The sequence below is a fragment of the Rhizobium sp. AB2/73 genome (assembly GCF_020871915.1).
GTDB lineage: Bacteria > Pseudomonadota > Alphaproteobacteria > Rhizobiales > Rhizobiaceae > Rhizobium > Rhizobium dioscoreae.
In genome coordinates this window covers 518,456-576,126 of the sequence record NZ_CP067074.1, presented here as the reverse complement: position 1 = coordinate 576,126, position 57,671 = coordinate 518,456, and the positions used below count along the sequence as shown (strand labels likewise).

45 protein-coding genes and 7 pseudogenes (2 of these 52 running past the window's edge) are annotated in these 57,671 nt (G+C 56.5%); 20 read left to right on the top strand and 32 right to left on the bottom strand.

Translation table 11 applies throughout. From position 1 onward, the window contains the following. From I8E17_RS33750 to I8E17_RS33740, 3 genes are all read right to left on the bottom strand, one after another. Positions 1-270 carry the beginning of an APC family permease gene (locus I8E17_RS33750; protein ID WP_209160063.1) on the bottom strand. It extends 1,206 nt beyond the left edge of the window, so 270 of the gene's 1,476 nt are visible here — the first part of the coding sequence; its start codon is at positions 268-270; its stop codon lies off the left edge, out of view. Positions 271-437: 167 nt separating this feature from the next. Beyond that, positions 438-1,880, bottom strand: a complete 1,443-nt coding sequence (locus I8E17_RS33745) for a CoA-acylating methylmalonate-semialdehyde dehydrogenase (RefSeq protein ID WP_229002330.1) — start codon at positions 1,878-1,880, stop codon at positions 438-440. 197 nt (positions 1,881-2,077) lie between these two features. Continuing rightward, complete coding sequence (locus I8E17_RS33740; protein WP_209160061.1) at positions 2,078-3,556, bottom strand: PLP-dependent aminotransferase family protein; 1,479 nt, start codon at positions 3,554-3,556, stop codon at positions 2,078-2,080. A 41-nt stretch (positions 3,557-3,597) separates the two neighbouring features. Here I8E17_RS33740 and I8E17_RS33735 point away from each other — a divergent pair, with 41 nt between their 5' ends. Further along, on the top strand, positions 3,598-5,070 hold the full coding sequence (locus I8E17_RS33735) for a tetratricopeptide repeat protein (protein ID WP_219511818.1): 1,473 nt from the start codon (positions 3,598-3,600) through the stop codon (positions 5,068-5,070). A gap of 229 nt (positions 5,071-5,299) precedes the next feature. Here I8E17_RS33735 and I8E17_RS33730 read toward each other — a convergent pair. Both I8E17_RS33730 and I8E17_RS33725 read right to left on the bottom strand, forming a co-directional pair. Continuing rightward, positions 5,300-5,833: pseudogene (locus I8E17_RS33730) on the bottom strand (IS3 family transposase); the annotation flags it as partial. Positions 5,834-5,985: 152 nt separating this feature from the next. Further along, entirely contained in the window at positions 5,986-6,261 is a 276-nt protein-coding gene (locus I8E17_RS33725) for a hypothetical protein (RefSeq protein ID WP_209160059.1), read from the bottom strand. A 363-nt stretch (positions 6,262-6,624) separates the two neighbouring features. Between I8E17_RS33725 and I8E17_RS33720 the strand changes: the two are divergent. From I8E17_RS33720 to I8E17_RS33705, 4 genes and pseudogenes are all read left to right on the top strand, one after another. Further along, positions 6,625-7,458 (top strand): annotated as a pseudogene (locus I8E17_RS33720) (IS5 family transposase). A 428-nt stretch (positions 7,459-7,886) separates the two neighbouring features. Continuing rightward, the gene (locus I8E17_RS33715) at positions 7,887-8,564 is read left to right on the top strand and encodes an OmpW family outer membrane protein (protein ID WP_209160058.1); all 678 of its coding nucleotides are present in this window, start codon (positions 7,887-7,889) and stop codon (positions 8,562-8,564) included. Positions 8,565-8,885: 321 nt separating this feature from the next. Then, positions 8,886-10,133 carry a GGDEF domain-containing protein gene (locus I8E17_RS33710; RefSeq protein ID WP_209160057.1) on the top strand — a complete coding sequence of 416 codons (1,248 nt, stop codon included), beginning with the start codon at positions 8,886-8,888 and terminating at the stop codon, positions 10,131-10,133. A gap of 159 nt (positions 10,134-10,292) precedes the next feature. Continuing rightward, positions 10,293-11,510, top strand: coding sequence for an IS701 family transposase (locus tag I8E17_RS33705; protein ID WP_229002300.1), 1,218 nt, complete (start codon positions 10,293-10,295; stop codon positions 11,508-11,510). A 123-nt stretch (positions 11,511-11,633) separates the two neighbouring features. On the opposite strand, the gene I8E17_RS33700 is transcribed toward I8E17_RS33705, so the two are convergent. The 5 genes from I8E17_RS33700 to I8E17_RS33680 form a co-directional block, all read right to left on the bottom strand. Beyond that, positions 11,634-12,626: a helix-turn-helix transcriptional regulator gene (locus I8E17_RS33700; protein WP_209160049.1), complete on the bottom strand. Its 993-nt coding sequence runs from the start codon at positions 12,624-12,626 to the stop codon at positions 11,634-11,636. A gap of 168 nt (positions 12,627-12,794) precedes the next feature. Further along, positions 12,795-14,222, bottom strand: coding sequence for an arabinose isomerase (locus I8E17_RS33695; protein WP_209160048.1), 1,428 nt, complete (start codon positions 14,220-14,222; stop codon positions 12,795-12,797). 30 nt (positions 14,223-14,252) lie between these two features. Next, complete coding sequence (locus tag I8E17_RS33690) at positions 14,253-15,257, bottom strand: ABC transporter permease (protein WP_209160047.1); 1,005 nt, start codon at positions 15,255-15,257, stop codon at positions 14,253-14,255. Further along, the gene (locus I8E17_RS33685; RefSeq protein WP_209160046.1) at positions 15,254-16,819 is read right to left on the bottom strand and encodes a sugar ABC transporter ATP-binding protein; all 1,566 of its coding nucleotides are present in this window, start codon (positions 16,817-16,819) and stop codon (positions 15,254-15,256) included. Before I8E17_RS33685 ends, I8E17_RS33690 begins: the two co-directional genes overlap by 4 nt. Positions 16,820-16,845: 26 nt before the next feature. Continuing rightward, positions 16,846-18,015 (bottom strand): sugar ABC transporter substrate-binding protein, encoded by a 1,170-nt coding sequence (locus I8E17_RS33680; RefSeq protein WP_209160045.1) that lies wholly within the window; start codon positions 18,013-18,015, stop codon positions 16,846-16,848. Positions 18,016-18,205: 190 nt separating this feature from the next. On the opposite strand from I8E17_RS33680, the gene I8E17_RS33675 reads away from it, so the two are divergent. From I8E17_RS33675 to I8E17_RS33650, 6 genes and pseudogenes are all read left to right on the top strand, one after another. Then, positions 18,206-19,072, top strand: a complete 867-nt coding sequence (locus I8E17_RS33675) for an AraC family transcriptional regulator (RefSeq protein WP_209160044.1) — start codon at positions 18,206-18,208, stop codon at positions 19,070-19,072. A 646-nt stretch (positions 19,073-19,718) separates the two neighbouring features. Beyond that, positions 19,719-20,746: pseudogene (locus I8E17_RS33670) on the top strand (IS110 family transposase). Between the two features lie 674 nt (positions 20,747-21,420). Continuing rightward, on the top strand, positions 21,421-23,349 hold the full coding sequence (locus I8E17_RS33665; protein WP_209160043.1) for a methyl-accepting chemotaxis protein: 1,929 nt from the start codon (positions 21,421-21,423) through the stop codon (positions 23,347-23,349). Between the two features lie 38 nt (positions 23,350-23,387). Further along, positions 23,388-23,831 carry a chemotaxis protein CheW gene (locus I8E17_RS33660; RefSeq protein ID WP_209160042.1) on the top strand — a complete coding sequence of 148 codons (444 nt, stop codon included), beginning with the start codon at positions 23,388-23,390 and terminating at the stop codon, positions 23,829-23,831. A gap of 88 nt (positions 23,832-23,919) precedes the next feature. Next, positions 23,920-24,909, top strand: a complete 990-nt coding sequence (locus I8E17_RS33655) for an HD-GYP domain-containing protein (RefSeq protein WP_209160041.1) — start codon at positions 23,920-23,922, stop codon at positions 24,907-24,909. Between the two features lie 26 nt (positions 24,910-24,935). After that, positions 24,936-25,171 (top strand): annotated as a pseudogene (locus I8E17_RS33650) (Tn3 family transposase); the annotation flags it as partial. Between the two features lie 42 nt (positions 25,172-25,213). Here I8E17_RS33650 and I8E17_RS33645 read toward each other — a convergent pair. The 6 genes and pseudogenes from I8E17_RS33645 to I8E17_RS33620 form a co-directional block, all read right to left on the bottom strand. Then, positions 25,214-25,425, bottom strand: a pseudogene (locus I8E17_RS33645) (transposase); the annotation flags it as partial. 276 nt (positions 25,426-25,701) lie between these two features. Next, the gene (locus I8E17_RS33640) at positions 25,702-26,604 is read right to left on the bottom strand and encodes a DMT family transporter (protein ID WP_209160040.1); all 903 of its coding nucleotides are present in this window, start codon (positions 26,602-26,604) and stop codon (positions 25,702-25,704) included. A gap of 395 nt (positions 26,605-26,999) precedes the next feature. Further along, positions 27,000-27,812, bottom strand: coding sequence for an ABC transporter permease subunit (locus I8E17_RS33635; RefSeq protein ID WP_209160056.1), 813 nt, complete (start codon positions 27,810-27,812; stop codon positions 27,000-27,002). A 23-nt stretch (positions 27,813-27,835) separates the two neighbouring features. Further along, complete coding sequence (locus tag I8E17_RS33630) at positions 27,836-28,558, bottom strand: ABC transporter permease (protein ID WP_209160039.1); 723 nt, start codon at positions 28,556-28,558, stop codon at positions 27,836-27,838. Between the two features lie 42 nt (positions 28,559-28,600). Next, positions 28,601-29,383 carry a transporter substrate-binding domain-containing protein gene (locus I8E17_RS33625; protein ID WP_209160038.1) on the bottom strand — a complete coding sequence of 261 codons (783 nt, stop codon included), beginning with the start codon at positions 29,381-29,383 and terminating at the stop codon, positions 28,601-28,603. 161 nt (positions 29,384-29,544) lie between these two features. Beyond that, positions 29,545-30,318: an ABC transporter ATP-binding protein gene (locus I8E17_RS33620; RefSeq protein ID WP_209160037.1), complete on the bottom strand. Its 774-nt coding sequence runs from the start codon at positions 30,316-30,318 to the stop codon at positions 29,545-29,547. Positions 30,319-30,529: 211 nt separating this feature from the next. Between I8E17_RS33620 and I8E17_RS33615 the strand changes: the two genes are divergently transcribed. The 4 genes from I8E17_RS33615 (at position 30,530) to I8E17_RS33600 (ending at position 34,040) form a co-directional block, all read left to right on the top strand. Further along, positions 30,530-31,408, top strand: a complete 879-nt coding sequence (locus tag I8E17_RS33615) for an arginine deiminase family protein (RefSeq protein WP_209160036.1) — start codon at positions 30,530-30,532, stop codon at positions 31,406-31,408. Further along, entirely contained in the window at positions 31,405-32,067 is a 663-nt protein-coding gene (locus tag I8E17_RS33610) for a TetR family transcriptional regulator C-terminal domain-containing protein (protein ID WP_209160035.1), read from the top strand. Before I8E17_RS33615 ends, I8E17_RS33610 begins: the two co-directional genes overlap by 4 nt. Before the next feature lie 11 nt (positions 32,068-32,078). Then, positions 32,079-33,302: a pyridoxal phosphate-dependent aminotransferase gene (locus I8E17_RS33605; protein ID WP_209160034.1), complete on the top strand. Its 1,224-nt coding sequence runs from the start codon at positions 32,079-32,081 to the stop codon at positions 33,300-33,302. Positions 33,303-33,461: 159 nt separating this feature from the next. Beyond that, positions 33,462-34,040 (top strand): hypothetical protein, encoded by a 579-nt coding sequence (locus I8E17_RS33600; protein WP_229002298.1) that lies wholly within the window; start codon positions 33,462-33,464, stop codon positions 34,038-34,040. Positions 34,041-34,304: 264 nt separating this feature from the next. On the opposite strand, the gene I8E17_RS33595 is transcribed toward I8E17_RS33600, so the two are convergent. Beyond that, positions 34,305-35,270 carry a LysR substrate-binding domain-containing protein gene (locus I8E17_RS33595; RefSeq protein ID WP_209160033.1) on the bottom strand — a complete coding sequence of 322 codons (966 nt, stop codon included), beginning with the start codon at positions 35,268-35,270 and terminating at the stop codon, positions 34,305-34,307. Positions 35,271-35,317: 47 nt separating this feature from the next. On the opposite strand from I8E17_RS33595, the gene I8E17_RS33590 reads away from it, so the two are divergent. After that, positions 35,318-36,145 (top strand): TauD/TfdA family dioxygenase, encoded by an 828-nt coding sequence (locus I8E17_RS33590; RefSeq protein ID WP_209160032.1) that lies wholly within the window; start codon positions 35,318-35,320, stop codon positions 36,143-36,145. Here the strand turns inward: I8E17_RS33590 and I8E17_RS33585 are convergent. The 3 genes from I8E17_RS33585 to I8E17_RS33575 form a co-directional block, all read right to left on the bottom strand. Further along, positions 36,142-37,798 (bottom strand): IS66 family transposase gene (locus tag I8E17_RS33585; RefSeq protein ID WP_229002297.1). Its coding sequence is split into 2 segments (ribosomal slippage): positions 36,142-36,948 and positions 36,950-37,798, totalling 1,656 coding nucleotides; the frame shifts between segments, so codons are not numbered across the junction. The two genes, I8E17_RS33590 and I8E17_RS33585, sit on opposite strands and share 4 nt — an antisense overlap. 45 nt (positions 37,799-37,843) lie before the next feature. Then, positions 37,844-38,191 (bottom strand): IS66 family insertion sequence element accessory protein TnpB, encoded by a 348-nt coding sequence (tnpB, locus tag I8E17_RS33580; protein WP_209160031.1) that lies wholly within the window; start codon positions 38,189-38,191, stop codon positions 37,844-37,846. Next, entirely contained in the window at positions 38,188-38,598 is a 411-nt protein-coding gene (locus I8E17_RS33575) for a transposase (RefSeq protein ID WP_209160030.1), read from the bottom strand. Before I8E17_RS33575 ends, tnpB begins: the two co-directional genes overlap by 4 nt. Positions 38,599-38,671: 73 nt before the next feature. On the opposite strand from I8E17_RS33575, the pseudogene I8E17_RS33570 reads away from it, so the two are divergent. From I8E17_RS33570 to I8E17_RS33560, 3 genes and pseudogenes are all read left to right on the top strand, one after another. Then, a pseudogene (locus I8E17_RS33570) lies at positions 38,672-38,926 on the top strand (TauD/TfdA family dioxygenase); the annotation flags it as partial. Then, positions 38,923-39,687 (top strand): class II aldolase/adducin family protein, encoded by a 765-nt coding sequence (locus I8E17_RS33565; RefSeq protein WP_209160029.1) that lies wholly within the window; start codon positions 38,923-38,925, stop codon positions 39,685-39,687. The pseudogene I8E17_RS33570 and the gene I8E17_RS33565, both read left to right, overlap by 4 nt. A gap of 781 nt (positions 39,688-40,468) precedes the next feature. After that, a pseudogene (locus I8E17_RS33560) lies at positions 40,469-40,624 on the top strand (recombinase family protein); the annotation flags it as partial. Between the two features lie 49 nt (positions 40,625-40,673). Here the strand turns inward: I8E17_RS33560 and I8E17_RS33555 are convergent. The 6 genes from I8E17_RS33555 to I8E17_RS33530 are packed head-to-tail and all read right to left on the bottom strand — an operon-like array spanning position 40,674 to position 48,386. Next, on the bottom strand, positions 40,674-42,992 hold the full coding sequence (locus tag I8E17_RS33555; RefSeq protein ID WP_209160028.1) for a LamG domain-containing protein: 2,319 nt from the start codon (positions 42,990-42,992) through the stop codon (positions 40,674-40,676). Between the two features lie 52 nt (positions 42,993-43,044). Then, positions 43,045-44,703: a branched-chain amino acid ABC transporter permease gene (locus I8E17_RS33550; protein ID WP_209160027.1), complete on the bottom strand. Its 1,659-nt coding sequence runs from the start codon at positions 44,701-44,703 to the stop codon at positions 43,045-43,047. Positions 44,704-44,706: 3 nt separating this feature from the next. Then, a complete protein-coding gene (locus I8E17_RS33545; protein WP_209160026.1) occupies positions 44,707-45,588 on the bottom strand; it encodes a branched-chain amino acid ABC transporter permease in 882 nt (293 codons plus the stop codon). Beyond that, the gene (locus tag I8E17_RS33540; protein ID WP_209160025.1) at positions 45,588-46,337 is read right to left on the bottom strand and encodes an ATP-binding cassette domain-containing protein; all 750 of its coding nucleotides are present in this window, start codon (positions 46,335-46,337) and stop codon (positions 45,588-45,590) included. The genes I8E17_RS33545 and I8E17_RS33540 overlap by 1 nt, the downstream gene beginning before the upstream one ends. Beyond that, positions 46,334-47,083 (bottom strand): ATP-binding cassette domain-containing protein, encoded by a 750-nt coding sequence (locus tag I8E17_RS33535; protein WP_209160024.1) that lies wholly within the window; start codon positions 47,081-47,083, stop codon positions 46,334-46,336. The genes I8E17_RS33540 and I8E17_RS33535 overlap by 4 nt, the downstream gene beginning before the upstream one ends. 16 nt (positions 47,084-47,099) lie before the next feature. After that, positions 47,100-48,386: an ABC transporter substrate-binding protein gene (locus tag I8E17_RS33530; protein WP_209160023.1), complete on the bottom strand. Its 1,287-nt coding sequence runs from the start codon at positions 48,384-48,386 to the stop codon at positions 47,100-47,102. A gap of 236 nt (positions 48,387-48,622) precedes the next feature. Here I8E17_RS33530 and I8E17_RS33525 point away from each other — a divergent pair, with 236 nt between their 5' ends. Beyond that, on the top strand, positions 48,623-49,570 hold the full coding sequence (locus I8E17_RS33525; RefSeq protein WP_209160022.1) for a helix-turn-helix domain-containing protein: 948 nt from the start codon (positions 48,623-48,625) through the stop codon (positions 49,568-49,570). Between the two features lie 487 nt (positions 49,571-50,057). Here the strand turns inward: I8E17_RS33525 and I8E17_RS33520 are convergent, their stop codons facing one another. From I8E17_RS33520 to I8E17_RS33495, 6 genes are all read right to left on the bottom strand, one after another. Then, entirely contained in the window at positions 50,058-51,899 is a 1,842-nt protein-coding gene (locus I8E17_RS33520; protein WP_209160055.1) for an ABC transporter ATP-binding protein, read from the bottom strand. Positions 51,900-51,935: 36 nt separating this feature from the next. Further along, positions 51,936-52,793, bottom strand: coding sequence for a fumarylacetoacetate hydrolase family protein (locus I8E17_RS33515; RefSeq protein ID WP_209160021.1), 858 nt, complete (start codon positions 52,791-52,793; stop codon positions 51,936-51,938). A gap of 11 nt (positions 52,794-52,804) precedes the next feature. Next, the gene (locus I8E17_RS33510; protein WP_209160020.1) at positions 52,805-53,686 is read right to left on the bottom strand and encodes an ABC transporter permease; all 882 of its coding nucleotides are present in this window, start codon (positions 53,684-53,686) and stop codon (positions 52,805-52,807) included. A 3-nt stretch (positions 53,687-53,689) separates the two neighbouring features. After that, entirely contained in the window at positions 53,690-54,622 is a 933-nt protein-coding gene (locus I8E17_RS33505; RefSeq protein WP_209160019.1) for an ABC transporter permease, read from the bottom strand. 9 nt (positions 54,623-54,631) lie between these two features. Next, entirely contained in the window at positions 54,632-56,248 is a 1,617-nt protein-coding gene (locus I8E17_RS33500; protein WP_209160018.1) for an ABC transporter substrate-binding protein, read from the bottom strand. 97 nt (positions 56,249-56,345) lie between these two features. Then, positions 56,346-57,671 carry the 3' portion of an ABC transporter substrate-binding protein gene (locus I8E17_RS33495; RefSeq protein WP_209160017.1) on the bottom strand. It continues 288 nt past the right edge of the window, so the window shows 1,326 of its 1,614 coding nt (coding positions 289-1,614); the start codon falls outside the window, past its right edge; its stop codon occupies positions 56,346-56,348.

The following is a 57,671-nucleotide window of genomic DNA, read 5'->3' as shown; positions in this document are numbered from 1 at the left end:
AGAAATCGACTTCGACATCTCAACGAAGCCCACTGAAAACAAAAGCATCACAAAGCCGACAAGAATTACGTCCACAGGTGCTGAGGCGCCATTGCCGAAGGCTATAATCAATGGGCTAACACCAGCCATCACTGTCAAAGGCGCAGCGGTTGCGACCACCATCATTGCGATACCGATTGGCCCAAGATTGCCCGTCAGTTTGAGCGTTTTCTCATATCTGCCAGAGCCCACCGGCGCATGAGCATCCAAGATAGCATGTTCGTGTTGCATAGTTCCCTCTTTTTTTTGGAGTTGCGGGCATACGGACCCGTGACCGTCGAAATTGGCGTCGCTCTCCTCCCCTTGAAATTCTTGCCCAGTGTGACCGCCGAGCCCGGAAAACGTTTCATCAACCGCTCATGAGTGATCCGTGAACCGTTGCTCGATGAATTGCGAACTTAGGGCCAGCGCGTAGTCAGAACCTGACGGCGGGTGTAGAAATTGATTGAATCCGGCCCATGCATGGCGAGATCTCCATTGAACGATTTCTTGTTGCCGCCAAAAGAAAAATAGGCAACCGGTGATGGAACAGGCACGTTCACGCCCGGCATGCCGCAGAGGATGTTGCGTTCAAATTTCGCGGCATCGGAGCCTGAGGCCGTGAAAAGCACGGCACCATTAGCTAGTTCGTGATCGTTGGCCAGCGTAATCGCTGCATCAAGGCTTTCCACCTTCATGACTGCCAGAACAGGACCGAAGACTTCCTCACGGTAGATCGACATGGACGTATTGACGTCTTCAACGATGGTTGGACCTACAAGATAGCCAGACGTCTCGTCACGGCGCCCGTCGAGACTAAGCCTTCCTCCTTCTTCAACAGCCCGTGCGATATGCTGCAATACGTGGCCGAACTGACGAGCGTTCGAGATTGGTGGCACGAAGCATTTTGGATCGGTGCCAGCCGATACCTGGAGCGCCTTTGCACGATCCAGGAGCAGAGGCACATAGCGATCATACGCGTCGCCAACGCAGACCGCCACGGCGATCGCCATGCAGCGCTGCCCTGCAGAATTGAACGCGCCGTTCAATGTGGCATCAACGACGAGGCTCATATCCGCGTCGGGCATGATGATAGCGTGGTTCTTAGCGCCTCCAAGGGCTTGCGCACGTTTGCCTTCGTGCGTAGCGAGTCGGTAAACGTCTCTTGCGGCAGCGGTCGAGCCAACGAAAGAGACGGCAGCGATGTCACGATGTTTGATCAACGCCTCCGCGGCCGTCTTATTGCCTTGCACGACATTGAACACCCCATCGGGAACGCCAGCTTCGTGCAACATCTCAGCCAAGCGGTTGGCTGCTCCGGGTACCGACTCCGACGGCTTGAGAATGAAGGTGTTGCCGCAAACAAGGGAAATTGGAAACATCCATAAAGGGATCATTACCGGATAATTGTAAGGCGTAATACCAAGGCAAACACCAAGCGGCTTTCGTGCTGAGCGGGTAGAAATGCCCGTTGCAACATGGTCCGCGTTTTCTCCCTTGAGCAGATGAGGCGCTCCTATGGCGAATTCAACGACCTCAATCCCACGCTGGATCGAGCCCAGTGCGTCAGCGATAGGCTTGCCGTGCTCGCGGGTAACGATCTCCGCCAAGTCCTGCTTGTCGCGGTTGAGGATTTCCAGGAACCGCAGAAGATATCGTGCTCGTTGGGCAGGTGCAACTGCGGCCCATGCCGGGAAGGCTTTTCTGGCCGCATCAACCGCCGCAATGACAGTTGGCTCGCCTGCCAAGCTGAGCTTCGAATGTGCTCGCCCCGTAGCCGGGCATACGACATCGATGAGCACACCGGTCCGGTCTTCTGCTCCGTTGACGATGGATCCCGAAACAGACAGCTCTTCAATCACATCAAACAATCTTCGTCCCCTTGGCCTAGATCTGCGGTCTCCAGCTGGGAACCGCTTCAGAGGAGAAATGGTAGGAAGGAGGATCGCTTTGGCACAGTCCCAGATTTTGAAACTCTTTAGGTCCAGTGAAGCGGGATCGATAGCACTGTGGTTCCAGGTGCACGCGTGCATCTTCACAGCGTACGGGACGGATCGCTTCAGCCAGCGACAGTTTTGCTTGTGACGATTTCCGCCAGTCTTTCGATGCCCGGACCGATCCGCTCTTCGGAAATCGATGAAAATCCGAGCCGGAAGAAACGATCGGCTTGCGGTTCTTTCCAAAAGAGGCTCCGTCCGGCTTCTATGACAACGCCGTGGTCCAAAGCTATTTTCGCGAGAAACGTAGCGCTAAATCCTTCAGGACCGCGAAGCCAGAAGGAAGAGCCACCAAAAATCGCTTGCTGATTCCAGCCAGGCAAGAAATTGCCTAGCGCTCGCTCGAGCGTTCGCCAACGCATGGCATACGCCCTCTGAAGTCGTGTCATAAAGGTATCGTGGTGTCCTAGCGAAAGAAAAAACGCCACTGCTCGTTGATTATTGCTTGGAGGGTGGCGCATAACTAGGCCGCGCATAGAGCGCATTTCCTCAATCAGCGACGGATGCGCAACGGCAAAACCGACTCTTAAGCCCGGCATTAGGGACTTTGACAGGCTGCCTATGTAAACCACTCGTCCATGAGTATCGAGCGCCTTTAGAGGCACCGTCTCATGACCGCTGAAATTGATTTCGGATTCGTAGTCGTCTTCGATGATTAGGCCGTCATTCTTGTGCGCCCACTGCATCAGACTGTGACGTCGTTTGAGACTCAACGCGACATTGGTCGGGAATTGGTGGTTCGGCGTTACGAAAACCAGTCTGGCATCCCCTAGATGGTCCGGATTGAGGCCATCCTCATCAATAGCAACAGGATGGATGTCGCCGCCGACCAGCTCAAATATGTTGCGAGCAGCATAATACCCAGGATTTTCCATCGCCACGGATGCGCCGGGTTTCACCAGCAGGCGACTAGCCAAGTACAGTGCGTTCTGCGAACCCAACGTGACAAGGATTTCATTGGGTTTCACATATATGCCGCGGCGTGCCAGTATCTTGCTTCTGATCTGTTCTACCAGAAGCAGATCGTCGCCGGTATAGAGATCGTCTGTCCAGGAGTTTTGCCACTTTTTGCTCATGGATTGCCGCACACAGTCGCGCCAGGCAACAATGGGGAACAATTCCGGATCGAGTTGCCCGTAGACAAAAGGAAAGGGGTACCGATACCAGTCAGCCGGTCTGGTGATGATCTGAAAGGCGCTCGGAAACGATGTTAGCTTTTCTTTCCAGTCTGGTGCTCGTCCGCCAGTCATTTGATGCGAAACCGGAGCTATATTGCGCGCTGTGCCCTCCGCAACATAAAAACCTGACCGCTCACGAGATACGAGAAAGCCGCCGGCAAGCAAGGCATGATAAGCCAGCGTCACTGTGTTTCTCGAGACGTTAAGCCGCGCCGCCATCATGCGGCTGGAGGGTATCGCAGCACCCGGCTCCAGGCGCCCCGAGACAATCGCGTCAAGCAGCATCTCGCGAATGCGAGCCTGCAGCGAACTGCCAGTGAAATCGCCGCTTTTGCGAAATGAGAACTCTCGGACTCCAGCCACGTACCCGCCCCATTGACCAACGTCATCTGGCCCTAAAATCTTTGACTATCTGGTTCTATTCCTACAGCTCTTTCGGCTTCAAGTTAAATCTCGATTGCGCTGAGGGGAAGCGGGCAAGACCGTTCCGGCATCAGAATGAAAAAGGGGAACTTGTGATGGCTGCAGATGTGCAAGGTCTGAGTGTGACGGCAAACAGTCACAGCATAGATGCCCTTGATAGAGCAATCAGCGATTACTATGCGTGGAAGGGAGATCCGGTTGGGCTGCTGATGGGCGCAGCTGATGCAGATCCGAAATTCTCTCTCGGCTACAGCGCGTCTGCTTCTCTCCTGTTGTTGAGTGGCTTTACACGGAGCAATCCTATGGTTGCTGAAGCTCTTCAGGGGGCGGAGCGCACTGTTAGCGAGGCAAATCCACGCGAGCGCAAACATCTGGAAGCCGCAAAGGCCTGGGCAGCCGGTGAAATGATCCGGGCGACAACAATCTGGGAGGACATTCTACTCGACCATCCACGTGATGCGCTCGCGCTGCGCTTCTGTCATGACACCTATTTCTATCTGGGAGCTTCGCAGACTATCCGTGATTCTGTCGCGCGGGTATTGCCGCATTGGAGCCATAGCGATCCGGCGTACGGGTATGTGCTTGGACAATACGCGTTCGGACTTGAAGAATGCAGCGAGTTGCGTCACGCTGAAAAGGTGGCCTATCAGGCGATTGAGATAAACGAGGAAGATGGGTGGGCAGTCCACGCCTTGGCCCATGTAATGGAAACTGAAAGCCGCCAGGAAGACGGCATCCGCTTTCTACGCAATTCGCAGCCGGCTTGGAGAAAAGCACATGCCCTTGCAGCTCATAATGGGTGGCACCTCGCCCTCTATCTGATCGAGCAACAGCGCTTTGACGAAGTTCTTGCCAGCTATGATAAATTTGTTCAACCAAAAATTAACAGCGACGCCATCCTCGATCTTGTAGATGCAGCCTCACTTCTTTGGCGTATCGAGCTTGCAGGTGGTAGTGTGGGGAACCGGTGGCGGGATATCTCGCGGCAATGGATGCACCACGTCGACGAGCATGTTCTCGCGTTCAACGACCTGCATATTGCCTTTTGCGCGGCGCGCAGCGATGACGCTGATGATGCAACTCGTCTTCGCGCCTCGCTTGATCGTTATGACCGAGAAGGTACGGGCGACAATCACCGTATTACCCGCAGCATCGGACGCGAGATCATCGAAGCGATGTTGGCATTCGGAGAAGGCAACTATGGTCGTTGTGTCGATCTAATTTTACCTCTGCGATATGATGCTATACGCGTCGGTGGTAGCCATGCGCAGCGTGATATCATTGGCCAGACCCTCATAGTTGCTGCCGAACGCGCCGGTCGAATGACGCTTGCCAGAGCACTTTTGAATGAACGTTTGGCGCAGCGCCCGACGTCGGCCACGGAACAACACCTTGCTCATGTGGTGAAGGCCGTGACGGCTGGGCACAATTTAAGTGCGCTGAATATGCTCTGAGGCAAAGTCAAAAGGAATAGGTTGCAAAAATTCTGCAGCAGGTCCGCCAACTCCTTGGATAAACGACGGCCTGCTATATTCTGTGCCAGATGCGAGAGCGACTCGAGATTGTCCTGCTTTCAACCTCCGAGTATCGCCCGGCGACATGATAGGCATCTGTCCATCTTTTTTGGAAAATCTGCAGCGTATACTTCTCTGATCGGTGAGGCGGATAAAAAATTAGAATGCTTTACAAGTTCAGGCCAAGGCTCTTACGATAGTCAACCGGGCTGAGCGATCCCAGCGATATTTTTATGCGCTTCTCGTTGTACCAGCGAATATAAGCATCGACCTCCGCGACGACCTGTTCGACTGTGTTGGCCTTCCAGTCGCGTGGATAGAATAGTTCAGTTTTGGGTCGGCCGAAGGAGCCTTCGCAAGCGGCGTTGGCTTAAGAGCAACCCTTTCGGGACATCGAGCGAACCAGTCTTGCTTCGCTGATACGGGTTAGCCAGACGGGCCAGCCATAATGGGCTCCGCGATCAGAATGAATGATGGGCCGTTCCGCCGCTTCAGTCGCGGTCTCAATAGCTGCATCTAGCATCGTGTTGACCAGCCCCGCATCTGGTTGCGTTCCGATCGATCAACTGATGACCATGCCGTCTGAGGAGTCGATGATGGGCGGAAGGTAGACCTTGCCAGAAGGTATCTGGAACTCTGTGATGTCTGTCAGCCCCTAGACGTTCGGCACTTTCGCATGGATATGATTAAGCATGGAATAAGGACCACGCAAATGGGGTGACCGGCGTCGTAACGGGGCTCTGATGCACTCTCAGGGAGCCGCTCCTCGATGGCTGTAACCGTCTTCGTTTGGGCCTTGGTCAAATTATTCCTTTCAAGGGTCATCAGACGAACGATCGTGCGTGCGGCGGGAGCCTAGCCGAGTCCGCTTTCAGTCTTTTCGGCACGTCTTCGTCGGATTGCCCACTCGGTAACGACACGGAGACCGCCGCCAAAGCCTGCCAGCTGAAGATACCGCCACAGTTCGGCACAGTTTTGCAATTCGGCATCCCATTGCGCCTCAAGCCAGGGCAGATGCTGTTCCAGGGATGTTTGCCGGACCCGGAAGATGTCGGTCCACTGACCACGAACGACGCTGCGAACCAGCTTTCGGCTGTGACCGGTTCTGCGCACGATTTCCTTGATGGACACGCCTTCGCTGACGAAGCCGCTGACAACGGCGTTTGCCTCTTCACGCCGCAGATATTCCTCTTATCGGAGCCGCTCAGCGGCGGTCACAGGCTTCGGATCTACTGTGGCTGTACCTATTGCCACGCGAACCCGCCGCATTGATTTGCGCACAGCGTCGAGAAAAGCCTGGCTGGCGTTCTCCGTACAATGCCAGCGGTCGGCGACCTGATCGGCATGTGGCAGGGGCTGCCTCTTCATGCACATCACCATGGGCCAGACTCTAATCAATTCTGGAGGAAATTCTTAGAGCCTGACCGAAAAAGAGTTGAGTGAAATCAGCCAGTTGTGATTCTGTTTGTTTGCTTAGGACGAACGGAGACCACAATGGGCTGGACTGATTTCACCCGTCGGCAATATGCCCGACGCGCCAGGCGGTATGCAAGTGACATGACGGACCGGGAATGGGGATTGATCTCGCCCCACTTGCCAGGGCCAAGGCGTTTGGGCAGGCCACGCAGCACCGATCTTCGGGAGGTCGTGAACGCACTGCTTTACATTGCTTCCACAGGCTGCCAGTGGCGGATGCTGCCAAGGGATTTTCCACCGTTTACGACAGTTCAGGCGTATTTCTACGAATGGCGCGCAACGGGGTTATGGGGACGGATCAACCATCATCTTGTGATGGAGGCGCGCGAGCTTGAAGGTCGGCAAGCCTCGCCGTCTGCTGGCGTGATCGACAGCCAGAGCGCGAAAACCACCGAAAGCGGAGGAATTGCGGGCTATGACGCGGGCAAGAAGATCAAGGGGCGCAAGCGTCACATCGTCGTCGACACACTCGGATTGATGGTCGGCCTCGTGGTTCACAGCGCCGATATTCAAGATCGCGACGGCGCGCCTGCCGTTCTTGGGACCATTCTCAAGCGCTGACCTTGGCTCAGACATATCTTCGCCGATGGCGGCTATGCCGGACCAAAGCTGAGGGGCGCGCTGCAAAAGATCGCTGCGTTCACCCTCCAGATCGTCAAACGCTCCGACAAAGCCAAGGGCTTCGAAGTCCTGCCGCGTCGCTGGGTCGTGGAACGCACCTTCGCATGGCTTGGCAGATGCCGACGATTGGCGAAGGATTGGGAAAAGTCCGTCGCATCATCCGAGACCTGGATCGCTATCGCCAACATCCGGGTCCTGACACGGCGATTGGCAAGGTACGGATATTGTTGAAACCTTTTCGAGTCAGGCTCTCAGGTCAACACCAATCAATACGGCGGCTTCCCTTTCCATGCGGAGTGCGGTTCATGTCCCAGGCCTAAAACAACTCATCACAAGTTTGAGCGATTTAGGTTCAGTCCGATTGACAAGTAGAACAAGTGCAAAGCATCTGAGCACTTTTTGCTCTCAGCAGTCGCAATTTCAACGCGTCGGGGGCAACTGACTTAAGCCTCACGATACCGCGTTGTGGGATCCTTTGCCTCACAAGCCTCCCGTATGGCTTGCCACGCTGCCAGACGCTTTTGGGTGATTTGGCGGCGCCGGTCGGTGACCATTCGGAACAGGCGAGGTTGAATTTCGTACCCATCCGCCTCGGCAGAATGAATTTGCTTGCTGGATCTTTTCAACACCCCGACAGGACATTCGCAAGGAGCTCGATTATGGCTCGTCCAAACAGCAAAGCCGCTCTCAGGGCCGTGCACTGGCTGATCACCGCCACAGTGGTCGGGTTCGCCTCGGCGACCTTTGCCGCCGATGAGTTGAGATCTGCACCAAGCTTCGCAACGGGCGACATCATGATCCGTGGCCGGCTGTCCGGCATGCTGCCTTACCATGTGGAATCGAGCGTCAGCTTGATCGGCGGCCATGTCGATGTGCCTGCGATGATCCTGCCAGACCTCGACGTCAGCCTATTTCTCAGCGAGCATTGGTCCATCACTATGCAAACAGGGGGCCTAAAAACTAAGATAGAACTCAAGAATACGCTCTATGGCGATATAGACGTGGGCTCGGTGTGGAGCGTGCCGATGTCGCTTGCGGTAAACTATCACATTAAAAGCAGTGAACGTTTCAAACCCTATATCGGTGCAGGGATGATCGCGACCTGGTACCTCGGAGAGAAACCCGCTGGAGGCTTTGTCCGGGATTTCAGCGTAACGCCCACATACGCGCCGCTGATAAAGGTTGGCATCGACTACCAGATGACCGACAACTGGTATGCGAACGTCGAAGCCAAACAGCTCTTTCTCCCGACCCAGACCATCGAGAACCAAGGCGTTACCGCCACAACAAAACTCGATGCAACCTCGGTCGGATTCGGGGTGGGGTATCGGTTCTGAGGCCGCCGTTCGAACCGTTTTCTTGATGTGATTGCCGCCCAGCCTGCGGATCTCGCTCAGTTCCGCAAAGCCAACCAACAAGTCGCATCGCGTGACCTAGAACCCGCGCGCCGGCTCCGAACAGGCGCCGAGCGCACCTTTCTGAAAGGCGGTGCGATGCGACAATGGTACACTTAGAGGGTGCGAGTGGATAAATAAGCCGTCTCTAAATCATGCGTGAAAGGGCTTATTCGAATCTAACAGATATAAATGCTTTCAATGCCTTATCTCGATGCTCGAGGGTTTCGTCTGGCATTTCCAAGCCGACAGGGGAGACGAAAAATGGTTGAAACTCAAACGTTGCTTTTCGCCAGCGTCAGCGCGCGCGCCGGCTTTATCATAATCTTCCTAATCGCCAGTTTCAGAAGCGAAGCACGTGTTGCATTTTGCTTTTGGACGGCAAGTATTGTCGGGTCGTCGATCGGCATGCTGCTGATCTATAGCGATCCCAACTATCCCTATTTCCTCGCGACGCGGGGGATGTGGATCTACATTATCATCGGTTTTAGCCTGTCCAGTCTCTGGGCAGGCGGTCATGCCTTTTTCGGAGGCGCAGTCAACAAGGCCGGCGTCGCCCTCATGGGACTGGTTCCTGGGGTCATCTATGGCATTGCCCGCACCTCCGGTCTGATGCCAGACGTTGCAGTGGCGCTGACAATCGCGGCTTTGTCCGTTTTTACGGCGGCCGGAGCATACCCGTTCGTTCGAAGAAGACGACGCCGGTATCTGCCTTCCCAATTGCTAGTAGGGGGTGCGCTGTCGGCTTATGCGATCGCCTTGGCTGCCTCTTTCCTCTTAATAATGATAAGACTCCACGTTTCTGGTGCAGTTCCGGCTCCCGGCGTGTCAGACATATCCTTGGCCTTGTTTATCGATCAGTTGATGAGTGTTCTGGTTTACGTTGGCCTCGTTGCGATGTCGCTCGAAGATGTGCAAATGCGCATGAAGGAATTGGCGGCGATCGATCCGCTGAGCGGCCTGGCGAACCGGCGCGGCGTTCAGGACCGTGCGTTGGATATCATTGGGGCCTGCCAGCGCGTCAATAGACCGATTTCTGTATTACTCATGGACCTCGACCACTTCAAATCGATCAACGATCGTTACGGCCACGGCGGTGGCGACATCGTACTCAGGGAGTTTGCGAGACGCCTGTCCTTGCATTGCCGGCACGACGATGATGTCACGGGACGGTGGGGCGGCGAGGAGTTCCTGGCACTTTTGAGCAATATGACCCTGTCGGAGGCCGCTGCCTTCGCAGAGCGATTTTGTCATTCCGTGTCACTCGAACCTTTCAACATCGGAGATCAGGAGTTCAGCGTCACGGTCAGCATCGGTGTTGCCGAAATTGATCTGAGCGCGCCTCGCCTCGACCAAACGTTGAAGGCGGCAGATGAGGCGCTTTATGAGGCGAAGCGAAGAGGAAGGAACCGGGTCCATACCTACCCAAACTTTTCGAATCCACCGCTTGCGCCACGCGACATAATCCCGGTACAGAATGAACGGCTAGGGCATGTTTTACTGTCGAAATAAAATGATACCGATAGAGACCTTGGCAAATAAACCGTACAAGGTCGTTGCGGTGCGCTCAAAAGTCCGCTGTTCGGTCACGTTGCTAGCACTACTTTGGCAGATTAACCGACGGTTAACGATGATCGGCCATCTTTGGCCCCTCAAAAAGGGGTGCGGTGGATGGTGGAGCAGAATATTGCACTGGCGGATTGGCTGAAGCCGTTCGTTGAGAAGCTTGGTCACAAAAAGCGGCGGCAGATGTGCCCGGTATATGTTTCAGGCCTGATCGGACCGGGTGATCGCAAGAGTATCGAGCCGATGGCGGAACGCCTTGCGCCCGATCACTACGACCGTCTGCATCATTTCATCTCGGATGGCATTTGGGACGCCAGTCCGCTTGAGACTGAACTGGCTGTGCAGGCGGACAGAATAGTCGGAGCTTCAGACGCCTTTCTGGTGGTCGACGATACGGGTCTACCGAAGAAGGGTGATCATTCGGTCGGGGTCGCTCCACAATATGCTTCGATGCTGGGCAAACGCGCCAATTGCCAGACGTTGGTATCGCTGACGCTGGCACGCGATGAGGTTCCCGTTCCGGTTGGTTTGCGACTGTTCTTGCCGGAAAGCTGGACCAGTAACCAGGATCGGATGGTGAAGGCTGGCGTCCCCGAGGAGATGCGTATATCCCGCACCAAGCCGACGATCGCGCTCGACGAGATCGACAGGCTGATCGCGGCGGGGGTGCGGTTTGGCACCGTGCTCGCCGATGCCGGCTATGGTTTATCGGCCGCGTTTCGCCAGGGGCTCAGTGCACGCGGCCTCACATGGGCTGTCGGTATTCCTAAACATCAAACGGTCTATCCCCATGATGTCGCCCTGATTTTTCCGGTTTCCGGTCATGGCAGACCGCGCAAGCACTCGATCCCCGACACCCTGTCGATGGCAGCCGAAACGATCCTGGAAGCATCCTCCTGGAAGAAGGTCAGTTGGCGTCGCGGCACGAAAGGTCGCCTGACAGCGCGCTTTGCTGCGCTCCGCATTCGGATCGCTGATGGTAGTCCGCAACGTATCCTCGACAAGGGACAGCAGCATATGCCGGGCGAAGAGGCGTGGCTGGTGGGCGAATGGCGCTCGAACGGCGAGCGCAAATACTATCTCTCCAATCTGCCGGCCGAAGCAACGTTAAAGCAGCTGGCAGCTGCCATCAAAGCCCGATGGGTCTGCGAGCAGGCGCATCAACAAATGAAAGAAGAACTCGGCCTCGATCACTTCGAAGGCCGATCATGGCAAGGTCTGCATCGACACGCGCTGATGACAATGATCGCCTATGCCTTCCTGCAACATCAGCGCCTACACCAGGCCAAGCGGGAAAAAAACCAAGAGGCACGGCCCGCCTGAACCGACACTGTAAGCCATCCGACGCGCGGTCATAAACACCCTCCTGGCAGCGTCAGCCCCAGAACGATGTCCGCACTGCAGAATCCGCTTCAGACCGCCAAAATGCATTCTGCCAGAGTAGTGCTAGTGTCGCCGTCGTCTGGTCTGCAGCGGGCTTTCGCCAAATAGCTTTCGATAGCGGCGAGCAAAATCGGCCATGTGAACAAAGCCCCATTTTCGCGCGGTGGCCGAAATGGAAGTGAATTCAAAGGCGTCGCATTTGAGCTCCCGATGAACATTCTTTAGGCGACGTTCGAGAATCCATTGCACCGGCGTCTTCCCCAGTTCCTTGCGAAAACTAAGCTGCAGCGATCTCACGCCGGTCTGAGCGATGGCCGCTATTTCAGCCAGCGTGATCTTCTGCTTCAGGTTTGCGTCGATGTACTCCATGGCCCGTCGGACCTGCCACGATGGCTGTAATGCCGGGACCTGTTTCTGGGCTACAACTTTCGGCCAGGCGGTCAGAAACTGATAGATAACCAGCTCTTCCAGAAGGGCAAAAATGAGATCCCCGTAATCGACGCCTTCATGTAGCCGCTGATACACAAGCTGAAAATTGTGCCTGAACGCCCGCAAGGAGGCGGTGTTGATGTCGACGACCGGCTCGAATTGTGGAAGAGGGTGCTCATCATCCCCTTCGAGAGCCTGATGGCTTGCTAACAGTGCCGAGCGATCGACAGTACCAGCGAATGCGCGAAATCCCGGTGAGGCTTCTTCAGTTACCATCTCCTCGAAATCGACAAACATTCCCATGCCTGATGTTCCCAGATAATCTGATTGATAGTTGCGCCTCACAATGGAGCCGTGTGACACAAACCGTATCGTGATTTTATCAAGCGCCAATTTCGGCGTAGAAACAAACCCATAAGGAGCACTGGTTTGCCATTGGCTAACACTTTGCCCATGCGCCCCTTCGGTCTCCAAATAAAAAGCATCGCTTAGCACAGGCCGAAACGTAACGGGGAGGAATGGAATGCTGTCTAAGGCCTCTATCTGCTTTCTCTCCTTCGCGTGTAGTGTAAATACTCTAGGAGGGCGTATCCATTTCGAGCCTTCTGCTAAGTCTGTCTCGGTCATGTCTTTAACCTCGAAGGTCTAAAGAGAGTGAAGTTTTCCCGGATAAACGGTAAAACGACTACTTGAAAAAGCATATTAATGCTCAGTATATCGTGCGAAGATGACCGCATTCTAAACTTCCAACTTAAGCCTATGTATTCATAACATTGGACCGACCACTTCCGGCGGCTAGCAAATTTTCACGACTTCCAGATCCAACAGCTTTCCAAGCTTCTCGATACGTTGAGCAATATGCCCTACGCCGACAGCGCAGTGGTGGGCTGGTCCTTTTGCATTCCACGCCTCGACAAAGAGCCGGGCCCCGAGCGGAAACTCATACCGGCTGTTGGTGTTACCGATTTCTAGGATCGGGCCGGCGACGGATGCGCCTTCGGCGCAGAGTAGCTTGATCTTGCCTTCGCTTTCGACGACCGAAAGCAGCGTGACGGGTCCATGTTTGACAGACATCTCGACGCTGACGCCGGAGCCAACCTTGCCGTGATAGACCTGCAATGGTCGGATCTTAGTGCGCCCCTCGGCGATTTTCGTGTGCCCAGGCCCGTCATGCCCCATCAGCACAACATCGGCGGCAAAATCCATGGCGTAGTATTCCGTGAACGAGCCGCCGACACCAAAGCTGTCCATGATCTTCATAGCCTGGGCATTCTTGATCTCGTACTCTCCAGCAACCGGCACGCCATCGGCTGTTAGCATGGAGCAGCCCACGATGACGGAACTAATGATGTCTTCGTAATCGTGACCAGGCTGGGACTCGTAATAGTAAGCAAGCGACCCGAGCGATTTGTTGTCTACCAGCTTGCGCAACGCCACGGCAGTTTTTGCCGCGCGCTCCAACTCCTTCGGCTCACAGTCCGGCTGGACATCGAACTCTGTCTCGATCTTCGCCAAACAGGCAGAGACATCCGTCTCGCTCACCTCATTGCGGAGACGTGCAAGCTCGTCGATTTCCAGCACCTCGATATGGGTTCCGAAAGCTGCGGCCTGCGCGGTCAGATCGGAGTAGATATCGAGCATGCCATTGTAGTAGCGGCCCATGACGCCGAGCCGATTGTGCGCCATGACGTGCGCGACGCGGGCGGCTTCGATCCAGTCGTTGATCTCATCATCGACGATCTGATCGCCGGTCAGAACGCCAGTCACCTGATGAAAGCTGATGCCTGCCCTGTGGAAGACATTGGCAATTTCGGGAACCGGGCAGGCCGAGCAATGTGCCAGCCAGTCGCCGGTCATCGCGGTGCGGTCGCCAAGCGCGTTGAAGGTGGCATAGTCAATGGCTGCGGTCGGCTGCAGATTGAGGATGATCACCGGAACCTTGGCGCGACGGGCTACCGGCAGAACGGTCGACGACAGGGCATAGGTGGTGATGTAGAGAAAGATGATATCGACATCGGCCTGACGAAACTGATGGCCGGCCTCGAGCGCCTTTTCGGGCGTATCGATCAGCCCGAGGTTGACAACCTCGACGCCTGGCCGCGCAAGTTTCGCCTCGACGGTATCGATATAGCCGCGCAACCGCGCTTCTAGACCTTTGAATTGCGGCCAGTAGGCTTCCAGACCGATGCCGAAAAGGCCAGCCTTCAAGGGGCGTTCAATCATGTCTGTGTCTCCGATGCAATAGTGAAAGCGTCAGCTCTGTAGGCGCACGCGCAGCTGATCGAGTCCGACAGCCATTAAGAGGACGACACCGCGGGTCACATCCTGCCAGAAGGAGGACACGTTCATCAGCGTCAGGCCGTTGTTCAGCGTGCCAAGGATCAAAACCGCGATCAACGTGCCCCAGACGCTGCCGCGTCCGCCGAACAGGCTGGTGCCGCCGAGAATGATGGCGGCAATGATGGTCAACAGATGCTGTCCGGCGGCATTGGGTGCTGCTGCGCCGAGCATTGCGGCAAGGATGATACCGGCCGCAGCCCCTGAAAGTCCGGAAACGATATAGAGTACCATCTGTGTCCGCTCGACGGGCACGCCGAGCAGGCTGCTGGCTTCTGGATTACCGCCGGCGGCGTACACGAAGCGGCCAAAAGGTGTCTTGGACAGGATCAGCCAGAGCGCGACGAACACGAGAAGCATCATGATGATCGGAAACGAGATTCCGAACAGGCGGCCGGATCCGAGCCAATTGAAGGCAGGAACGAAGAGAGGTTTCGACAGGCCCCCGGTCATCACCATGGAAAGACCTGAAAAGATGCTCATCGTCCCGAGGGTGGCGATCAGTGGATTAAGCTTCAGCCGGGTAATGATATAACCGTTGAGGACGCCGACCGCGCAGCCGATGACAAGGGCCGCAAAACATCCCGCCCAAATATTAATCCCGTTGGCATACATCAGCGCCACGATGACGCCGGCAAGACCGGCAACGGCGGCAACCGACAGATCGAGCCCGCCGCCGATGATCAGAGGCGTACCGGCGGCGGCCATCAGGCCGATGAAGGCCATGTTGGTGCCGATGTTGGCCAGGTTGCTTAGAGTCAGGAAATAGGGCGAGAGCAGCGTGAATGCGGCCAGAAGCAGGATGTAGAACACTAGCAGGAGGACGATGCCGGCAGCCGGGCGGCCGAGAAGGTCGGCCAGCGAACTTGCCTGCGTTTTCGAAACGCCCGACGCTGCGGGAATAGAGGACGACTTGCTCATGCTTTCTCCAGTTCATTCGTATTGCGCACGGCGGACCGAGGCTCGGCCGCCCGCATCAGGTCCGTCGCGGTTGCATCCTGTCCAAGCTCGGCCACGACCTTTCCATCTTCCAGAACGAGGCTGCGATCAGCGAGCCCGGCAATTTCTTCGGCATCGGAGGAGACGATCATGATCGAAAGCCCCGTCTTCGCCAGACGGCGAATTTCCGCGTAGATTTCGCGCCGGGCGCCGAGATCGACGCCCCGTGTCGGCTCTTCGAGAATGAGAAACCTCGGGGCTCCGAGCAGCCAGCGGGCCAGACAAATCTTCTGCTGGTTGCCGCCGGACAAAAGACGGATTTCCTGATCCGGGCCTGATGTCTTGACCCGCAGCGTCTTGATCCAGTCTCTGGTGCCGGCGTCTTCCCGCTTCTGGTCGACGACGCCGGATTGCGTGAACAGGCTGAGATAAGGCAGCGTCGTGTTGGTACGCACCGACAGATTGCCGATCAGCCCCTGACGCTTGCGCTCGGCGGCAACAAAGCCGATGCCGTTGCGCACGCTCTTTCGCGGTCCCGACAGGCCGATATCGATATCGTTCAGCCGGACGGCTGTGGCGCGGGCAGCAGGCTCGGCACCGTAGATGGCCCGACCAATCTTCTCGGCACCCGAGCCGATCAGTCCGAAAACGCCGAACACCTCACCGCGCCGCACAGAAAGCGAGACGCCGTCGAGCCATCCAGGAAGAGACAAGCCTTCCACGGATAGGACCGTCTTTGCATCCGGAACCGCCGTCGACTTGGCTGGATATAGATCGCCGAGCTCGCTGCCTAGCATGGCCGTCAGCACCTCGTCGCGACTAGTCTCCCCCGTCTTGAACTGGCCGCGAACCTCGCCGTCGCGCAACACGACGATACGGTCGCTGAGCCGGAAGACCTCGTCCAAATAATGCGAGATATAGATGATGGTGACGCCCTGGGCTTTCAGGGCCTCGATCACCTCGAACAAATTGTCCGCGTCCGCCTCGCCCAGCGATGCCGTCGGTTCGTCCATGATCAGGATCCGCGCCCTGCCGGCAAGCGCCCTGGCGATTTCGATAATGCGCTGCTCCGACAAAGGCAGCGAGCCCATACGCCGACCGGGCGCGACATGCTCGAGCCGCAATCGCTTGAGCAGCGTCTGCGCCTGGCCTTCCATCGCAGGCCGGTCGATCAAGGCGATGCCCGCAAACCACCGCTTCGGCATCGAGCCAAGCGCGATGTTTTCGGCAACAGACAGGTCCGGATGCACCGAAAGCTCCTGCGGCATCAGCCGGATGCCTGCCGCAATCGCATCCTGCGGGGTGGCGATACTAATGATCGTGTCGTCAATTCGGATCTGTCCGCTGTCCAGCGTGTAAACGCCGGACAGGATTTTCATAAGCGTTGACTTGCCGGCACCATTGGCACCGAGAAGTGCGACGATCTCTCCTTCATGGGCCGAAAGCGATACGTTCTTCAAAACCGTCACGCCGGCAAACGCTTTGCTGACATTGGCGATCTGGAGCCGCGGATTGCGGCTCCGTTCGGTTCTCTCGTCGGTCATGTGACGCTCCCTGGACGTTATCCCGCTCACTGCTGAGGGAGAATGGCCTCGTAGCCCTTCAGCCAGTCCTGCTTCTTCAGATCTGCGAGATAGGTTGCGAATTCCGTCTCCGGGAATACGTAGCTATCCGCCTCGCCGACGCAGGGAAACTCCTTGTAGAACTGGCAGATATTGGCCTTGGTGACCATCTGATGGGTCACGAACGTCGCCTCCGGAACGGGCTTCCCGGCCAGAGCCGAAAGTGCGATCGGGATCAGATAGTTGCCGTAGCTGCCGGGGAACGAACCGGTGGCGGCAACCAAGTTCGGATCGGTCGCAAGCGCCTCGGCCTCGTCTGCGCCGTTGCCGACCGCGATCGTCTGATCGACGCGACCCGCAGCCCGCACGGCCTGCAGCATCCCCATCGTCGCCTGGTCGTTGATCGCTATGATGAGGATCGGTACGCCCGGTGGAATGCGGCCGATGACATTGTTCATTTGTGTAAAGGATTCCTGCAGCGTATTCTTGGTATCGATCTCGATGATGTGATTGGCCGGGAATTCCTTGGTCAGCGCCATGAAGCCGGCCCGCTGGCCTTCCGTGCGCATGCGCGGGATGACGCCCGATTGCGGCAGGGCGCCGATGACGAGATAACCGGTCTTGACGACATTGACGCCGAATTTTTTGGCAGCTGCCGTCGCCAGATAGGACCCGCCCATGAAGCCCGACTTCGGGTTGTTGACTCCGAAGAAACTCGCGCCCGGCATAGGAATATCGATCGCGGTCACCTTTGTGCCGTCCGCGTTGAAGACTTCCATCACAGCCTGGCCGAAATTGGCATCCGTCTGGAATTCTATGACGTAATCGACCTTGCGCTCGACAAAGGATTTAGCATTGGCCAGCGCCGTCGGCCCGTCGAGACGGTTGTCCGTGATTACGAGTTCGACGCCCGCGGCGTCCGCATTCCGCTGGATGCCCTTTTCCACAAGCACACCAAAGGAAATATCGCGCTGCAGATTGGCGAACCCGATGCTGTAGCCCTTGCCGTTCTTCGGCGGGGTGACCTTGGCCGCATCCGCCGCCATCGCCTCCAGATTTTCAGCAGATAGCATGTTTCCGTCGAACTTCAGCGGGTCAAACCCATGAAAATCCTGGGCATGGGCGGCAGACGCTGCAAAGCACGCAGCAGCTACCAGCAGTCTGGCTTGATGTTTCATGTCTCTCTCCTCCGGCCCCTGCCCTCCCTGGCAGCGGCAGCGCTGATGATCTCAGCGCAGATGTTCAGGTCATCCGAAAACTGACCTTTCCTCTTGACGTTAACACCAAGCATTTTCGTTGACACGACAGCATATTCCGCAAAAATGATCTTTTGCATACAAAATATGATCCTCAGGTGCAGCAAGGAACATGAAGAACTATTTTGTTTACATGCCGGACAATCGTCTTTGCGCCGCCTGGGGATGTACGGCCGTGTCCACCGGCTATACAGAAATCGCACCCCACTCCGACTACCCGCCGAGCCGTCATCCGGACGACCATCACTTCAGTTGGTCGCGTGGTCGCATCCTCAATGCTTATCAGGTCGTGCAGATCAGCGCCGGCAAAGGGCGGCTGGAATTCGGAGCCGAGCGTCGACAGGTCACGATCGGGCAAGGATCCATTTTTTTGCTCTTTCCAGGCGTCTGGCACCGGTTTGCTCCTGATCGTCGCACCGGATGGGTCGAGCACTGGATCGAATGCCGGGGAAGCGCATTTGACTTTGCTTGCGATGCCGGTCTGCTGCATCCGGAGCAACCGGTTCATGCTGGCACCTCCGAGATTGCAGGCGTTTTCGCATCGATACATGCATTGGCGCGGAACGAACCCTTGCGCAGTCAACCCCTGATCTCAACTCTCGGCCTGCAAATGCTCGCCCTTTTATGCAGGCCCACCGATATAAACAGCAACTCCTTCGGCAGGCTCGTCGATCGTGCACGGATGATTCTCATGGAAAGGTGCGGTCAGCCCTTGTCTGTCGAGCAGCTCGCCGAAGAGCTGGGGGTCAGCTACCCCTATTTTCGGCGCCTGTTTCGTGAGCAGACAGGTATGTCGGCCAAGCAATATCAGATGATTGTCCGCATCCAGCGCGCCAGCGACTTTCTGCTAAACACCGACAAATCGATCAAGGAGATTGCGGGCATCCTGGGTTTTCACTCAGCGTTCCACTTCTCTACCCAGTTCCGACAATTGATGGGCGAAAGCCCGACGGATTTCAGGTCTAATAGACACCTGTAACTCGCAGACAGAAGAAATCGGCTTAAAGATCCGTCTTTAAAAATCAACTACAGATCGCGTGAGTGAGCGGCGTGATGTCATCGAGGTTGCGTCAGGCCCGTTTGGATACGATGACGTAGTTGCTCGCCTTCGTTCTTCGAATGACGCTCAATATTTGAGTCTCATTTTCGAAGGAGAATCGCATAAAACACTACGTTTGCCTCGACCTATCACAACGGGAAACAGACTTTTTGTCGTGGACGAGACGGGAAGACCGATCTTCGAAAGTAGGGCCAAGTCGAATGCCGGGGCCATAGCAGAACTGATGGAGTTGTCTAGTCGCAATTGGGGCGTCAATAGCAATCTTTTGTAAGCGGCGCTGCCGAGTGCTTGGTTGTCTTCGCTGTCGACATCAGTCGCCGCATGATGGAGGTTCGCAGCACGAGCCTTCAATTTGGACGACGCATTCAGCTGAGACAGCGATGCAACCCCATCAACTGACAGCCAGCTTTGGCGCGAAAGCCACGGCAGCTCTTTTGAAGCCGATCCTCTCTCGCAGCTGAAGACCCCATGTTTGGGGAGCGATGGAGTGGATGCCCCCTCCCGACGGCATCGCAATGTGCCGAAGTGATATTTGCAACAACGTCACTCAGAGGAGAGAGCATCCATCAAGGAAGTTAGCATTGTAGGTCTAGACCTTGCAAAGCGGGTATTCCAGCTCCACGCGGCCGGCGCCGATGGCGATTTGTTATTTTGTAAGAAGCTATCTCGCGTTCATGTTTTGGCTTTTTTCTCTGAGTTGCCGAGGTGTATCGTTGCGATGGAAGCATGTGCGACTGCGCATTACTGGGCTGGCGAAATTGGGAGCCTTGGCCATGAAGTTAGGCCGCTGCCACCGGCTTATGTTAAGCCTTTCGTCAAACCGCAAAAGAATGACGCGGCAGATGCTGAAGCCATCGTGGAGGCCGCCATCCGCCCCTTGATGAGTTTTGTCGTGCCGAAAACGGAGAAGCAGCAAGCTTCTTCCATGATCTTTCGGACGCGCGATGTAGTCGTGCGTCAGCGGACGCAGTTGATTAACGCTCTTCGTGCTCACTTGGCAAAACATGGGGTGATTGCACCGCAAGGGCTTGCAAGCTTGGCCGCGGTGAAGGGCATCGTAGAAGACGATGACAGCAGCCTTGAGCTCCTGGTTGTGGAAACTGCCCGGATTTATTTGGAGCAGATTGATCTTCTAACTACCCGTATCTCCAACCTGGAGAAGGTACTCAAATCTGAAGCTCAGCAATCGGATAATACCACTCGGCTGATGTAAATGCCCGGCGCGGGCCAATCACGGCCATGGCGATAGAGGCGTTTGCTCCAACTATGACGACGTTTCATAAGGGACGTGATTTTGCAGCTTGGCTCGGGCTTGTACCTAAACAACATTCGAGCGGAGGAAAGCAGGTGCTCGGCCGGACGTCAAAGATGGGACAGCGCGATATTCGGCGGCTTTTGATTATCGGTGCAACGACGGTGATCCGATGGGCATGCCGAAAGCCCTCCTCCGAAAACTCATGGCTCGGGCGTATGTTGATGCGCAAGCCGCGTATGCTCGTTGCTATTGCGCTTGCTAATAAGATGGCTCGATCCGTCTGGGCGACGATGACGAAGAATGAGAATTACAAAGATAACAGTCTCGCAAACGCGTAAGCAAAGCTGACGATATAGTGAGATCGGATCGTCGGCGTGTGAGTAGATAAGCGAACGGTAAGGACAAGAGATTCGAAAGAGGGGGGAAATGCCGCCGGCTCAGTGGGCCTCGAGCTCGTAGAACTGATTTGCGCCAGCCCCGCTTAGCTCCATACCGGCCAGCAGTAATATCCAGACTGCAAAGGAAGTGTCAATATTGCGAATACTATGAAATGATCGCGAAAATATAAATACACACGTGGAAATAAATTTGTAGTATTACATTTTTATTTACATTTTTATCGAATGTTTTATCTAACGTAGCGGCGCATGGAGATGGCGCAAGAAGACCATAGTTGGGGATCTACCACAACATCAGCATTTGTCGTTTCTTTCTCCAATCGACGGGTTGAGGAAGGACCGATCTGAAGACCTAATACCACTAGATGACATCGACTTCGTCTCCAACGGCATTCGACAGAATAATTTGCTCTCGGTGGCGCAGTTCCCTCACAACTCAATCATACCTAAAATCACCGTTTACTCAGGTAATGATTTTAGCCGGACAGTTTCCGGCGAAAATTTAACACATATGACGAAAATGTATTCGTCTCAATCGCCTAAAGGTGAAATGATTTTACTGTCTGGCATCTTTCCATCAACAAATGATTACTATTTGCCAGGAGAACAACGTCATGTCATTCATGAAAAATACCAAAATACGCACGAAGATCTTCGCGTTGATCATCCCTCTTTGCGTTGCGGGAATTGCGAGCGTCACTGCGATCTCATTAAATTACAGAGACGCTGACACAACGTACAGCGACTTCATAAAAAACGATGCCATCGCAGCTGTTGAACTGGCGAGAATGAATACTGCTCTTCTTGTAGCGGTATATAATGCCGATCAATCGCTGCTCTACACCTCTAACGATCCGTACATGGCGACCGTTCTTGCCAGTTATAGCAAAAATACCCAGCGGATTGCTGACCGTTTCGTTCAGTTGGATAGGCTCATGCCCGAGATGGCTGGTGAAATTTCAGAAATAAAAACTCAGGTAGGCTCGGTGCTCGGCATGACGGACAAAGTCGTAGCTCTGGCCAATAAGGATCAGGACGAAGAAGCGAAGCAAATCCTCGCGACTGTCGACCCTCTCGTAGATGAGCTAAGAAACAAAATGCGCTCGCGCGTTGATACGATGATAGCATATGTGGGCTCCGAGAATGACAAGATGACTGCCAACATGCAGTCGACGATTTTCACCTTCATCAGTTCGCTCGTCACTCTCTTCATAGTTTTGATATTGGCGGCCCTATTTGTTTCGAGCCGCGGGATTACCGGGCCCATCAACACATTGCGGGCTCGCATGTTGACGCTGGCTGATGGTAAAACCGACGAGCCTATTACTTGCCTGGGTCGCAAGGATGAAGTGGGGGAGATGGCCCAGGCGGTCGCCGTGTTCAGAGACAATGCAATCGCCAATATGCGTCTTGAGCAGGAAGCTGCCACAAACCGAAACCTGACGGAGGAAGAGCGTCGCCTTAAGGCGGAGGCCGATCGTCTTCGCTCCGAAGCAATGGCTCAGGCCACTGTCGGTCTAGGGGAAGGCCTGAAGCATCTGGCGAGCGGCGATCTGACCTTCAAACTCATTGATCCGTTCGCATCTGATTTCGAAACCCTTCGCGCCGACTTCAACGCCGCTGTCTCGCAACTGTCGGAAACCCTGCGGTCTGTCGCCGAGGCGACCACCGCGATCGATACCGGCAGCAAGGAGGTTAGCGCAAGCGCCGACGATCTGTCCAAGCGGACCGAACAGCAGGCATCGGCACTGGAAGAAACGGCGGCCGCACTAGACCAGATCACTGTTAATGTGGCCAACTCGTCCAAACGTGCCGAAGACGCCCGCAAAATTGCAGTGCAAGCGAATGAAAGTGCGGCCGAGTCTGGTCTGGTCGTCGCCAATGCCGTCGACGCGATGCAGAAGATCGAGGCCTCGTCCAACCAAGTCTCCAACATCATCGGCGTCATCGACGAGATCGCCTTCCAGACCAATCTGCTGGCGCTCAATGCTGGGGTGGAAGCAGCACGTGCCGGCGATGCAGGCAAGGGCTTTGCCGTCGTTGCACAAGAAGTGCGCGAACTTGCCCAGCGCTCCGCCCAAGCCGCCAAGGAGATCAAGGACCTGATCCGCAACTCCTCCGTCGAGGTTGAAAACGGCGTCAGGTTGGTCAGCGCGACAGGCCAGGCGCTGAAGACCATCGAGGGCTATATTGTTGCTGTCAATCAGCACATGGACTCAATCGCGACGTCAGCAAAAGAGCAGTCGGTCGGTCTCGCCGAGGTTAACACTGCTGTCAACCAGATGGACCAGGTCACCCAGCAGAACGCTGCGATGGTGGAGGAGACCAGTGCGGCCGGAGCTACGCTTGCCAACGAGAGCGGTAGGCTACGAGAACTGATCTCGCAGTTTCAACTTGTCGGTGCGCTACATCAGACAGCCACAGTCATGGCGGCAAGCTCCACGCACCGTCAGGTGGACTCACCGGTCAGGCATCTGGCCGGAAAAGTTGCAAAGGCTTTTTCCGGAAATGCCGCCGCCAAGCATACGTGGGAGGATTTTTGATAAGCGGTGCGTACACGCCGGCAGGCGTTACTGACGCAATGCTTGAGATCATCGCATTCAAACTCCACGACCAGGAGTTTTGCATGCGCACGACAACCATCCGCGAAATTCGCGGATGGGGCCAATCTACTCCGATTCCACATGCTCCTCATGACGTGGTCGGCGTTATGAACCTGCGTGGGTCGGTGATCCCAATCATCGACCTTGCCAACAAGCTCGGAATGCCGAGCACTGAGCCAACCCCGCGAAGCGCCATCGTCGTTGCCGAGGTCAATGGTACCGCCATAGGTCTCGTCGTGGATATGGTTTCGGACATCCTGACGATCCAAGAAAACCTTCTCCAGCCGGTTCCGGAGATCAGTGTCACCTCCGGCATGCGCTTTGCTGAGGCGATCATCGCCCAGCCAACGGGCATGATCTGCTTTCTCAACCTTCAGGCCATGTTCGGAAAAACTGAAACAATGAGGACGATCGCTGCTTAGCCAAGTACATAAAAGATGAGTATCGAGTCTCGTTTTCGCGTTCTAACCCTATACTCTTGAGTTACTTGTCGTTCTTTGCGCTAATACAATGCGGCCGCGTGGCGGCACTGGAGGGACTTTGCGAAAACGGATTCGGTTGCACCAGGTGCGAAAGGGAATGTTTGTCGAGGAGTTGGAAGGCGCGGCGCGTGGTGGAGCAATGACTGTCTGCGAGTTCTTCATTGAAACCGAGTCCGATCTTGATCGGGTACGGGGCAGCTGCGCGATGAGTGTCGTTATCGACATCAAGAAAGGTATTGATGCCAATATTGCTTCGGGCGCCGTCAATGATTTGAACTTATTAAGTTCCGCCTCTGATCTCGATAACTCATTTTCAGAGGAGCAGATTGCGCGGGCGCGAAAAACGATAGAACAGACCCGCCCACATGTTCAAAATGTGCTGGCCCAAGCGCAACGTAACGTTTTCCATTTTGAAGCGGCGTGCCAAGCGGTCGAAAAAGTCATGGCTGATGCGTTGACCAATGCCGGGGCATTGATCCAGCTTGCCAAACTCAAAAACAAGGATGAAAGCACGTTTCTTCATTCGGTTTCGGTGAGCGCTTTGATGATTGCATTCGGACGAGACCTTGGCTTTTCGGGGGGGACAATCCATACTCTCGGCGTGAGTGGACTGGTGCACGATCTTGGAAAAATGACCCTGCCGGTTGGGTTGCTAGAAAGATCGGGAAAGTTGACACCTCAAGAGATGTCTATCATTCAGACGCATCCAGACCGCGGCTATAAAATCTTGAAAAGGGTGCCGGGGGTCTCAAAAGCAGTTCTCGATATGTGTCTTCATCATCACGAGAAATTTGACGGTTCGGGATATCCTCGGCAACTGGCGGGAAAGGAAATCCCGTTGATTGCCCGGATCGGAGCAATTTGCGATGTATATGACGCACTGACGACGGTACGTCCATACAAGCGCGCTTGGACACAAGCCGAAGCGATTGACACGATGATGAATTCACCAGGCCACTTCGATCCGGATCTTCTAAAGGCCTTTGTTTCCGGTGTGGCGATCAGCGGACTGTGTTAAATGCCGCAATGGGCTGGCTCTTCGCGAGTAGCCAGTTCACCGGCCTTACGCGATGACCGTTTCCGGCACCCTGCGCGATAGCTTCAATCTGCTCGCCATTGTGCTGGAGCAGGAGACAGAGCTTTAGCCCACCGGGATAACGACCGACACGACCGGATACACCTACACGATCTTCGGCATATTTTATCTGCCCGGATACCAGTTCAGCCCTCGCATTGCAGATGTCGGCGGCGCAAGATTCTGGCGTACCGATGCTAAAGCCGTAAGCGCGATTTTCCTTGGACATTGACGTAGGGGGCATCGCTCCTTCGCTCTGGCGCAAACGCAGCCCAAACACCATGCCAGCATCAGAGCAGTCTCGATCGCCAGATCCGAATAGAGTGGCTGACCACCGCGCGTTCTGCGACGTGTGGCTGCCCAGTCCGCCAGCGCTTCCGGCTTTATCCAAAGGGTTAAACTGCCACGGCGGCGAAGGCCCGCATCATACTCCGCCCAGTTCGTCACCTTGAACTTCATTTTACCGGGGTGATGGCGGCGGGCGGCGTTATGTTTGTGCGGCGTGCTGGATCAATCAACCTCTTTTCGATCCCAGCCGCATAGACTAAAGTGTTGAGATTTGATTCCTGCACCAATTTCATATGCGACTAATACGCTTCCCTTGGCCTTCAAGTCACAGGTGTTGACGATTACACAAGGACTTTCAAGTCGTTAAGGCTTGATGGAAACACGACAGTGGCTTTCCTTGCTTCTGCTGCAATCCACTGGCGAATCCCGGGTATCGAAAAGGGGTTTTTATGAGCTCTTAACGTTCTTGGCGGCAACAGCGCCGATGATGCCGCTCGCTGCAATTATCGCCGCGCCAAGCAGGACCGCGCCGTCGAGCGGCGTGCCCCAGAAGATCGTCGAAATGAGGAAGGCCCACACGAGACCGCTATACTCGAAAGGCGCCAGCATGGTCGCGCTAGCCCGCTCGAAGCTCGCAAAGAGCGCGAGTTGACCGAGACCTCCAACAAGGCCAACGAGCGCCATTGCACCGATTTGATCCCAGCCCGGCATTGACCCCTGCCAGGGCAAGGTTGCCCCCATAGCCGCTACAAACACGAGATTAGTCATCATAACCTGGGCGGCGAGGCCCATGCGCCCGCCAAGCTGGCGCATCAAAATATAGCTGTACGCCCAGAACACGGCGGCCCCCAGCACCATGACCACGGCAAGCGGCTCGCTCGCCCCCCCCGGCCCGGTGGCGACGATGACCCCGGTAAAACCAACCAGGACGGAGATCCATTGCCACGGGTTTGCTCGTTCCTTGAGAAGTAAAACTGCAAGGATTACGACGATCACCGGCGCGGAAAAATAAAGCGTAGTCATCTCGGCCAGGCTCAAGTGACGGGCGGCCAGATAGTAGAGCACCCAAGCGGTGACCGAGACGAGTGCCCGCCACACGACGAGGCCCTTGGCCGATGATGACGCGGCATCGCGGACAATTCGCCGTCCTCCGAGCAGAAGGCAACCCATAAGCACCGCGAGGCTGCGCCAGAACAATGATACGGTGACCGAATGATCCTCGACCAGCCATTTCATGGCGGCGTCCTGTAGGCACAGAAAACCGTAGGCAACAATGCAAAGCAAGATGCCTTGCATCGGTCGGTCGGTCGGTCGGCTTCGTGCCATGCCGGACTTGCGGAGGCTTGCCAATTTTGTCTCCTGCTCGTGGGGCTGCCGTGTCCGGCGATCAGCCGTATGTCGGGGAGCCTGTTTGTCTCGTCGTGCCAAGTATCAGGCTCCTTAAGGAAGACGTTTCCGTTTTCAGCAACGGAATTGGCACAAACATCGGTGAAGGACGAAGTACGATCAAAAACTCCCCTGTACCGCGGTCGTCAGCCTTGCCACAGCACGGCAACCGGATACGTGCTGCGCCCGCAATCTTGCTGTCGTTCTGGTAATCCTCTTGCTCGGCCGAGGCTCTGGATTCTTGGCAACCGAAAGCTCGATTGCCGGCGTTAACGCGCCACGCCATCGGCCGTACCAAGGGGTTCCTCAATCGTTGCGCAATCGAGAACCGGGTTGAACGGGCAGCACCCGAAGTCCTGTCATGGACGACGCGTCGGAATACGGTTTTCAAGTGCGCGGAACGCCAGGACCAACGCACCGGTCAATAACATATAGATCAAAGCGAGTAACAGGAGAGGCTCGTAGGTTAAGTAGGTCTCCTGCCGCACCTTGGAGATGACGGCGTAGACATCGGTAACGGTGATCGTTGCAATAAGTGGGGTCGACTTGAGCTGCAGCACAGTTTCACCGCTCAGGGTCGGGAGCGCTCGATGCATCGCTCGAGGCAGCCAGATGCGGCGAAAGACTGTCCATTTACTCATTCCGTAGGCTCGTGCCGCCTCCAGCTCTCCTGCCGGTACCCCGGCGAACGCGCCCCTCATGATCTCCCCTTCATAAGCAGCAAACGAGATGGTCAGGGCTGCGACGCCGTAGGGCCAAGCTTCCCGCAGGTAAGGCCATAACCACGATTGCCTGATGGCAGGAAATTGCGGAAACAGCGAGCCGAGCCCATAATAGAGCAACCATAGCTGTAGTAGCAGCGGTGTGCCGCGAATGATCGTGCAGAAGCCCCGGGCAAGCAATTTCGGGATACTTGGTCCCGTGACCTGGAGCAAACCCAGCGGCACGGCGAGCAGGAAACCGAGAGCAGCAGTGCCGAACAGCATCGTCAGCGTCACCAAGACGCCCTGGCCTATGCGTGGCAGATAGCGCGGCAGCCAGTCCCAGCGCATGAACAGCACAATACAACATACAATGCCAGCTACCAGTAGCATCAGCACGATGCGATGCGGTTTCAAGAAGCTACCCTTGATCGACAGGTCTACGGGAGCGATCGGCACGGCGTCGGTCATCGGGTCCGGGGGCATAGTCATGGTCACACCGCAAAGCCGCGTCGAGCGTGTCGCTCGATGATTTTAAAGAAGAGGTTCGAAACGAGCGTCAGTGCCAGATAGAGAGCTCCGGCTGCACTGAAGAAAAGCATATACTCCTTGGTCGTCCCTGCTGCTTGACGCGTAACAAGCGTTAGTTCGGAGAAGCCGACAACCGCCAGGAGCGCGGTGTCCTTTGTGGCGATCAGCCAGAGATTGGAAAGACCTGGAATTGCATGGGGCAGCATCGCCGGTAGGGTGATGCGCGCAATGACCTTGGTGGGAGGCATGCCGTAGGAACGTGCAGCTTCGATCTGCCCGGCGGGGACGGCGTTGATGGCGCCGCGCAAGACCTCGGTCGAATAGGCACCCTGTACGAAGCCGATGACGAAGATGCCGGCGACAAGACCGTTGATATCGACGGCACCGATCCCCATCAGGCTCAACACCTGATTGATGCCATCGGTGCCGGCATAAAAGATCAGCAGGATCAGAACGAGCTCCGGAACTGCGCGCACGATGATCGTATAACATTCCAGGAGATCACGAATCAGGGGACCGCCATAGAGTTTTCCGCACGCACCGCCGACGCCGAGAAGCAGGCCGAAACAAAAGCCGCCAAGCGCAATTTCGACGGAGTTGATGAAGCCCGCCAGCAGCACACCACCCCATCCGGGTGGTGCGACCGCGAGCAAAGCCCAGTTAATTTGGGACACAGGATCAGTCATGAAATTGAACCACGCTAGAGCCGGCTTCCGCAGGGCGCATCATCAGTTTCCATAGACATCGAAATCGAAATACGTCTTCGAGAATGCGGCGTAGGTGCCATTTGCGCGTATAGCCTTGATGGCCGCATTGATCTTTGCCTTGAGGTCGGCATCGCCCTTACGGATGCCGACGCCGATGCCAGCTCCCAGAATGGAAGGATCATCCTTGACAAGGCCTTTCAGATCGCAGCATGCCTTGCCAACCTCAGTCTTCAGGAAGGCATCGAGTGCGATCGAATCGGCCTGGACCGCGTCGATCCTGCCTGATGCCAGATCCTGGTTGGCTTCATCCTGCGTCTGATATTCCCTGACGGTCGCACCGGCGCTACCGAAATATTTGGTCGCATAGACCTGTTGTATCGTGGAAACCGCGACGCCAATTGTCTTTCCGGCAAGGCCTTCCGGCGTCGCTGTGAAATCGACGCCCTTCGTTCCGATGACGGCACTTGGTGTGTTGTAGTATTTGTCGGAAAAGTCGATCGTCTTCAGGCGCTCATCGGTGATCGACATCGAGGCGATGATAAGGTCGATTTTCTTGGACATCAGTGCCGGAATGATCCCGTCCCACGAAACGGGGGTAATCATGCAATCGAGTTTGGCTTCTGCACAGACGGCTTTTTCGAAATCAATTTCCCAGCCCACCCAGTTCCCTTGTGCGTCTGGCGAGGTGAAGGGCGGATATGGTTCTGCGGCAATGCCGACCTTGATCGGTTCTGATGCTGCGGAGGTTACCGCAGCGAGTGCGACCGCGAACGACAATGCAACGAATTTAAGCGGCTTGTTCATGTGCATCCTATCTTTTGGTTAATACAACGGCACGCATGGCACTATTGCGTGCGACGACACTGACGAGGTCGCTGCAGCAATTCCAGAATGTCGAAGCGATTGCGTGCTGATCGTTTGAAAACAGAGCATGTTTTCCCGATCCGACGAAAGGCGCAAATGCTTCAGTGGATCGCGCTGATGAAGCGCTTCAGGCGCTCGGATTTCGGCGCACCGAACACCTGCTCGGGCGGCCCCTGCTCCTCGATGACGCCATCGGCGAGGAAGACAATATGGTTGGCGACGTCCCGCGCAAACTTCATTTCGTGGGTCACGAGGATCATGGTGCGTCTTTCGCTGGCAAGATCGCTTATCACCCTTAGAACTTCGCCAACCAGTTCCGGATCAAGAGCCGATGTCGGTTCGTCGAACAACATCACCAGGGGCTGGACTGCCAAGGCCCGGGCAATGGCGGCGCGCTGTTGCTGGCCGCCGGATAGAAAGGCCGGATAGGCGTTCCGCTTGTCAAAAAGCCCGACACGTCGAAGAATGTCCTCTGCCGTTTCGATTGCTTCAGCCTTCGATTTGCCGAGAACTTGTACCGGCACTTCGATGACATTCTCCAAGATGGTCATGTGTTGCCACAGATTGAAACTCTGGAAGACCATCGCCAGTCGAGTCCGCAGCCGCTGGACTTGCTTGCGGTCGGACGGCATCAAGCCTCCATAACCGTCCTTTTTCAGGGAGATGCTTTCTCCATGAATACGGACCGAGCCCGATGTGGGCAGTTCCAGCATGTTGATGCAGCGCAGGAATGTCGATTTTCCTGAGCCGCTACCGCCAATAATGGCAATAACATCACCCTGGCGGGCCGTCAGCGAAACACCCTTGAGAACATCAAGCGGGCCGAAACGCTTGTGCAGGTTCTCGACGATAATGGCTGGCGCGCTTCCTGTCATGGGACGCACACGGCCCTAACATTGGCATTCGAAATTGAAGTCATGAAGCCAGTTCCCATTGTTTTTGTCGTGTGGAGATTGCCCAGTCACGTACTGCTTATTTGACGCGATAATGGCAGTTGCTCAGCAGTTATACAAGTGTATAATAGCGAAGTGGCCGATTTTTTTGGCATGTCACGGAAATGACTAAAGTTTGAACAGGGGCGCAGGGATGACAGGGTACGGTTTTCAGGGAATGGTCAACGATCTCGGAAGGGTTTTAATGCGCCGTCCAGGCCGAAGCCCCATACAGGCGGACCAGGAAAAATGGCGCTACGGCCCCACCTTCGACGGTGAAACCGCGGTCCGCCAATATGGGGAGTTCGCCAAATTCATCGAGACATCCGGAGCGGAGATACTCTGGTTCGAAGATAGCGGAGATGGTCTGGCCGATGCGATGTCTACCCATGATCCGTCTCTGATGACGGGTCATGGTGCGATTATCCTGCGCATGGGCAAAACCTTTCGCAATGGCGAAACGGCACTGCATGAAGCCGCATATGACAAGGCGAGCATTCCCGTCATCGGAAGAATTGAAGCACCCGGCACCGTGGAAGGTGGCGATTGTATCTGGCTCGATCCCACAACGCTGGTCGTCGGACGTGGCGTGCGCAGCAATGCAAACGGCATCTCGCAGCTTGCTGGAATGCTCGGTACCTACGGTATTAGAGTTTTAAGCTACTATCTTCCCCTATGGCAGGGCGAGGAAGCCTGCCTGCATCTGATGCCAGTGATGAGCCCCCTTGCCCATGACATCGCTCTCGTGTTCGCGCCCCTGTTGCCCGCCCCCTTCTACCAGTTGCTCAAAGAACGAGGTGTCAGACTGATCGAGGCGCCGGCCGACGAGTTCCATGCCAGCAATGGCCTTAGCCTCAACGTTCTGCCGGTGCGCCCCAAAGAAGTCATCATGGTGGCCGGTTTTCCCAAAACCCAGGCGGCGATGGAAGCCGTCGGCTGCAGGGTCAGTGTTTTCGAAGCGAGTGCCCTTTGCATCGCGTGCGAGGGCGGGCCGACCTGCCTGACCCGACCGATCCTTAGGAAGGCCGCATGAGCCGGGCGACTTTTCATCGGGCTCCGGAAGCAGAACGGCGGCAAGAGCTGATTGAAGCGACACTCGATTGCATCGCCGAGGCGGGACTGGAGGGCGCTACCGTGCGCCAGATCGCGTTGCGGGCGGGTGTGACAGCCGGGCTGTTGCGGCATTACTTCGAGAGCAAGGAAGAAATGGTGGCGGAGGCGTATCGTTCTGTTGTGGCCACCTTTGCCGCCAAGGCGGTCGACATGGAGGGCACTCCGGGTCGACAGCTGCGGGACTTCATTACACTGAATCTAACCGCACCGGTCGCCAACAACCGCACCCTGTCGATCTGGGCGGCCTTTATCGGCAAGGTACGTGTCGATGCAACACTGGCCGCGATCCATCGTCAAGGATACCTGGACTTTCGCGACGACTTGCAGGGCCTGATTGCAAATTTTCTGAGATCACGTGGCCGGACGGTCGTTGAAGTAGATTGCCGCCGCCTTGCCATTGCGATCAACGGCATGATCGACGGTCTGTGGCTGGAAGCCTGCCTGGCGCATGAGCTTTTTACAAACTCGGAGTTGGCGACGGTCGCGGTGTCGACCGTCGAATCGCTGCTCGGACTAGAATTCGAACCCATCGATGAGGCTGCGGCCCAAGAGCGCGGACAAAACCGCGCAGAACAATAGTTGGAGAAACCATGCGATATGCCTCGATCACCAACAGACTTGCCAATCTGGGCTCTGGCAAGTGGGCCTTGCACATTCGCGCTCGTCAGATGAAGGCGAGCGGCGTCAATGTCATCGAGCTCACGATTGGCGAGCCGGACCAACCACTAGACCCCAGCCTTATCGCCGAATGCCAACGTTCCATGAATGCGGGCCGTTATCGCTATTCCAACGGCCGTGGCGAAGCGGCTGTCGTGGAAGCTCTGGCCGCCCGTTACGCACAACGTCGTGCAGGTGTGAACATTGACAATGTCCTGTGTTTTCCCGGTACCCAGACGGCACTGTTTGCGGTCATGCTGGGCCTAGTGGAAGCGGGCAATGGGGTTCTGGTAGGCGATCCGCTTTACGCGACCTATGACGGCGTCATCCAGTCGACCGGAGCCCATCGGATCACTGTCCCCCTGCGTCAGGAAGAAGGCTTTCGCATGCAGGTAGAGGACCTGGAAAGGGCGATCACGCCCGATTGCCGGGTGCTGCTTTTGAATACGCCGCATAATCCGACCGGCGCGGTGCTGACAAGCAAGGATATCGAGGCGCTTGGCGAGGTTTGTCGAAGGCACGATCTCTGGATCGTTTGCGACGAGGTCTATGAGGAACTGATTTTTTCGGGAACTTTCGCCTCACCATTCGACATCGCCGCACTTGCGGAGCGTACGATTGTCGTCTCCTCCATCTCCAAATCTCATGCCGCCCCTGGTTTTCGAAGCGGATGGGCGATCGGGCCAGCGGATTTTACCCGCCGGCTTCTGCCCGTGTCCGAAACGATGCTTTTCGGCGGCCAACCCTTTATTGCTGATATGACGGCTTACGCCCTGACCCATGAAATTCGGACCGCATCGATCATGCGCGCTTCTTATGGTGCACGTGCCGCGCAGGTCGTTGCTGCTCTGGGTAACGCAACCGGCATCATCCCTCTCCCGCCCGAGGCCGGAATGTTCATCCTCGTGGATGTCTCAGGCACCGGCCTCTCGGGCGAAGCCTTCGCCTGGAGGCTGCTTGAGGAAGAAAACGTTGCTGTTATGCCTGGCTCTTCCTTTGGCGGGCATGCAAGTGCCTACATCCGCTTAAGTTTAACCGTGGTAGATTCGTCTCTTGCAGAAGCATGCGAGAGGATCAGCCGCCTTGCAGCGCGCATTCACGCTGAGACAGCAAGCATTCACGAGGCTGCTCAATCGGAGTATGTCTACGGGACATGAAGTCTGATGCGCTCGAGCCGACCTGTGGCGATGGCTCAGCACAGAGTTCACCGAAAAATACCATGCCGGTGCCGGCATGTCGACTGGACGCGCCGGCTAAAGTGCAAGTGAGCTGCTTCTTTAGGCTTGGTTGTTGTAAGAGTTGGAGACAGAGGGCAGATGCCCGATATCCGATTCTATCAATCTCGCTGGGCCACAAAGAGCAGCCATCCCGAACGCCCGGAACTGCCGGTCGTCGAGCGGTTCGACATCATCAAATCGGATGGCTGGCATGGCATGTCGATCGATCTGGGCGCACTCGCGCTGGATGAGGCCAAAGCAACAGTTCCTGAATTTGCCCGGACGGGGCTTGCCAGCCTGCTCACGGCTTTTCCGACGATGATCGACGAATTGCGGCCGGCGCTGCGCTTCGCGAAGGATATCGGTTCACCCTATGTCATCGTCGTCGGGCAGGTGATGCCGGTTAAGCTCGAAGAAATGATTCCTGTCATCCGCCAATGCCATGGCCACCGAGGAAGGCATGCCGATCCGATGCAGCCGATTACCGAACAGTACCAGGCGATGGTACGCCAGATCTTGCGGCAGGCTGATTCTTTTCAAGGGCGCGTGGCGACGCGCAACCAGGTACAAGTGCAGATCGACTTTCGCAGCACAAGATCTGGCTCGATACGTTCACCGACTGGTGGCGATATGGACTGGGCGATTGGAAGCAGCGGGAGGCGGCGAATGACACGGTGATTTTCCTGAGTGAACTCGGGCCGCCAGCCTATGCCATCACAGATGCGCGTGGTGAGGAGATGTCTGACCGCCGTCAGAAGGCGCTCTCCTTGCGTCGGATCACCGAGGAAATCTGGTCGAGTCCTTAGCCTACAGCCAATCGACACGGTATCTACTTTTAACTTGTGTCTCCCTTCGTTGAAAATCTCATGGCACGTGCCCGGATATTTTCCGCCGGAAGCTAGGACTAAGTGTCCGCGACCGTGGCTAGTTTTTGCACGCCTCTCACACGCTTAAAAGCCAATCTGAAAACTGCTGGCGCTGCGGAGCTTTCACGGATGTTGATGGCGGCAAAACAAGGAAAAAGCTGTCTTTTGGTATCAACGGCTTGTCGAGAATTGTTACCAGTTGGCCCTCTTTGACCGCGTCGCCGGTTATCGAACGCCATCCCAGCATCAGACCTTGGCCTGCAATGGCAGCCTGGGACGCTTGGATGTAGTTTGTAAACCGTGGCCCATCGGTCTTCTTTCTCAATGAGGCTCCGGTTGCCGACAGGAAATACTCCCACGTCAACCACCGTTCGTCCTCAACGTCTACATGGATCAACGGCGCTGTATCTATCAAGGTATTAGGGTCTTTGGCTCGAGAGAGGAACGCGGGACTACACACTGCGTCGACACGCTCATCGAATAGCTTGCGGACTTTGCCATCGTTCCATGCCCCATTGCCAAAGCGAATGGCAATGTCAATGCCCGGCAAGAGCCTCGGCGCACCCTGCACCGTCGTCACAACGTTAACGGAAACGTCGGGGTGAGAGGCGTAAAATGAAGAAAGCCGAGGCATCAGCCAAAAGGTAGCGAAACCGACTGAACACGCGACCGTAATATAAGCGGATGATGCATCTCTAAGCTCGTCGATCTCTATAATGGCCTCCGATATTTTCGCAATGCTCTCTGTCGTTGCCCGCAACAGTATCGCTCCGGCCTCGGTCACGGTCAGCGGACGCGTGCTTCGGTCCAGGAGCTTCACACCCAGTGACTCCTCGAGCTGCCGGAGAGATTGACTGATTGCCGGTTGGGAAACATTCAACTCATCAGCCGCGTGCTTGACGCCTCTATGCCGCAATACCGATTCGAAGACTGTAAAAAGACGAAGTGGGGGTAAAGGACGGCGCACAGTATAATCCTGAATTATATTGCTATTAGTTTTTGTAGGCTTCCAAAAACGGAATTTCAACGACAGATTTGCCACATCGAAGTCCGTGCGAACGCCGGACAAAAACCGAGAGGACCAAGTCTATGGATGTCAGTCTGTCGCACGCAATCAAACTAAAGGACAAGGGCCTTGAAACTCCCTTCAACGACGGGACGACGGCCTATTTCAACTACTACTGGCTTCGCGACAACTGCCCGACATCGTTTGACAGTCAGACCCGAGAGCGGACGTACGACATCTTCCACGAAGAAAACGAGCCTAAGGCGGAAAGCGCGATGATTTCCGAAGGCCATCTCGAGATCGTGTGGCGCGGCACTGGTCATGTCACCCGGCATGGTTTGGCCTCGCTTGCGCAGTACGCCTCTGGGAAGCGCCGCGTCGACCCAGCCGATCTACCGCGTAAGCTTTGGTATTCTTACCACTACAAGGACATCGCACGCTTCACTCAGCCGGAACTGCTGCGAGACAAGACTGTTGTCGCCAAATGGATTGAGTCCATGATTGTCGAAGGCGTCGCTATCATCACCGATATGCCTGACAGCGATGAAGGTCTGACCGAGACAGCCAGGCTCATTGGACATATCCGTCCGACATTCTTTGGCGAGTTCTTCGACGTCCGCACACATATCAAGCCGACCAATCTGGCTTACACAGCAAAGGCTCTCGAACTCCATACCGACACCCCGGCCGAGGATGAAGCTCCTGGTGTTCAGTTCCTCCACTGCAGAGCAAATTCCGTCGAGGGTGGAGCAAACCTCTTTCTGGATGGAGCAGCCGTCGCCAACGACCTGAAGGTCGAGCGACCCGCCGATTTTGCGCTGTTGTCAACGACCGACATTCCCTATTACTGCGAGCATGATACCTATGATATGCGGTCCCGCCGTAAGCCTCCGGTGAAGGCCGCAGGTTAGGCCGCTTTTGCGTTGATGGTCGGCGGTGTCCAATTCCACGGAAGCAGTTGCTCCAGCCTGATAATCGGCGTGTCCGCGATACGGGCAAGAACGTCGCCAAGCCACGCCTGGGGATCGATGTCATTGAGCTTTGCCGTCATGATCAATGTGGCCATAAAGGCTGCTCGATCTGCACCGCGGTCTGATCCGGCGAAGAGCCACGATTTTCTGCCGAGTGCGAAGCCTCGCAGAGCTCGCTCGGCCGCGTTGTTCGTAAGGCAAATCCGGCCGTCGTCCAGGAATGACGTGAAGCCATCCCAGCGCTTGAGCATGTAGTCAATTGCCTCTGCGACCGGAGAACTGCGTGAGAGCTTTGCCCGCTCGGTTTGAAGCCAGGCCTGCAGATCATCGACGAGCGGCAGGCTTTCCTTGCGGCGACGTTCCAGGCGTTGATCGGCCGTCAGCCCGTTGATCTCGCGCTCGATATCGAACAGGCCGTCGATCCGTTTGACGGCTTCGAGCGCCATAGGCGAGAGCGGCGCGGCGTTCTTTCCACGCTTGGCGTTTGCGGTAATGTCGGCGAGCACGAAGAACTTGCGCCGCGAGTGTGCCCAACAGAGTGCCTGCGTCAGCGGTTCGGGATCGCGATCGACCTTGAACAGTGGATTGTAGCCGCCATAGGCGTCCGCCTGCAGAATGCCGGTGAAGGTCTTCAGGTGGCGCTCAGGATGTTCCTGCCGTCGATCTCGCGAGGCATAGTAAAGGGCGGCCGGCGGTGAGAGCCCTCCGAACGGCCGATCGTCCCGGACATAGGTCCAGATGCGGGCCCGTATCGGTCTTTCCTCTGGCAAGGATCGGCACGGTCGTGTCGTCGCCGTGCAGACGTTCGGCAGCAAGGACATGCGCCTCGATGAGGGAGTGAATGGGCTTCAACGCCGCGGCACAAGCACCAACCTGGTCGGCCAGCGTTGATAGGCTAAGATCGACGCCTTCGCGGGCATAGCGTTCGCTCTGGCGATTGAGCGGCTGGTGCTGGGCGAACTTCTCGAACAGGATCATCGCCAGCAGGTTCGGTCCTGCAAAACCGCGGGGCGTTACGTGGAATGGTGCGGGTGGCTGTGTGATCTTCTCACACTCGCGGCAGGTAAACTTCTCCCGCACCGTCTGGATGACCTTCCACTGACGCGGGATGACTTCCAGGGTCTCGGTGATATCCTCACCGAGCTTCGACAGTTTGGCCGATCCACAGCAGGCGCAATTGGCGGGAGCGGCGATCACGACGCGCTCGCGTGGCAGGTGTTCGGGAAAGGGCTTGCGTGACGGACGCCTGCGCTCGAATGCTTTGACGGCTGAGGATTTGGCGGCGATTTCCGCCGTCAGTTCATCCTCACCGGCGTCCGCTTCCAACTCCTCGAGTTGCAATTCCATCTGCTCCAGGAGTCGCGCCTTGCGCTCGGACCGGCTGCCGTAGAGTTCACGGCGAACCTTGTCGATCTCCAGCTTTAGCCGCGCGATCAGCGCCTCGGAATGCGATACGAGTGCCTTAGCACTGGCGGCTTCTGCCTTGGCGGTCGCCACTTCTGCTTCGGCTGCGACACGTCGAGCGCGTTCCTGGGCCAGCAGTGCGAGGGCACTGGCAAGGTCGTCCGGAAGCTCTTCGGTCGCATCGTTCATGACAGGATGGAATCATATTCGACCCCGTCATTCCAGTGTTTTTGCTTATCCGGCCGACGTCGGTCGCCACGTCTTTTGCGGCATCCGCCAGTCGATACCTTCCAGCAGATAACCGAGCTGCGCGGGCGTGATCACCACTGTGCCATCGGCCGCTGATGGCCAGATGAAGCGGCCACGCTCCAGCTTCTTCGTGAACAGACAGGCTCCCTGGCCGTCATGCCACATCACCTTGATCAGGCCGCCACCGCGGCCGCGGAATACGAACAGGTGACCGCACATCGGGTCGCGCTTCAGCGCCTCCTGCACCATCAACGACAGGCCGGGGAAGCCTTTGCGCATATCGGTATGGCCTGTCGCCAGCCAGACCTTCACGCCAACAGGAGCCGGGATCATCGACGACCCAGCACGCAATCGAGAATGCGGCCAAGCGCTTCCGTGTCGATGTCGCTATCAACGCGGACGCGCCGACCCCGACCAAGTTCGATCGTTACATCGCTGCGCTTCCGACGAGGATGGGGTGTGGTGGGCGGTTCCGGCTGAATGGGAGAGACTGATGAAATGGCCTCGGACACGATCACCGGCACCAACACGGTTCCCGTCTCGGTCTGCGGCTCCTCGAGCCGGCACAGCTCTTTGCGCCAACGAAACAACTGGCTGACATGGATACCAGCCGCGCGGGCAATCTCGGAGATGACCGCGTCTGGCTCAAAGCAGGCAGCGACCAGGCGCTCTTTGTCTTCTCGTGACCAGCGCCGACGGCGCTCTACGGACGTGATCACCTCAATTGGATGCTTCGTCATATGACTACTCCTAGTGTTACCACTAGGACTGGCAGTCAGCAGGCCGTCATCGCAAGACGGCCTTCACCGTGGGCTTACGTCCCGCCAACGAGTCATCGAGTTGGACAGTCACGGCGATGTCTCCGGCCTGACGATTAGCCAGCATATGGCAGATATCTTTGATCTGAACGCAGGCGAGTGCATTGTGTTCGACAATCACCGGATTGTTCACGGCCGCGCTTCCTACACCGCCGAGAGCGGCGATCGCCATCTGCGTGGCTGTTACACCGATCGTGGTGAGATGCGAAGCACCTATCGTGCCCTGACTAGTGAAGGGCGTTTCAAATGAGTGCCATCGCTACCAGTGTTCCTTTGAATGTCGAAAACTCCGAATGGCAGGTGCGTGTGGATCTGGCAGCCGCATTTCGGCTTGCCGTAGATTTTAATTGGCACGAGTCGGTCGGAAACCATTTCAGCGCTGCTGCTTCCTCTGATGGAAGAAAATTTTTAATGAACCCAAAATGGAGGCATTTCGCGACCATTCGGGCAAGCGATCTGTTGCTCCTCAACCTTGACGATCTGGAGACGATGACCCGTCCAAACGCGCCGGACGCCTCTGCCTGGTGCATCCATGGGGCAATCCATGGTGCTATGCCGTCGGCGAAGGTGCTGCTCCACTGCCATCCACCCTATGCAACCGCATTGGCATCACTGAAAGACCCGACGATGAAACCCATCGACCAGAACACCGCGCGGTTCTTCGGACTCGTCGGTGCCGACTTAAACTTCGGAGGTCTGGCTGACGAGGCGGAGGAAGGTGCGCGCTTGGTCTCGGCCTTGGGCAATCATCCGATACTGCTGATGGGAAACCACGGTGTAACGGTCACTGCAGGATCTGTGCCAGAAGCCTTCGAACACCTGTATTTCTTCGAACGCGCCGCCCGGACGCTAATGCTTGCTTATGCCTCGGGACAGCCGCTAAACGTGATGTCGGACGAGATCGCGGAAAAGACCGCACAGGGGTGGTATGACTACAACGATATGGCGTTCGCTCACTTCGACTATCTTAAGTCCAAGCTGGACAAAGTCGACCCGTCTTTCCGTGATTGAGGAAGTTCATTTATGTCGAGCGTATTTTCCCCGCTGTTCGGTTTGGCTCCCAAGTCCACAAGGGATTACAGGGCAAAGCTTACTGATGAGAAGGCCGCACAATGTAGGAATTGCCAAAGCCGTGAAAAATGCGCTGCTGAAGTTTCGGAAGGTCTCTTCGAGATGCATACGGTTTGGCATCCGCCGGAACCTGCGAAGGAGAGCGTCTCGGATTCAGGGCCGAACACGAGGACGGGCTTTAATAAAGCGTCGGGGACTTCAAGGCCCTTAATATGCTACGATCGGCTTGAAACCGTCGTCGGACGCTGACCCTTGAACACTCAGATTTCTTGCTGATCGTGGATATCTCGGTGCGAAAGTTAGGGGCAATTGCGCTAGGTGGCGATTTTTTACTTCAATGAACCGGTAAGGCAAAGTGCTAGGATTGTGCCGGCTAATGGGCGCGTCCTCGCTTCACTCGGTAAAGACTGGTGCCCGTCCGCCATGTTGGCAGCGGGGAATAAAGCCCAGCAAGTTGCGGTCTCCGCCGAGTCATAAGACGTTCAGAAAGATCGACAGACCTTTCGAGGGTGTTGGCGTTCAGCCTGACAAATTCGTTCCACTGTCGATCGAACAATTGAAAAGCGGAACTGATACACAGCTCGACCTTGCGGCTAAGGCGGCGTTCGCACATTAGACAGCGAACCGGAAGTGCCTGTCCGACAAACGAACGTTTGGCGGCGACCACAGATTTTGTCCGCGGACATTGCCATTAAACGGGAAATCGGACAAATCGCACCTTATGACAGCGATCGGCTATGCAAGGGTCTCGACCGGGGACCAGGATACAGCGTTGCAGATAGACGCCTTGAAGAAGGCCGGTTGCAAGAAACTGTTCGGGGACAAGGCGTCGGGTGTGAAGACCGATCGGCCGGGGCTGGCGGATGCTATCCGCTATGCACCAATTTCCCGTGGCCGCCGCTCTCAGCCGTTGCTTCTGTTCCCGCTCAGCGCCACTGCTTTTCCTCCAACGTCCAGTTCGAGCCCGGCAGTTTTCCAGTTTTGCAGAAAGTCGTGAGGATATTTCCAAGCAGCTTGGAGATATTGTTGTCGAAATTATTGTAAGGGAGTGACTGGCTGAAGGCGATGGAGCCAGTGGAGAACACCGCGCCGTTTTCCGGCGTGGTAAAATACACCATGTCGGCGCGAATACGGTAGTCATAGGATCCCATAAGGCCTGGATAGGGATAGAGAACCTCCTCGACGACGGTCTGATAATTGTCGCTATGGCCACCGGACGAGGCAACGATCAGGGCGTGTGGTGGCGTCCCGAGCGTGAGGTCGTAACGGTCGATTTCGAGACCAGCAGCACCATGATGGGCAAGACCGAAATCGCCGAGGATCTCACCTTCTATCCCTTCGAACATCCAGTCCGCGCGGCGATGCCAGCTATCCGGCATGCGGCGGTAGGGGCGCGCGGAATCGAAGCCTTCGGAGATGAAGCCGACGCCGAGGACTTTTTGCGGCGGACGACCGAGATCTTTCCAGATGCCGCTCTTTTGCCCCGACGTCGCGAGATAATATTCACCCGGGCGGGCCTGCCATGCCCGCATGCCGGAATTGAGCTTGCGCACTTCGACACACCAGGGCTCGTCCTGCCTGTAGGAAACATTCCAGTAGTAGCCGTTCCCGCCAAGATAGATCAGGCGGCCGCCATCGGCCGCATAGTCTTCCGTCGCATCCATCAGCTCTTCGGAGACATATTCCGGGTGGGTGCCGGTCAGCACGACGGTGTAGGGTTTCAGTGCCGCGACGCCCTCGCGCTGCACGTCCTCGTCGGTGATCACCTCGTAATCGTAACCCAAATGGTCAAGCCAGGCGATGACCGAGAGATCTGCCGGAAACTGCCAGGTGACACCCATCGACGACATGCGGGCCTTCGGCCGCATATTGAGGATGGGCCGGAGATAGGACGAATAGCACACCCCTGCCCCGTCGGCATGATGATCATAAAGCGACAGCCCGAATTCCTTCGTCTGGTAAAGTTCGATGTCCACCTCGGAAATGATCGGCGACTGGCCGGCCAGCGGCTGCATGATTTCGGCGTCGAAGGTCAGATGCTCATTGGCATAGGCGAGATAGCTGCTGGTGGGAATGAGGAAACAGATTTTCGACTTCGGTGTCTTGGCGCGCACGAAGAAGGGGATGTATTCCTCGCGCAAGCCCTTGCCGTTACCGATGCGCAGGCGAAAGGCATATGCTCCAGAGCGCACATCCGGCACGCTAAAGGATCTGGTTTTCTCCCATCGGCAATCGATGATCGCATCGTCATGGAATTCGATGCCGCCATATTCACCCGGTGCCAGACGAAAGCAATCATTGCGGCCTGCCCAGTTGAAGCCGGTCTGTCCGCGAACCGGCCGGTTATAGCCCTCGGCATGCAGTGCATAAGGACCTGTATCGATCACCCGGTCGCCAATGCCCTTGTCGGTGTAGCCGATCGAGGTATCCCAGGCGGCGAGACATCCATTCGCAGGCGGTTTTCCGGACGCGCGAAAAGCGTCCAGTTCCTCCCGCGACAGCACCCGGTTGAACACGGCCGGGCGGTCAAGTTTGCCATTGTAGCATTGCGTCTTGAAAGTACCACGCAAGCTATGCCAGTCCTGCGCCGCCGCCAACAGGAACGTGACATCCGGCGGATTGAGTGGCTTGAACCGCAACGTTTCACACACATGCGAGCGGAAATCGATCCCTGCCACCTTGCCGATTAGGCTATTGTAGCGTGTGCTGGCACTTTCCTGATAGAGCGTCGCATTGCCGGTGGACGCATCATAGGTGGCCGCAACGAAGTACCACTGGCTTTTCATCAACGGCACCTCGGCATCGACATAGTCGACCTCACGGCCGTCGCCATAACCGAATTCCAGCAGCCCCGCTGGATTGATCCAGAGCCCGTAGCCACGGTTGTTGTAGGCATCCCAGCGTCCCATCAGGCATTGCCGCTCTCCCCCGCCCGGCTTGTTCGGGTAAATGAAAGCCGCGAGCGTGAAACTGCCCTTCGGCGCCAAATGCCCTGCCGGATCATCGACCGTCAAGAAGGATCCGACCTGGGTGAATTGTTTGCGTACGGTCCAGCTGCCATTTTCAACACTCGCGATCTCCTCTTCCTTGTAGCCGGGTCCGGCCGGATGGATATCCCCATGCACCAACCTGACAAGCTGCGCCTCGACGCTGGTCGTACCGTCGGCATGTACATAGAAGCCGATGTCATCGCCCGGCCGTACCGAGATCTTGTCTGCGTAACCAAAGATTTTCTGTTCGGCCATGGACCGGCACTCCATTCAAAAATTCTGCGTCATAGCGTCAGCGATTGTCGGTTCAGGTTTCGAGCAGGTCCTGCACGCGGCGCAGGAACAGCGCGTGATAGGCTTCGTCCGGCGTCGTATAGGTCTGGTCCTCGACAAGCCGTGGAGCCGTGCCGCGATGGCCGGCAAGTGCTACGATGCGGTAGGCCTTGAACTCCTCGATCACCATGATCGCGTATTTGTCGATCTGCCCCCGCCGCCGAAAATAGTTGAGCAGCCGTTCCAGTGCTTCCGAATGCTGACCGAGTGGACGCGTCCTGTGTTCCTCGATCACAGCATCGGAGATCAGGCGCTTGAGAAAATCGCGCTGCATCTTGTCGAAGCGGCGGAAGTAGATCTGGTCCTTGTCGTGGATTTCGGTGGCTTCCTCGGGGAGCATTTCTCCACCTTTCTCCGCGCGCGTTGCGCGGCGTTCACTGCGCTTCTTGGCGCGCCATGTTCGAAACTGGTCTTTGATGCCGAACAGGCCGCCGCGCAGAAACAGGACCACCATCAGCATGATGAAACCGATCAGCATGAAGCGCAGCGGGCCGAGATCAATCAGCACCCGGTCGATGAAGACGACGATGATGGTTCCGACAACCGCGCCTTCCGAGCGTCCAATGCCGCCGATAACCAGCATGGCAAGAGAGAGAAGTAGTGTGTCGAACGAAAACAGATTGGGGGAAGCGCCGCCGAAATGGATGGCGTAAAAGCCGCCGATGAAGCCGAGCGCTGCGGAAGAAATCAGGAATACCCAGACGCGGGCGCGCAGGTAATCGACACCGACAGCTTGCGCGAAAGCCTCCTTCTTTTCCGGCGCCATCCGCAAGACCCGGCCAAGCCGTTTGCCGTTGACGAAGCGGTAGACGAACAAGGTAGCGAGCAGGAGCGCCAGACAGGCATAGTAGCCCAGGAGGAGTTGACCATGCTGCCCGAAGCTGTGCGGCAGGTAGCTTGGCGCGCCATAGAGCCCGCCTGTGGCCGAGCCCAGTTGCCGCGACTGCACCACATAGACGCGGCAGAGTTCGACAACACCCAAGGTCAGCAACGCATAATAGAAGCCATCCAGCCGCATGGCGGGAAAGGCGATGACGGCGCCGAAGGCGAGACCGATGACCGTACCCATCAGCGGCAGCGTCCAGAACGGCAGCCCGAACTGGATCGCAGCATAGGCCGAGCCGTAGGCCGCTGCTCCGACCACGGCATAGGTGGCGAGCGAAAATATACCGGCAGTTCCGATGACCAGCATCCAGCAGAGGTTGATAGCCCCATAGATGCCCATCACCGACATGGCCGTCATAACCGTGTTCCAGGAGCCAGCAGGCACCAGGAAAGGCATCAGAAGAAACAGCACGAAGGCCATCGACCACCAGATCGGCCGCTTGTCGAGAATGGTCTTCTCGCGGCGCATGGTCTTTGCATTATAGCCGCCGGAAATATTGAGCATGCGCCTGCGTGTCGGCCAGTATCGGGTGCGATGCCAGACGCTTGCGCCATGGCCCGGCCATTTATAAAAGAAATTGAAGCGACCGACTTTGTGCATCTTGGGCTTGAAGGAAGTCGTTTCATTCCAGGTCGACTGGTGGGACGCCCAGGAATTGGTCTCGACCTCGCGTGTTTCCTTTTCTGGATCGAAACATCCAAGCGGATCGATCCAGACGGGTGGTGGATTGCTCGTTACGTCGGTCATGGCTCAGGCCTCCCGTGCTTTGTCGAGGATCCCGGCAATGCCGCGCGGCCTGAACAGAAGAATGACGATAATCAGCAGGAACTGGGTGATGAGAACATATTGGCCACCGAGGAGTGACGATGTCAGCGCCTCGTTGAAACCCAGCAGAACAGCCCCGATCACAGCGCCGGGCACACTGCCCAGCCCACCGACGAGCGCGATGCTCAAGCCTTTGACCATCGGCGTGATGCCGCTGAACGGTGCCACATAATAGGTCTGCGCCAGAAGCACGGCTGCAAGACCGGCAAGCGCCCCCGTCAATGCCATGACGGAAATCGCTGTGCGGCGCACGCCGATGCCAACGATAGCGGCGGCATGCGGGTTCATCATCATGGCGCGGATTTCCAGCCCGCGACGGCTTGAGCGCATCCACAGCAAGATCAGCGACAGAAGAACGATAGCGGACAGGGATGCGCCAATCTTGTCGGTTGTCAGAACTACGCCGAAGATTTCAACCTTCCCGCGTCCAAACAGTTGCGGCAACGATTTGGCCCGCGGACCGAATATCCACAGCAGGACCTGATTGCCAGCAAGGCTGATCGCGAGGGTCGCAATCAGGGCGCGGATCGGAAAGTTTGGTTTGTCATGGACGGGAATGAACGCAACCAGACACACGAATACTCCACCAATGGCACCTGTAAGAATACCCACCGCCATCACAAGCGGCGGAAATGGTGCAAGATAGACGCTTGCAAGCCAGGCACCATATCCGGAAAGGGCAAAGATGAAGCCGTAGGCCATGTTGACGAGGCCAAGGCTCGACCAGGTCAGCGATATGCCGATAGCGATTGTGCCGTAGATACAGGCGAGCGTCAGGGCGTTGGAAACGATGAAACCGAAATCCATCAATGCGCTCCATGTCCGGTGAGCCTCTTCATGACCGATGCCTCGCCCTTGAGTTTTCCGGCATGCATGCCGATGATCCGATCGACCTTGCCCTCGAGTAGCGCCACGTTCTGCTCAGCAATCACCATTGCGCTATCGCCGAGTTCGACCGCCATCAGCGCCTCGATCACCGACTTTCCGATCTTCGGCGCCAAGCCGAGTGACGGCTCATCGACAAGAAAAAGGATTGCATCCGCCATCAGGCCGCGACCGATCGAAACCATGCGTCGCTCGCCTCCCGAGAGCCGTCCGACCGGCGTTGCCATAAGTTTTTCCAGTGGCGGAAATATCTGCAGAATTCCCTGCTTGCGCTTTTTGCGCTCCGACCACGCACGGGGGGTGAAGGCACCGCTATCCAGATGCTCCTCGACCGTCAGCCCGTGAAAGATCTCGTCGCCCTGCGGGATAAGCGCCAGACCCCGCCGCACGATATGGTGGGTATAGCGTCCCGGCCCCTGGCTTCGGGTTCGTCCGACCTCATGTCCGTCCAGAAGAATAGAGCCGCGTTGCCAGCCGGTCAGTCCGGCGATTGCCTGGAAAAGGGTCGACTTGCCATGGCCGTTCAGGCCGACGAGACCAACGCGTTCTCCCGCATAGACCTTCAGATCGAGGTCGTGGATAACGCGCATCGGCCCCCATCCGGCGGAAAGCCCGCCAACATTCAAAATTTCGCGATGAGTAATGTGCGGCGCGGTGATTGTCGTCGTCATGCTGCGGCCTCGTCCCTGACAGTTTCGAAATAGGCCTCGTTCACCCTTGGGTCGGCGAGTACCTCCGCCAGCGAGCCTTGCGAGATCACGTCGCCCGCATCCATCACCATCACCCGGTCGGCGATGGTTTCCAGAAGCTCGATACGATGCTCGACGATGACGATGGCGATGCCCAGTTCCTTGGCCAGAACCCGCATGATCTCGTCCAGCTCGTCGATCTCGGAATTGATCAGACCCGCCGCCGGCTCGTCCATCAGCAGCAGCTTCGGACGCCGCATCAGCAGACATGCCATGAGCAGTTTACGCCGGTTCAGCGTGTCGAGGCGTTCTGCGATCGTGTTGCCGGGCTCATGGAAGCCAACCAGTCCGGCGCCCCATTCGGCATCATCCGGCGTCAGATACGGCACAAAGGCCTGTCTCGCGGCCTTGAACACCTCGGCCACTGTCAGTTCCTCGGGAACGACGGGCGTCTGGAACGTCCGTCCAAGTCCCAGCCTTGCGCGTTTCTGCAATGGCAAAGACGTGACATCCCGGCCATCGAAGATCACCCGCCCTGATTTCGGCTGCATGCGTCCCGACAGGACCTCGAACAGGCTGGTCTTTCCAGCGCCGTTCGGGCCGATGATTCCGAGCACTTCGGCGGGATCGACATGGAGGGAGACGCCGTTGAGAATCTGGCGTCCACCAAGTTCGAGTGTGATGTTCTCGCAGGCGAAAAGGGCGCCGAGGGGGCTGTTCAAGACCATGCTCACCACTCCCTGATCACCACCATGGTGCAGCGCGCAGTTCGGTTTCCTGCAGCGCGTCGGGATAGATGATCTTGTGCTCGCCATCCTGCACCTGGAAGAACAGCTGGGCCATGCCCCTATCCAGCTCCGTCGCCGTGACGTCATAGCCGTTGTCGGGATAGTGGGCGCATTCCTGGAACGCGTTACCCATGCTCATGTAGCCGCAGACGCCACGATAGGGATTGGTGCGGATCCAGTCGGCGACCGCCTCGAACTTCGAGGGATCGCCGACCGCTTCCCAGGCCGCCTTGAGATAGTAGGTCGTGTCGTAGCCGTTGCCCGTGTAGCAAAGGCCCATGATGCCGGGGAACCGCTTCTGGTACTTCTCTCTAAACGCCTTGCCCTTCTCGTCGGCATAGACGCCAAGCACCGTGCTCCAGACGAACCCTTCGGCAGCGGGACCGGAGAGTTCGAGGAATTCCGGCTGGGACGGGCCGTATTGCAGGTAGACGAGCGTGCCTTCCAAAGGATCGGCCTGATACTGCTTGACGAAGGCTGCATATTCGGCCGCGACCCAATGGTCGATCATCACGGCGCCAGCGCCGATCTTCTTGATGTCCTGGATGACCGGACCCCAGTCCTGTACAGGGTACTGGATATCGGTAATGCCAGCGAGTTCGAACTTACTCTTTGGCAGCGCCTCCTGCAGGCATTTCGAAATAGTCTGGTTGTAGGCGATCTGCTCCTGAACGATATGGACGCCGTTGTTCTTCGGCTTCCAGACGCCCTTGTCCTGCATGGTCTGCAGGAACATCGGAAAGGTATAGCCATAATGGACCTCGGACGGGTCCGTCTGGAAGATATGACGGTACTTTTCCGGGTTCTTGACCAGGGCATCGGCCATCGCGCGTTGCGTTAGGCCCCACAGCAATGGCGCCTTGTAGCTTGCGGAAGCATCGGCTAGCGGAATTGGCGTGAACGTAAACGCCGTGGACATCGCATGCACCTTGGCATCGACAAGGCTGTTAACCGCGACACGCCCACTTTCGGGCGACAGCACGTCGAAATCGACGACGACGGGCTTGATCTCGCGTCCGAGAACGCCGCCCGCCGCGTTGATCTCCTCAAGAGCAAGGGTCGTTCCGTTCAGATAGTCCTGATGGTCTGCCACACCAGCCATGGCCGTCTGCGAGACCGGCAGACCCAACAGGATCGGATCGGCCGCAAAGCTGCGGCGCACGAAGGGTGATGGAAAGGTCGAGGCCGCAACGCCGGCAGACAGCGTTTTCAGGACAGTGCGACGCGAAATATCATTCAGCATGAGAATAGTCCCCTATTTCCTTGCAACTGACCCAGCTTGGAGCCAGCGTTGCATTTTTGCAGTGGAGGGAACATTATCGCGGCAACGCGGCTGCGTATTGCCTGAGACAGACCGCATTTTGTTCCGAGAGTGAACTATAAAGGCCCATGTCTAACGACTTTTGGAAGCGGCATGTTCCTTGCGTCGGAATTGCGACATACTGTGACTGTTCATGGTTTAAAGGCGGGGTGCCTATCATGCCAATTGTCCATCATTACAACACTGAACAACTCCAGAACGCAAAAAAACTCAATGCTTGGCAAGAATACATGTCTGCCGTGTATTACGACTTGGATATCGTCCCGTTATCGGCAGACAAGGTCCGGGGCGAACTTTATGAAGTGCAATTTCCATCGATTGGTCTGTCGCAATTTAAAGCAGATGCTCAAAAAGTGGTTCGGCACAAGTCGGCGGCACAGCGTGACAAGTCGGAGAACTTCGTATTCCTGTTCCCCACACGTCAGCGAATGGCGTTCGAGCAAAACGGACGAGCAGGCGTCGTGCTGCCAGGAAGCGTTTTCCTTTTGAATTCTGCCGAGGGATACATGATCGATGTGCCTGACCAATCTGAAAACGTAACTCTCAAAATTTCTTGCACCGATTTGCGATCACGTGTGAACAAGATTGACGATATCTGCGGCACTAAGAACTTTGCAAACCCGTTCCTAGTGCCCGTAGTCGCGCAAATGGGAGCTCAGTTGTTGAAGTTTGACGGCGGCGGCGACAGCATGAAGCTGGAGCAGATGCTGACCGACCTTCTCTGCCTGATGATAGAAACGCGCTCCGAAGACGATTTGATGACGAGGGACCGTCAATCGTTGGTCTCGGTCATGTATGACCGGCTGATGTCCTTTATGCGCACCCAATTTCGCGATCCCAACCTCAGTCCCACAAGCGTCGCAGGAGCGCACCGCATATCGGTTGGATATCTTCACCGCGTCTTCCATCACCATGGCACAACATTCGGCGACGTGGTGATGGAAATCAGGCTGATGGAAGCTTGTCGGTTGTTGCAACATGCCAGGACGTCAAACCGACCGATCAACTTGGGCGAAATCGGATATAGCTGTGGGTTTGTCAGTCAGGCGCATTTTTCATCTCGGTTCAAGAAGCGCTTCGGCGCAAGTCCGCGGGATTTCAAGTAATAGGCTTTTCGCCGGTAGCATTTGGTTCGCTCGGGTCGCGAATTCGACTATTGTGTTCAATTACATCGCCTTGAAAGGATTCAAACCGCCGACTCTCCAGTTCAGTGATTCTGTCTGTCTGAAATTCTAACCCAAGCAACTACTTGGCCTTTGGAATGGCGGGCTTGGTCGGCGATCTCGGCAGCCTTGCATCAATTTTCGTCAAAGGCCTCTTCTGGGGTCGTAACAAGATGGGGTGGTTGCCGTCTTCTCCGTCCTGTGGGCTACAACCACATCATCTTGGCAAATTGCAATGCCGTGAGGAGAGGACGGCAACCACCCCATCTTGTTCCGACCCCAAAAAGGCGCCCAATCGGCGATATATATATGCAAACGATGTGCACAGGAGCTATCGCTTCACACCCCCTTGATTTACAGCCCATACAGCGACAAAAGATTTTACCGTAATAGGATCCGAACATTGAACTTGTTTTGGCGAGAGCAGAGTTCAGCTTTGCACAAAATGTCCCTCAGACACTTCCGTCATCGGCTTGCGGTCAACCACAAAATCGACCGAACGCAAGGCGCTTTTGGGTTCGCTAGTATCTGCCGCCCGGCGAATGAGGCGACTGTCCGGGTCCGGCATTGGCACCGCAGAAAGAAGCTTTTGCGTGTAGGGATGAGCAGGTGAGGCGAAGATCTTGTCGCGTGGTCCGATCTCGACGACCTCGCCAAGATACATGACCGCGACACGATGGCTGACCCGCTCGACCACAGCCATGTCGTGCGAAATGAACACAAAGGCAATGCCGAGGTCACGTTGCAGATCCATGAGCAGATTGATCACCTGCGCCTTCACCGACACATCGAGCGCCGACACGGACTCGTCGGCGACAATGACCTTCGGTGACAGGGCGAGCGCACGCGCGATACAGATGCGCTGCCTTTGGCCGCCCGAGAACTGATGCGGCAGCCGGTTTGCCATGTCGGGCTTCAATCCGACCCGCTCCAGCAAATCGGCAACCAGTGTGCGAGCCTGCGCGGAATTGCCAAGCCCATGGGTAATGAACGGTTCCGCGATAGCTTGCCCCACGGTCCGGCGCGGGCTGAGGCTGGCGAACGGATCCTGGAAAATCATTTGAATGTCGCGACGTGCCTCGCGAAGTTCGCCCGGCGTCATCGACATCAATTCGCGCCCAGCAAGGGTAACGCTGCCGCCGGTCGGTTTGACCAGCCGCATCAGGCCGCGGCCGGTGGTCGACTTCCCACAACCCGACTCTCCGACGATCGACAATGTCTCGCCGGCATGAAGATCGAAGGAAACGCCCTCGACCGCGTGGATGCGACTGGACACCGTGCGGAACCAGCCACCCCGGATATCGAAACGTACGCAGAGATCCTTGACCTGCAGAACCGGATTGTCGGACTTGACCGTATCGACCGGTTCGTCGGGTGCACCGCGAATGCCGGTCTTGGGATCGATCAGCGAAAACTTGACAGGTTGGGAGACGCCCTGCATCGACCCTAGCCGTGGCACGGCGTCCAGCAGCATGCGCGTGTAGGGGTGCTGCGCACCCTTGAATATTTCCTTCGTTGTGCCCGTTTCAACGATTTCGCCCCGGAACATGACCGCCATGCGATCAGCAACCTCGGCCACCACGCCCATATCGTGCGTGATGAAGATGACCGACATCTTTTCCTCTTCCTGAATTTCCTTGATCAGGTTGAGAATCTGCGCCTGGATGGTCACGTCGAGGGCAGTGGTCGGCTCGTCCGCGATGAGCAATTGCGGACGACAGGAGAGTGCCATGGCGATCATCACCCGCTGACGCATGCCGCCTGAGAAATTGTGCGGATATTCGTCATATCGCGTCGTTGCTGCCGGTATCCGGACACGCTCCATAAGACGCAGCGCTTTCTGCTTGATTGCCTCCGGCGTCATATCGGGATTATGCAAAGAGATTGCCTCAGCAATCTGCTTGCCGATTGGAAAGACCGGATTGAGGCTGGTCATCGCCTCCTGAAAAATCATCGAGACTGCATTGCCGCGAATGCGGCGCATTTCATCTTCGGGCACAGAAAGCAGATTGCGCCCACCAAGCATGATCTCGCCTTCGGTGCGGGAGTTTTCCGCAAGCAGACGCATGATCGAATAGCCGGTCACGCTTTTGCCGGAACCGGATTCGCCGACTATTGCCAGTGTTTCGCCGGCGGCAACATCAAAGGAGATGCCTTTTACTACCTCGGTCCAGTTCCCGCCCTGACGAAACGCTGTTTTGAGGTTTCTTACGGATAACGCCGTCGATGTACTCGGTTCATAACTGCCTGTTGCTCGAAGCTCGGCTGTCATCTGCATTTTGTTCTCCTCTATTCTTATCGTTGCCCTTCAAGCTGCAAGCTCTGCATGGTTGCGGACGACATGGCATTGCTGGCCCAGACCAGTGCCTTCGAGCCGGACGGTTTGGCCTGCACTCAAAAAGCGGGGCGGCTTCTTGCCGGCGCCGATGCCGGCCGGTGTGCCGCTGGCAATGATGTCGCCGGGCAGAAGCGTCATGAATTGCGAAAGATAGGCGACGAGATAATCGACGCCGAAAATCATGTCGGACGTGTTGCCGCTCTGGATGCGCTGCCCATCGATTTCCAGCCAGAGATCGATGGATTGTGGATCGAGGATGTCCGAGGCGGGTACGAAATAGGGACCGATAGGGCCGAAACTGTCATGCCCCCGGCCTTTGCTGGTATCGCCACCACGTTTGCTCTGAAGCTCACGGTCCGCAATGTCGTTGATCAGGCAATAGCCGGCAATGTGTTCGCGAGCGTTTCGTTCGTCGATATATTTCGCGGACTTTCCGATGACGATACCGAGCTCGACTTCCCAGTCCGTCGTGGTGGAGCCACGCGGCAGCTCTATCCCGTCATTGGCACCGCAGATGGCCGAAAGCGGCTTCATGGCGATAACGGGCTCATCGGGAATAGGCTGACCAAGAGACTTTGCGTTGCAGTTATAATTCAGACCGATGCAAATGAATTTGCCGGGTCGTGCGACGCAGGCACCAAGCCTTGTTCCTTCTGGCACCACCGGCAACGCGGCAATGTCGATTGCAGCAACGCGACCCAAAATGTCGGCCACAAGATTATCACCGGTCCAATCGGACACATGGCCGGAGAGATCGCGGATCATGCCGTCTTTGTCAAGGATGCCGGGGCGCTCCACCACGGGGGGGCCAAAACGAACGAGTTTCATGGGTCCACCACTCATCTTTCGCTCGAATTCGGATCGAGCATGTCGCGCGCCGCGTCGCCGATGAGGTTGATCGACAGCACGATCGTGGTGATCGCCAGCCCCGCGCCGATTATTGGCCAAGGAGAACCGAACACGTTACCTAGGCCTTCGCGGATAATGTTGCCCCAACTTGGACTTGGCGGCGGCGTGCCGATGCCGAGAAAGCTCAACGCGGCCTCCAGCCGGATGGCCGAGGCGATCCACAGCGTCCACAAGAGGACGATGGGCGCTGCAATGTTCGGAACAACGTGACGAAAGATGATGACGGGTGTTTTCACGCCGATTGCCAGCGACGCCTCGATGTAGGGTTCCTGACGCACGGCCAGCGTCGAGGCGCGGGCAACACGGGCAAAGCCGGGAACGAAGGCAATGGTCAGAACCAGAATGACGTTCCAGAAGCCGCCACCCAGCGCGGCAGCGACGATGATGGCCAGAAGCAGTTCGGGAAACGCCATCAGCAGGTCGATCATCTTGGAGACCATGCGGTCGATGATGCCTCCGAAATATCCGGCAAGCACGCCGAGCGTGGTGCCGATCACGGCAGCGCAGGCAGGCGCAATGAGGCCGAACAGAAGCGAGGTGCGCGACCCGTAAATCAGGCGGGAAAGGACATCTCGCCCGAACTGGTCCGTGCCCAGCCAATATTGTGCGGATGGATATTTGTTGATCGCCAGAAAGCTTTGCTTCAGCGGATCATAGGGCGCAATCCACGGCGCAAAAATCGCCAGAATGCAAAACAGCAGCACCGTGATGAAGGCTATTGTCGTAGAGACCTTGCCGAACAAGAGCTTTCGCAGGACTGCGAATTTTTCTCCACCTGCATTCCTGGCGGGTGAGATATTGATAGCTACCATGATTTAGCTCCCCAGACGCGGATCGATGATGGTGTAGAGCACATCGACAAGAAGATTGACGACGACGACCATCAGCGCAAAGACGACGACCGTGCCCTGAATGAGGGTATAATCCCGTTCCGCGATAGCCTTGATCAGCGTGGAGCCGAGACCGGGTCGGTTGAAAACGAGTTCCACAGCGACCGCACCCGAAAGCGTGGCGAGCAGGCTCAGACCCAGACCCGTGACAATCGGCAGAAGCGCGTTGCGCAGTGCGTGCTTGTAAATGACGGTTCTGGGCGGTGCGCCTTTGGCCTTGGCGGTGCGCACATAATCCTTCGAGAGAACTTCCAGCAGCGCGGTGCGTGTGAGGCGACCGAGGAAGGCGATCTTTAGAACTGCCAGCGTGATGGCAGGCAGGGCGAGATGATAAATCTGATCCCAGAAACCATCGCCACCGCCGTTGATCGGAAACAATTTCAGATTAAGTGCGAACACGATCAGCAGGATTGCGCCGAGATAGAAGTCGGGAATGGCATAACCGACAAGCGAAAAGACGCGCATGCCTTGATCGGGAGCCTTGTTTTTGCGCACGGCAGCAAGCACACCGAACGGAAGGCCGATAATCAACCCGAGCGCGGTGGCACCTATTGCCAGACTGACGGTAAAGGGAAGATTGTAACCGATCACCCCGGCCACGCTCTCCTTGGTGATGAGGGAATTGCCGAAATTGAACGTCACGACATCCCACAGGAAGGCGAAATATTGCTGCCATAATGGAGCATCAAGGCCGGCCTGTTCCCGGAACAGGGCAAGCTGTTCCGGTGTAGCGAAATCGCCAAGCGCCACCAGCGCGGGATCACCCGGCAGGATACGTAGGGCGACGAAGACGAGGGTCAGCACGAGCCATAATGTCGGTATGGCATCGAGCAGTTTGCTGGCAATGAGACTGGGCATGCTTGCCTCCTATGCCTGAACGATTTTGGCGTGGCGCAGCGGCCAGTAGGCCGGGCCGGGTTCGACCTTGAAGCCGATATCGACGCGCGGGTTGCGGGCGACGACATAAGATAGGGTGACGATACCGAGCAGCGGTAGATCGGTAAGGATCTGCTTCTCCATGTCCTGAACCAACGCCGTGCGCTTGTCGAAGTTCGGCTCGGCCAGCGCCTTGTCCATCATATCGTCGATGCCGGGAATTGCGGTGCCGTAATGGGCAAAATTGGTCCCATCGGTGCCATCGGATTTCACCGCGAAGGATTTCGCCAGCTGATCGGAAATGATCTGTGTCGGCACCGGCGAATAGCTCGATGACCATAGCGCTAGCGTATTCTTGTCCAGCCGGTTGTCGCCATGGAAGGTCGCGTGGTCTATGATTTTGAGATCTAGATTGATGTTCACAGCCCGCAATTGCTCCTGAATCATCAGCATGATCGAGGCGTAGTCCTCACGCTGGCTGACGTAACAGGGGATGGTGAGACCGCTGGCAAACCCGGCTTCTGCGAGAAGTTCGGTCGCCTTTCCCGGGTCATAAGCATATTGAAGCTCGGCTGGTAAATCCTCTTCGCGTACGGCGCCCGGGAATTGTGATGCCACGACACCGACCATGGGCACGGCGATACCTCCGAAAGCACCGGCGATTGCATTCGCGTCAATGGCGTAACGGATAGCCTTGCGTACCCGCACATCCTTCAGTGGGCCCCGCGTAAGATTGATGGCCAGACTGTTGAGGCTGCCCGGAGCAGTGGCGTCAAAAATCGTGTCGCCGGACTGTCCGCGCATCGTATCCATCCAGCCCGGAGAGCGAACGCCTTCGATCATGTCGATGTCGCCTGAAGCAAATGCCAGCGTGCGCGCGGTCGTATCGGCGATGTAACGGATGCGAACTTTTCCCGTATTGGCAGGACCATCGAAATATTCCGGGAAAGCCGTCAGCAACATGCCCTGATTGGAATCCAGGCTTTCAAACTGATAAGCGCCCGAACCGATAGGGTCCTTGTTGAATCCCTCACCTTTTTCCTCGAATGCGATCTTGCAGAGGATCGACGCGCTGACATGGGAATGACAGGTCGTGTTGAACAACGGGTCAGGGCTTTTCAACGAAAAGACGACCGTCGTTGCATCCGGTGCCTCCACAGTTTCGATATTGGTGTAAAACGTCTTCGAATTGGTGACGAGCTTGGGATCGAGATGGCGGCGGAACGAGAATACGACATCTTCGGACGTCAGTTCGCCATATCCCTTATGAAACTTGATCCCTTGGCGCAGCTTGTATGTCCAGGTACGTGCATCTTCACTGGCGTTCCAGCTTTCCGCCAGACCGGGCTGATAGTCCTGCGGCTGGTTTGCCCATTGGCCGGCGGGCAGGTTCACCAATCGGTCGAATACCTGATAGACAACCCAGTTATCTGCCCCGCTCAGACCCACTTCCTGCGGATTGAGACTGTTGCTAGAACGCGCTGCAAAGGCGAACGTGATCGTGTCGTTTGCTTTTTGGGCGAAGGCGACGCCCGCTACGGCAGGAAGACTTGCGGCCACTAATCCGGCTGCGCCCGTGGCAAGCAAGTTTCTGCGTGTTATTTTCATTGGGCACTCCCGTTATATTTATGTGTTGCCTTACGCCCGGAGCACTTCGCCCCGGGCAGGTATTTTTTTGCCTGTCAGCAGCCGAAAAGCACTGTTGTCATGCGACACGTTTCGCCTTGTTCATTGGCCAGTATGCCGGTCCTGACTCGACTTTGTATCCGAGGTCGACACGAGGATTTCGCGCAACAACGTAGGACAGCGTGATCATTCCCAAGGCCGGCAAATCCTTGAGAATTTGTTTTTCCATGTCCTGAACAACCACCATGCGCTGTTCGAAGTCGGCGGTAGCGAGCGTCTTCTGCATCAAGTCATCGATGCCTGGGCTGGTGACGCCGTAATGGGCGAAATTCGTACCGCCGGAACCGTCTGGCTTGGTTTCGCCAGCCTTCGCGAGAAGGTTGGATATCGTTAGCGTCGGCACCGGCGGATAGCTCGTCGATTGCAGGATCAGCGTCCCCTTGTCCTTGCGATTGTCTGCATGGAAGGTCGCGTGGTCGATGATTTTCATATCGAGGTTGATGTTTACCGCACGCAACTGCTCCTGAACCATCAGCATGATCGACGCATAGTCCTCGCGCTGGCTGACGAAACAGGGAATGGTGAGGCCGCCCGAGTGACCCGCTTCGGCAAGCAGGGCAGTTGCTTTTTCCGGGTCATATGCATAACGTACGTCCTCGGGGAGCTGGTCTGCAGTTACGTGACCGGGGAACTGTGGCGCGATCAGCCCGACCATAGGCGTTGCGATACCGCCAAACGCATCAGCGATTGCCTGTGTGTCGATGGCGTAACGGATGGCCTGACGCACCTTGAGATCGGCGAGCGGCCCCTTGGTCAGATTGATGCTGAGCGTGTTGATGCTGCCCGGCGCGGTGGCATCGAAGATTGTGGAACTGGCCTGCTGGCGCATGGAATCCATCCAGCCGGGGGCACGCACGCCCTCGATCATGTCGACATCTCCAGAAGCGAAAGCGAGTGTTCTGGCCGTGGTATCGGCGATATAGCGAAGTCGCAGGTTTTCGGTCGCAGCAACACCGCCGAAATAATCGGCAAAGGCTTTCAGATGCACGCCACTGGAACTGTCGACCTTTTCCACCTGATATGGACCAGTCCCGACGGGGTCCATATTGAACGCATCACCCTTTTCCTCGAATGCCTTCTTGCACAGAATTGCCGAGGCGAGCAGCGAAACACTGGAGGCGTTGAGCAGTGGATCAGGCTGTTTCAGCTTGATGATAATCGTGGTCGGATCACCCGCTTCGACAGAGGCGATATTACTGTAGTAGGTCTTAGTGGCGGTATTGATTTTCGGATCGAGGTGGCGGCCGAAGGTGAAGACAACATCGTCTGCCGTCAACTCTCCATATCCCTTGTGGAATTTCACACCGGAACGCAACTTGTAAGTCCAGGTTTTCTGGTCCTCAGA

Bases quoted from the DNA above. Each gene is read 5' to 3' on its own strand.
- I8E17_RS33715 (WP_209160058.1), top strand. From the start codon at position 7,887: ATGGCTCGTCCAAACAGCAAAGCCGCTCTCAGGGCCGTGCACTGGCTG.
- I8E17_RS33710 (WP_209160057.1), top strand. From the start codon at position 8,886: ATGGTTGAAACTCAAACGTTGCTTTTCGCCAGCGTCAGCGCGCGCGCC.
- I8E17_RS33705 (WP_229002300.1), top strand. From the start codon at position 10,293: ATGGTGGAGCAGAATATTGCACTGGCGGATTGGCTGAAGCCGTTCGTT.
- I8E17_RS33700 (WP_209160049.1), bottom strand. From the start codon at position 12,626: ATGACCGAGACAGACTTAGCAGAAGGCTCGAAATGGATACGCCCTCCT.
- I8E17_RS33695 (WP_209160048.1), bottom strand. From the start codon at position 14,222: ATGATTGAACGCCCCTTGAAGGCTGGCCTTTTCGGCATCGGTCTGGAA.
- I8E17_RS33690 (WP_209160047.1), bottom strand. From the start codon at position 15,257: ATGAGCAAGTCGTCCTCTATTCCCGCAGCGTCGGGCGTTTCGAAAACG.
- I8E17_RS33685 (WP_209160046.1), bottom strand. From the start codon at position 16,819: ATGACCGACGAGAGAACCGAACGGAGCCGCAATCCGCGGCTCCAGATC.
- I8E17_RS33680 (WP_209160045.1), bottom strand. From the start codon at position 18,015: ATGAAACATCAAGCCAGACTGCTGGTAGCTGCTGCGTGCTTTGCAGCG.
- I8E17_RS33675 (WP_209160044.1), top strand. From the start codon at position 18,206: ATGAAGAACTATTTTGTTTACATGCCGGACAATCGTCTTTGCGCCGCC.
- I8E17_RS33665 (WP_209160043.1), top strand. From the start codon at position 21,421: ATGTCATTCATGAAAAATACCAAAATACGCACGAAGATCTTCGCGTTG.
- I8E17_RS33660 (WP_209160042.1), top strand. From the start codon at position 23,388: ATGCTTGAGATCATCGCATTCAAACTCCACGACCAGGAGTTTTGCATG.
- I8E17_RS33655 (WP_209160041.1), top strand. From the start codon at position 23,920: ATGCGGCCGCGTGGCGGCACTGGAGGGACTTTGCGAAAACGGATTCGG.
- I8E17_RS33635 (WP_209160056.1), bottom strand. From the start codon at position 27,812: ATGACCGACGCCGTGCCGATCGCTCCCGTAGACCTGTCGATCAAGGGT.
- I8E17_RS33630 (WP_209160039.1), bottom strand. From the start codon at position 28,558: ATGACTGATCCTGTGTCCCAAATTAACTGGGCTTTGCTCGCGGTCGCA.
- I8E17_RS33625 (WP_209160038.1), bottom strand. From the start codon at position 29,383: ATGAACAAGCCGCTTAAATTCGTTGCATTGTCGTTCGCGGTCGCACTC.
- I8E17_RS33620 (WP_209160037.1), bottom strand. From the start codon at position 30,318: ATGACAGGAAGCGCGCCAGCCATTATCGTCGAGAACCTGCACAAGCGT.
- I8E17_RS33615 (WP_209160036.1), top strand. From the start codon at position 30,530: ATGACAGGGTACGGTTTTCAGGGAATGGTCAACGATCTCGGAAGGGTT.
- I8E17_RS33610 (WP_209160035.1), top strand. From the start codon at position 31,405: ATGAGCCGGGCGACTTTTCATCGGGCTCCGGAAGCAGAACGGCGGCAA.
- I8E17_RS33605 (WP_209160034.1), top strand. From the start codon at position 32,079: ATGCGATATGCCTCGATCACCAACAGACTTGCCAATCTGGGCTCTGGC.
- I8E17_RS33600 (WP_229002298.1), top strand. From the start codon at position 33,462: ATGCCCGATATCCGATTCTATCAATCTCGCTGGGCCACAAAGAGCAGC.
- I8E17_RS33590 (WP_209160032.1), top strand. From the start codon at position 35,318: ATGGATGTCAGTCTGTCGCACGCAATCAAACTAAAGGACAAGGGCCTT.
- tnpB (WP_209160031.1), bottom strand. From the start codon at position 38,191: ATGATCCCGGCTCCTGTTGGCGTGAAGGTCTGGCTGGCGACAGGCCAT.
- I8E17_RS33575 (WP_209160030.1), bottom strand. From the start codon at position 38,598: ATGACGAAGCATCCAATTGAGGTGATCACGTCCGTAGAGCGCCGTCGG.
- I8E17_RS33565 (WP_209160029.1), top strand. From the start codon at position 38,923: ATGAGTGCCATCGCTACCAGTGTTCCTTTGAATGTCGAAAACTCCGAA.
- I8E17_RS33555 (WP_209160028.1), bottom strand. From the start codon at position 42,992: ATGGCCGAACAGAAAATCTTTGGTTACGCAGACAAGATCTCGGTACGG.
- I8E17_RS33550 (WP_209160027.1), bottom strand. From the start codon at position 44,703: ATGACCGACGTAACGAGCAATCCACCACCCGTCTGGATCGATCCGCTT.
- I8E17_RS33545 (WP_209160026.1), bottom strand. From the start codon at position 45,588: ATGGATTTCGGTTTCATCGTTTCCAACGCCCTGACGCTCGCCTGTATC.
- I8E17_RS33540 (WP_209160025.1), bottom strand. From the start codon at position 46,337: ATGACGACGACAATCACCGCGCCGCACATTACTCATCGCGAAATTTTG.
- I8E17_RS33535 (WP_209160024.1), bottom strand. From the start codon at position 47,083: ATGGTCTTGAACAGCCCCCTCGGCGCCCTTTTCGCCTGCGAGAACATC.
- I8E17_RS33530 (WP_209160023.1), bottom strand. From the start codon at position 48,386: ATGCTGAATGATATTTCGCGTCGCACTGTCCTGAAAACGCTGTCTGCC.
- I8E17_RS33525 (WP_209160022.1), top strand. From the start codon at position 48,623: ATGCCAATTGTCCATCATTACAACACTGAACAACTCCAGAACGCAAAA.
- I8E17_RS33520 (WP_209160055.1), bottom strand. From the start codon at position 51,899: ATGACAGCCGAGCTTCGAGCAACAGGCAGTTATGAACCGAGTACATCG.
- I8E17_RS33515 (WP_209160021.1), bottom strand. From the start codon at position 52,793: ATGAAACTCGTTCGTTTTGGCCCCCCCGTGGTGGAGCGCCCCGGCATC.
- I8E17_RS33510 (WP_209160020.1), bottom strand. From the start codon at position 53,686: ATGGTAGCTATCAATATCTCACCCGCCAGGAATGCAGGTGGAGAAAAA.
- I8E17_RS33505 (WP_209160019.1), bottom strand. From the start codon at position 54,622: ATGCCCAGTCTCATTGCCAGCAAACTGCTCGATGCCATACCGACATTA.
- I8E17_RS33500 (WP_209160018.1), bottom strand. From the start codon at position 56,248: ATGAAAATAACACGCAGAAACTTGCTTGCCACGGGCGCAGCCGGATTA.